Origin of the sequence: Variovorax flavidus (assembly GCF_030317145.1) — a bacterium.
Lineage (GTDB): Bacteria > Pseudomonadota > Gammaproteobacteria > Burkholderiales > Burkholderiaceae_C > Variovorax > Variovorax flavidus.
Window position 1 is genome coordinate 1 of the sequence record NZ_JASZYE010000014.1, and the last position, 55,775, is coordinate 55,775.

Genomic DNA, 55,775 nt, shown 5'->3' on the forward strand with positions numbered 1-55,775 from the left:
GAACTGGCCGATAGCGGAGTTCGGCTGCGAACGGCTAGAACCAGTCGTTCCGGCCTGAGGCCAAGTGCGGCATGATTCCGTCATCCCCGACGGAGGATTGAAATGACCGATGCCGCAGCTATCAAAGTTGGCCAGTTGTCCATTCGCTACCTGGTGGACGGGTCTCAGACTGACAGCGTCGGCATGTTCGAACTCAGCGTTCCGCCGGGTTCCAACGTGCCGCCCCCGCATAGTCACACGAAGAACGACGAATGCATCTATCTTCTGGAAGGAACCCTGCGGTATTCCGTCAACGCTGAAGTGCGAGATCTCACTGCTGGAGAGAGCATGTTCAGCCCGAGGGGGAGCGTCCACCAGTTCTCGAACCCCTTCGACGCAGAAGTCCGAGCCCTCATCGTGCAGTCGCCGGATAAATGGCCTAGTTCCCGCCAAGCCAGCCGGTGCCTAGTCGCGCGGGACCGCCGCCTTCGGCCAGGAGCGGAACTTCGTCGCAGGCTCACAACGACGCATCCGTGGGCAAGGCGCGCCAACTCCCGGGGCCGCAGCCAGTGGCAGGCCAGCCTACTCAGGGCGGTACTTCGAGGCCGCCGGCAAGCTGGAAGCTCAGTTGGAGCAAGTGATTTCCGCTCCAGACGGCGTCATCACACGCGAGACTGCGGGGCAAATCTTCGCAATAGCGATTCCTCGCCAGCAGGCCTGCTCAGCTCCCTGCGGCGGGGATGGCTTCGAAGTCGTTCCAGGGAAAGATTGGTACTTCAAGCTGCATGTATCGAGACAGCCCAACAGAGCCACTGCATTTAGCTTCGAACCTCGTCGCGCGCAGGATGCCCGGGTAGAGATTTGCCTTCAAGCAAGGGACTTTGAGGAAGCCGCGACGAGGATAACTGATTGGCAAGCTGTGCAGCTAACGGTCCCTTAAGCGCCGCAATGGTTCAGCGGTTGCGCTGGCACCAAACGCCCTCAAGCGAGACGGATGCGGCATGGACCTGTGTTCCAGTTCGTAGCAGTCGGGCGCACAGGTTCACGCAGATTGCGAAGCCCCTCAACGTGGCCCCCTTTCTTGGAGGGGGCCGGGCTTAGAGCGGGAAGCAGGCGAAGAGCGAAAAGCGAAAAGCTCAATCTACGGGCTCACCGGCTTGAAGTGTTCCCGCACCAACTGCCGGACGACCTTCTCTCCCAGCACACGGCCATGCACGGTCGCGGTCCGGAAGTGCATGCCACCGTGGATGCGGCCCTGTTGCACGGCATCGTTCATTTCGTCCAACGACTCGAACGCAAGCGTGGTTCCGGTGACGGTGCTGTTGAGCGAGAACCGGATCTTCTTAGTTCCGAATTCCTGCTGAAGGACCTCCGCGGTCGCCCCCGTGTTGCAGGAGTGCCCGCCGGGATACTCCGGATGATTGGGCGTGGGCACCACGGGCGTCCATAGAGTGTCGGGCTCGGTGGCGGCGTTGCCATCGGTGTCGGCCAGCCGGATTGCGCTGGTCGGGCGCCAGGCGTCGTAGAAGTACTTCGCCTCGAAGCACCCGATGCTTGCATCCGTCTGGGCGATCATGAGCATGGCCATCAACCGGGCATTGCCAATGAGCGTGGGCTCGCTGGTGGCGAACTGGCGAAGATTGCGTGTCCAGAACGACACCGGGGATTCGGTCATGAAGCGCGCATTCTCGGTTTGCGACTCGGTGCGCTGCGTGCTGGTTGCACCGCCCATGGCCTTCGTTTCGTTCAGGTCCGCGGCGTACTCGGGGCTCCCGAGCGCCGGCGGGCCGTCTGGGCGGAACTGATCGGCCGACTTGAGCGAGAACGGGCGCAGAAAAGCTCGCATCCGGTTAACCGGATTCGTGCCTCGAAATTGCCCCGGCGCTGTGCCGGGGACATAGGGCGTCAGCGATGTCCAGCGCCCATCGTTCTCGCGTTGCGCCAGCACCTTGCGGGCCACATCGGCGCCGAACTGCGCCGATGCCAGCGCCGCCGCGTCCGCCGAGGCGATTGCCGTGTCGTAGAGGCTCTTGTACTGGTCCGATCGCGCCGGGAACAGGGTGGACAACACGGTGTAAGCGGCCCCATGGACCGCGTACTCCTGCGACATCGCGACGACTGCAGGATCGTTCGGCATGACCGCCATGAACGGTTGGTGGGTCCTGGTGATGGCGGCGAGGGCGTCATAGATTGCCACGTGCATGGTCGCCATGTCGGCGTCGTGCGTTGGCTGCCGCTCCTCGGGTGTGCCGCTCGAGGCGGCGGGTATCGTCACAGTGGCAACGCCGACCCGGTTCCAGTCATCGACGACATTCGTCCCGAACGATCTGATGGTAACAGCCTGTTTTTCCTGGCCGGCAGAACTGATGCTGCCGATGCCACTGCCATCTCCGCCGCCGCATGCCACCATACCGGCCGTCGCGAGGGTGATTGCTGCAACCAGGGAGCAATGATTGTTCCTGCTGTTCATCGAAGACTCCTCATAGCATGGGCGCGGTTGCGACGAACGCCGCCATGAGGCGACGAGCGAAGCAAATACAGTCTGGGCTTGGGTCTCGTCCAACCGTCCAACACCTTCCAGTGGTGGCGCGGTTTCCGGTCCTGACGCCTCGCCAAGCGGGCCGGGGCACCAAAGCTATCCGACCGTGCATCCATATCCACGACGTGCCGCCGAGGATTTGCTGAGGATTTGCCGAACTCGCTGACTTTTTGCCGAGGACAATCCTTCGGCGCCGTTACGGATCTTCTCTATGCCCTCACTTGCGGAAGCTTCCGTCGAGGAAGTTGATGATCTCCAACGTGACGTTGGCCTTCTGGGTGAGGTTCGTCCACGCAGAGCCCCCCTTGCCCATGCAAGTCTTGCGCATCTCCTGGAGCATGGGGATGTATTGCGCGTCGGTGAACGAGCGGCCGTCAAACGCGAAGAGCCCATCCGGTTCGACGACTACCTTGCAATCCACGAAGGTCTCGGCAAAAGGCTCCCTGACGCTTCGCACCATGGCCGGATGCCCGTCGAACCCGTTGGAGGCGCCGGCGTAGACCTTGAACTTGACCACGCCGCCGGCCATCGCATAGGCCTTGGCCAGGTCCTGGCAGCTTTGCGGACTGGCGTATTCGTCCTTTTCACCTGCGACGATGAAGATCTCGGACGTCGGCTTGGGCGTGCGCGGATGGAAGATGCACACCGGTGTGACGGCGATGGCCAAGGCGAAGCGTTCGCTTTCCTCCGGCAGAAAAGTTCGGTCGGCCGCCATCAGGGCAATGGTGCCGCCGCGGCTTGTTCCCATGATGGCGATACGGTCCGCGGCTATTCCATTGGCCAGGAGGTGTCGCCTGGCTGCGTACGCATCGCGCAGTTGCGCGGAAAAGCTCATGCGGGTGTGGTCGACCTGGGTGTTGCCGGCGCCCCGCGGGCCGTTGCTGTCGATGGCCAGCACGATGTACCCGGCCGAACTGAGCGAACGGCCGAAGTGACCTTCACGCGCGTTGGTCCATCCGCCCGGCGCGTTGACGATGACAACAGCACCGCGCGGCGTGCCCACGGGCATGAATAAGACCCCTGGCACGGGGGTGTCGCCATTGCCAGCCAGGGGGGACATGATGGTGACGACCTTGTCCCCCTTGGGCGGCATGTGGATGTCTTCGGGCGTGAAGTACGACCAGGGTGTGGTCTGCGGCCCTTGCTGTGCCTGGAGTTCAGCGCTCGCGGCGACACACAAGAGTGCAAGGATCAGGCGCGCCGCCTGCCGGGTGTAGGTTTTCGCCATGTTCTTCAGTTGCCTCCGTCGGGTAGTCCCGCCTTTCGAAGCCCGTCGAGCAGCCGTTCGCGCTGGGCAAGGAACTGCGGATTGGTGGACGGGTAGATCCGCGCCACATAGCGAAGGCTTGCGAGCGGATGCGCCGCCCGGAAAATGGCCATGTGATCGAGGGCGGATTGATCCCGACCCTTCAGCGCGTCGATTGCCGCCATCAGGAGATGAGGCCGCGCGCTGCTCGGGAACTCTGCAGCCCATTGCTTGAGAATTCGATAGGCCTCCTCGTCGCGCCCGGTGGCGAGTGCGGCATCTGCCGAGATCTGATACAAGCTCTGCTGGCGGCGGTTCTGAAACGGCCGAAGGTCCGTGACTTTCTCCAGATGCCGCTGCGCCTCCTCGGCACGCCCCTGCCGCACCAGCGCGCCGGCAATCCGCAAGCTGGTGACAGGGTTCTCCGATTCGACATCCAGGGCACGCCTCCAAACCCACATCGCCTCGTCCTCTCGCTCGTGCAGCATCAGCACTTCAGCCCACGCTGACAGCACTTGCGTGTTGTCAGGCGCCAGTTCTAAGGCGCGCTTGAGAATTTGCTCGGCTTGCTCCAGGGTCGCTTGCGGAGAGGCGCTGTAGAACGAATAGAACTCGCTCAGGTGGCTCACGCCCAGCGCCAGCATGGCCTCCACGGAGTACGGATCCGCCAGGGTGGCCGCCTCGAGGTGGCGCCGCGCGCTTTCCAGATCGGCCCTTGATCTGCCACGATCCAGGTCGTGCCAGGCCAGCGCCAGCCGGTCTACCGGAATGCTGCGCCGGGACTCGCGCGCCTTGGATACCTCGATCTCGTAGTAGCGCGACTGCAGGGCTATGAGGACTTGACGGCCGAACTGCGGGCGCGTGGCGTCCGCATCGGAATTGAATTCCCCCTCTGTCAGCCGGTAAACCGCACCCGTGCCGATCTCGGTCAGATAGGTGTCGACCGAGGTCTTGCCGTCTGCTCGGTTGATCCTGCCGGCCAGGACGTATCGCACGCCTTGCTCTTGCCCGATGCGCTCGAACTGAGGTTCTGCCGGATCTTGCCGCACGGTGGCCGCCCGGCCGATGACCCGTATGCCGGCGCGTACCAACTGGCTGCCGACCACGTCGGCCAAGTCCAGGCCAAGCGTCGAGCCGTTGGCGCCTCCCTGGCTGTCGATGAAGGCAAGAACCGCTACCGAGCGGCGCTTGCGAATTTCGTCGTCGATGCTGATGCGCCCATCGGATTCGCGCTTCCACACCGCGCCGGCGCCGATCAACACGCCCAGAAGCAGGACGACACCTAAGACGAGCGCGCGAGCCCACGAGGACCTCGCGACGCCGGCAGGCGCCGGCGCCTGCAGAGCCGGCGCCGGTGGCAGCGTGGGGGCATCCTTCGCGGCCGGCTCCCGTACCTCCACGTCGAACATGTAGCCGCGCCGCGGCAGCGTGGTGATCAGTTGCTGTCCCTTACTGCCCAGAGCTGTGCGCAGGTCCTTGACACACTGCACGAGCGAGTCGTCGGTGACAACGACTTCGCCCCAGAGGGCGCGCATCAACTCGTCCTTGGAAAGCACTCGTCCGGCGTTGGCCAGCATGTACTGCAGCAGGGTCAACGCCTTGGGCGTGAGGGCGACTTTCTCACCGAGGCTGGCGACAAGCTCCTGCCTGGCCGGGTCGAAGCGAAACTCGTCGAACGCGAGGGTCCTCTCACCGGACGGGCGTCCGGCTGAATCGCCCGCCGCAACATTCAGCGCTGGATTGCTCACACCTCGTCCCAGATGCCGTCGGGCAACGAATGGCCCGACCAGCTTTCTTATGCGCTGGATTTTCGCCGTGTTCGCGACGCGTGTGGGGTGATCGTGAGGTTGGATCCCAGCCACCATATACATCGACACATGGTCGCGCATGACGCGACGCCGATCTTTTGCCGAAGCGGCGCCGAAGCACGTCGGGCCGCATGATTTGCCCGGGCGTAACAGCACGGTGAGGGTTCGCCAGCGCGCGCCTGACTGGGTGCGTTACGTCCAGAAAAGAGCGAAGGGCCGACATGGGCTCGTTCGGCCGACGTGGCGTCAGGCTACAGTCGGCCAGAACCGGCCCTTCGCCAGCGCCGCAGAATTCGCGGCCAAGTGCGGACTTGTCGGGCCCGCAGGAAGGCGGCGGAAGGCTCCAGCTGCAAGGCATGACACCTTACGCAGACGCGCATGGTGACCCCGTGCAGAGAGACGGTAGCCGAACATTCGCCCGTTCAGGCTACTCAAGTCGCAACATCGCCTTGATCGTCCTGATAGTCATGTCCGGCTTGTGCGGGTTGGTCCCTCTCTCGTCGCGCCTTTGCCTTTTCGTCCTGATCCTCAAGCCAATCCTCAGCGGACGGTTGGCCGCGACCCTCGTCTTCGGACAGGTCCTGGATGATCTTCACCAGATCGCTGCGGCGGCTCATTCACCTAGTTTTTACAGGTGTGGGCCAGCTTGACGAGCTCAGACGCTAGGCGCCCAATCTGGACATGTGCCAATTCGGCCTTCGTCGTCGAATACTGATCGCTGGCGCCGCGTCGTTCGTTCCTGGCGGCATGCCTGGGAGCTTGTTTGCTCAGGCCCGCCGCGCCTTCAACGACAAGCCGGAGGCCTCTCGAAGGATTGCCCACGTGGGCGTTCTGCTGTTTGGTGCGGCGCCCCAAAGAGGCCAGTCGGAGATGTACGCTCCGTTGCGCCAGCGCTTTCGCGAGCTGGGATATATCGAGGGAGCGACGATTCAGATCGACGTTCGATATGGATCGGATACCAGGCAGTTAGTTGAGCACGCAGAAGATCTGGTGCGCTCCAAGGTTGATGTGATCGTCACGGTAGGGACTGAAGTTCGCGAAGCTGTGCAGCGGATTACTGTCAGCGTTCCGATCGTCGCGATCGCCGGGAGCGATCCTGTCGCGGAGGGTTGGGCCAATTCCCTTTCCAGACCTGGGCGCAACATCACAGGCCTGACGGTGGTGCCTCCACAGATGGGACAGAAGCAACTCGAGTTGCTTCAGATGACGGTTCCTGGCTTAAGGAGGGTGGCCGTGATGATGACAACGCCGATCTACGGGCCCAAGCTCCAGGACGCAGCGGAGAAACTCTCCGTCCAGATCATCATCCTACTTGTGAAGGAACAAAGTGATTTCGACAGTGCATTCAAGACTGCCGCCGCAGAGCGAGCTCAAGCCTTCTTGGCGCTGCCGACGCCACTGATCGTCGAGCATCGGGCGCAACTTGCTCGTCAGGCCATCGATGCTGGGCTCCCATCGATCAGTGTGCTTTCCCCTCTGACGGAAGCCGGCTTCCTAATGAGCTACGGCGTGAACCTCGACACGTTGATGCGGCACGCCGCCGACTATGTCGTCAAGATTCTCAATGGCGCTTCGCCGGGCGAGCTCCCCATCGAGCAGCCCCGGGAATTTGAGTTCGTGATCAATCGCGCGACTGCAAGTGCTCTGAACATCAAAGTTCCTCCAGAGCTGTTGCGGCGCGCGAATCGCGTCATCGGGTGAGCTTCCACGCGAGGAGTTCCGCCTCGACGTCGCTCCAAAACCGGCTCGTCATCCCGCATCAGATTGCCCTGCTCAATGTCCGGTTGTGGCCGTTTGCAGGTGGAGGCCCGCACCGCCTACCCTCCGGTGTCGGAGCGGTAATTCAGCCACCCGGCAATTAGGGCACCGCCGTCGCGGTCCTTGGGATGGTGCCGTCCCTCCAACACGGGCACTTCGTCAAAGTCAAACGGGCTCAAGCCAGCAATGCAGGCGACGTTCACACCGTACTGACTCGGGACAGAACGACGGGAGTGAAAGGTATAGATGCCGCAAACCGAGCAGAAGTAGTGCTTGGCCTGTCCGGTATTGAATTGGTAGAGCGTCAGCTTGTCTGCGCCCTGCACGATGTGTATGTCGTCCAGGTTGGCTGAGACGGCCACGGCGCCGCGCATGCTGCAGTACGAGCAATTGCACCGTCGCGCGCTGCGCAGCCCATCGGTCAGAACCAAGCGAAAACGCACAGTACCGCAATGGCAAGCTGCTTCGAGTTCGCGACGTCCGTCAAAGCCAGAGAGGGTCAAACTGCACTCCTTCGCTCAGAGCCGTGAATGAATGTGGGGTCTTGAGCATATTCCGTTGCGCGCACCAACGTCCGCAGTTGGCCGCATGCCGCCCTAGGGGCGGACGGTCCCTGGCTGCGACACAAGCACCTCGGCGAAGAATACGAGGCCGTTTGCGTCGGGGTCAACGATGAACTTCCGTGCCAGCGCAACGGGAAAGATGTTCGCATCACCAGCCCTCACGGCAAATCCATCGCCATCTGTCCCGGCAACCCACTCTCCTTTGAGTTCACGGCGAAGGATTTCACCTAAGTAGGCTCCGACGAGAAAGCCGGCGCCATTGAGGGCGGCCTGGTCGGCTCCGATTTCCTTCAGGGCGGTCAAGATTTCTTCGAGCACGCCCACGGAACCGAGGTCGAACGAGAGCTTCGCCCCCATGTCCGTCGCCGTCTTTTCCAAATGGGCGCATGCCGCATCAATGGTGCCTTGGAGGGTCTTGCCGGTTGCCGATTGCGCCTATTGGGGTGCTTGCCAACTTCGCACAAACGGAACGATGACTCTCCTCTATTCATGTCCGACCCTCATCCACAGTTAGTTACATCAGAATGTAACGCTGAAGTGGTCATTTCTGGTCAGCCGAGAGGTAGTTTGTGTCAATGATTCCACCCCGCACTGAGATACGCAGTAAATGCCCTCGTTAGTCGCGCGCCGCTGTCTTATCCGGTCAGCAAGCCCGTCTGAGCTCGAGGATTCCGAGTCTCATCGATCCGCCGGCGGCTGCGAAAACTCGGGCGCGCAGTTCGCGTCTCATATTGCGCATTGAGCCCTTTTGCTATTCAGACGAGCCATGTCAACGCATTACTTCAAAAATGCTTATACGGGATTGTTCTAAGGGGAGGTGTCTCACGTACCTAGACTGGCGGGCTTCCGACTTTCAGCCCTCATTCCATGCCTTCCGCAACCGCGCCACTCGCCAGACGTCAGATCCTCCGTGCCGCAGCACTCTTTAGCGCACTAGCAATCTCGACGGTTGCTGTCGCTGCGGACCGAATCAAGATTGGTTTGAATCCAGGACCTACGGTTGACGTCGTTCGCGTTGTTCAAAAGGTCGCCGCCGCGCGGGGTCTGGAGGTCGAGATCGTTGAAATCAGCGATTGGATTCGGCCGAATCTTGCACTTGACGATGGGGCAATTGATGTCAACTTCTACCAGAACACTGCGTACCTCAACACGCAGCTTAAGAAGCAGAACCTCAACATCGTGCCGGTCGCAGCCGTCTGGAGCATCCAGTCGGGCCTGTTCTCCAAGAAGATCAAGAGCTTGAATGAATTGCCAGAGCGCGCGAGCGTGTCCGTTGCCAGTGATCCACTAAACGGTGCCCGAGGCTTGCTGCTGTTGGAAAAGGCGGGCCTGATCAAGCTCAAGCCAGGCGTCGGCATTGACGCCACCACCTTCGATGTCGTTTCCAACCCGAAGAACCTGAAGATTGTGCAAGTCGAAGGCCCGCAGCTCGCGCGATCCCTTGACGACGTCTACCTTTCGGCCATCTCGCCCTACATCTACATCCCCGCCGGAATCGACCGAAAGACGGCATTGGTGGAAGAGGACTGGAAGGACCCGCTGTTCCATCAGGTAATCGTCGCGAGGAAGGACCGCGTGAACGATCCGAAGATTCAAAAGTTCATCGCGAGCTTTCAATCTCCAGAGGTGAAGCAATACATCCAGGAGAAGTATCCTGCCTTCAAGGTGCTCTGGTGACTTGTCGCAGGAACCAAGAGCCCTCATGATTCTCAGTCTCTTTTTGGACAAGGTCGGCCATCATCTAAGTGCGTGGCGTCACCCCAGCGCCGCAATCGAACAGGCCTTCACGCTCGAGTTCAACACCCGCCTGGCACAGACTGCGGAAGCTGCCAAGTTCGACCTGGTGTTTCTGGCGGATGCACTGACGTTGCTTCCGGAGAACAACGCCGCGTTCACCACGGCGTTTCAGCTTGAGCCCACCGTATTGCTTTCGGCTCTGATGGCCACAACCAGCCGAATTGGGCTGGCTGCGACAGTCTCAACCACCTACACGGACCCCTATCACGTCGCCAGGAAGTTCGCCAGTCTGGACGTCCTCAGCAAGGGTCGTGCCGCATGGAACATCGTCACGTCCATGCGGGAATCGGAGGCGCACAACTTCAACTTGGAGCAGGCTCTTTCGCACGATGTGCGGTACGAGCGGGCGCAGGAGTTTGTCGATGTGGTGCAGAAGCTTTGGGACAGCTGGACGCTTGACAGCTTCAGGTACGACAAGGAGCGCGGCATCCTGGCGGACGACAGCCAGATTCGCGCGATTGAACACAAGGGAAAGCACTTCTCGGTCGCGGGTGCGTTGAATGTTCCTCGGCGCGGACAGTCTCGCCCAGTGCTCATCCAAGCGGGGGCATCCGGTGTCGGAAAGGCTTTTGCAGCACGGAATGCCGACCTGATATTCGCCTCGGTCACGGACTTCGATGCCTCCCTTGCTTTCACGCTTGAGATGAAAGAGGCAGCCAAGGTGGCTGGACGGAATCCGGAACATCTCAAGGTGTTGCCGGGCTTCATCCCAATCGTCGGCAAATCGATTGCCGAGGCGCGCGAGAAGAAGGAGTACCTCGATGAACTGCTTCTGCCGGTCGCCGCAGTTCGGTATCTGTCTCAATGGCTCGAAACCGACCTGACCCATCTAGACCCCAACAAACCGATTCCCGACTCAGTATTTGATATCGACCGCATCAAGGGGCAGAAGGGGCGCTTCCAGAACATCTTGCGTATTGCCAAGACGGAGGGTTTGAGCCTTGGCAAGTTGGCCAACCGGGTCGCCGCAACGCGCACACACACTTCCATCGTGGGTACTGGGGAGACCATCGCGTTGGAAATGGGGCGATGGGTCGCCGGCGGCGCATGCGATGGATTCAATATCTTGCCGCCTTACTTCCCCGATGGCTTTGATGAGTTCGTATGCGACGTCGTCCCTCACCTGCAGGCTCAAGGCGCGTTCCGAAAAGAGTACAGACATGAAACGCTACGGGGTCATATCGGCCTGCCGGAGTTGTGAGGCAAGAGCACCTTCACTTCATCGCACCAGCAGGACCGGCACCGCGCACTTGGCCAGGACCTTGGTTGCGACCGAGCCAAGCACCAGATTCTTCAGAGCGCCGACGCCGTGGGATCCCATGATCAGCAGGTCGAACTTGCCCGATTCGGCGTACGAGGCAATTTCGTCGGCCGGATGGCCCACCTTGTGGACAGCCTTGGCCTCGATCCCCTGCTCCGCCAGGAGCGCGCGCACAGGTTCGAGCACGACCCGAGCGTCGTCCTCGTAGTAGCCGTGTACCAGGTCAGGTCCCGCGAAGGCGGCCGCCCGGTGCGGCACCGGGAGGACCGCGTAGAAAATCGTGAACGAATGGCCCGTCACCCACAGGTCCCTGTGTGCGCCCAGGTAGGAAATCATTCGTTTCGTGTAGTCGCTGCCGTCGACGGCCAGAAGAATCTTCATAGTGGTCTCCTTTAGGGAAGTTCGAGTGACCCGATGGTCGTCGCCGGCGCGGCACCCTGACTTGCGCTAGATCAACTCTGAGACGTGCCGCCAGCAGCTCGCGCTACGCGACTGTGCCGATCCTACTGATGCGCGCGGCGGAGACAAAGTCGAACCACGAAACGGACGCCGCGGCGTCACAACCAGGCCTGTCCTCGGCCGCGCTCTCCTTGGAATAGACAACCGGCACGCGGCGTCCGCCGCACAGCGTCTTTCTCTTGATGCAGCGCAAGGGCGACGCAGCGCACCGCGCCTAAATTGATGGCCTGACGGAAAAACCAGTGGAGAGAGCAATGAGCAACATCCCCAGGGGGTCTGAAACGTGATCACAGGCTTGGTAGCCCGGTGCTGGGTCACCTTGAGCCTGGCGAGCCTGATAGGCGCGTGCGCCGCGCCCACAGAGACCACCGGCACCGATGTCGGAAAGCCGATCGCCTTGCGCTGGCGTTCGGCGCCCTCCTTTGCCTCGCTCGTCGCAAGCCGGAGCGCCAGCGTCGTCGAGATCAGCACGTTGCGGATCGGACGCGATGAGAATGCCGGCGGCGCGGAACTCGAGTTCGCTCCAGAGAACGATTTCGCCGACAGGCTGGCCTGGCCGCTGCCCGCAAACGTGCGCATCAGCCAGGTCCGCGATCTCGCATCCGGCGTGATCCTCTCCAGCGACGGCCTGATCCTGACCAGTGCCCATGTCGTCGTCGCCATCGACGAAGCGCGGGTGCGCCTGCACGACGGGCGACGCTTGAGCGCCCGGGTGGTCGGGACCGACCGGGCGACCGATGTGGGATTGCTGAAGATCGACGCAACCGATCTTGTGCCAGCCGTCATCGGCGACTCCTCGCGCCTGGCACCCGGCGACTGGGTCGCTGCCATCGGAGCGCCCTTCGGCTTTCAGGGCAGCGTCACGGCGGGGGTGGTGAGCGCCGTCGCCCGCCTCATCGGCGGCGCCGGGGAAACGCCCTTCATCCAGACGGACGTGGCCATCAATCCCGGCAGTTCGGGGAGCCCGCTCTTCAACAGCCGCGGCGAGGTCGTGGCTATCAACTCCATGATCTACAGCGGCAGCGGTGGCTACATGGGACTGTCTTTTGCCGTGCCTATCAACCTGGCCGTTCAAGTCGCCGCGCAACTCAAGGCCCATGGCGAGGTCCGCCGGGCTCAGGTCGGGGCCGATTTCCAGGAGATGACGCCGGGGCTGGCCCAGTCTTTCGGACTGCAACAGCCGACCGGCGCCCTGGTGGTCCGGGTGGATGCCGACGGCCCGGCTGCCAAGGCAGGCCTGGTTCGCGGGGACGTCATCACGGCTTTCAACGCCGCGCAAATCCCACACTTCACCGACCTGCTGCAGTTGATCGCGAAAGGTCAGCCCGGCAGCCGGATCCCGATGGAGGTATGGCGGCACGACGCCCAGCACACGATCTGGGTGACGCTTGAAGCGCATCGACCCCCGAGCGCGGCCCCAGTTGCCGATTTGGCCACGGACTGGGCCGACGGCCTCGGATTGAGCCTGGGTGAGCTGAGTTCCGCGCAACGCCGACAACTCGGCATTGAAGGGGGACTGATGGTCCGCGAGGCCACCGGCCTGGCACGCAGCGAAGGGATCCGTGCGGGAGACCTCGTCGTCGCCGTGAACGACACGACGCTGGAGCGAGTCGCGGACTTCAGGCGCAGCCTGTCGAACATCCCGCCCGGCCGCCCGGTGGCGCTGCTGGTCATGCGCGATCGCAGGTTCGCCTACGTGCCAGTCCAGCTTCCGCGGGAGCGCGCCCGTCCGTAGTCGACGGCGGCAAAGGCCCCCTCTCCCTTCATGACGCGTCTCGGCCCAGGCGCTGCAGGCGTTTCAACCATTCGCCGCGTCGTGCGTCGCTCAGCGACTCGATGGTACCGATGAGCGTCTTGCGCACCGGCGCGACACCCAGGAAGCCCAGGATGTTGCTCCGCAGCGATTTGAGGCTGTGGGCGCCGAAGTACCAGCGGTAGATGAAGGCCGGCATGCCCATGGTGACGACCACCCGCGCGCTGCGGCCTTCCAGCGGGCGCCCGTGCACCACGGTCCCATCGACCGAGAAGCCGATGTCGGGTCGCAAGACCTGCTCCAGGAAGCCTTTGAGCAACGCCGGCATTCCGCCGAGCCACAGCGGATAGACGATGACCAGGTGGTCCGCACGCTTGATCGACAGTTGCGCCTGGCGAAGGCTCTCCGGCGCCGCATCCTCGTCCCAATCGCGCTTGGAGCGCAGCAAGGGGAAATCCATCCGGCCGAGGTCGATCGATTCCACGGTGTGCCCGCCGCTGATCGCTCCGTCTTCGTAGGCACGGCTGAGCGCATGGCAAAAGTGCCGCGCCGATGCGTCGGGGTGGCCCAGGATGATGAGGATGTGCTTGGCCATGTGCCGCCCCGCCCGTTCAATGCGCCATGAGGACCGGCACATCCATCCGCTCGAGGAGCTCCCGCGTCACACCGCCCAGCACCATCTCGCGGGCGCGTGCATGGCCGTAGCCGCCCACGATGATCAGGCCGGCGTCGCTGCCTGCGGCGTGCGACAGCAGCGCATCGGCAATTCCTCCGTCCGCCACGTGCTGCTCGGAGCGCGCCTCGATGCCGTGGCGCAGTAGCCAGGCAAGGGTCTGGGGAATCAGCAGTTCACCATCGCTCCTCGGCGCCTCCCTACGGTACAGGGACACGAGCGTCACGCTGGCAGCCTTCGAGAGCAGCGGAAGCGAATCACGCGTCGCGACGGCGGCTTCGCGACTGCCGTCCCACGCGACCAGCGCGTTCTTGCCCAACTCGCGCGACGTTTCCGCAGGAGGTACGACCAGTACCGGGCGGCCCCCGTGCAGGATGGCCTGTGCGGGCAAGTCGCCGGCGGTCATCGCGTCGGCATCGTCACGCTGAGTCTGGCCGACGATGACGAGGTCGCTGGTACGGCCATGGCGGACGACGGCGTCCACCGAAGGTTGATCGACCAGACGAACCTCGCAGGAAACCGCCCGAGGCCCCTGGATCAGCTTCTTGAAGGTGCGAGCGACACCCTCGGCGCGCACGCGCAGGTAGTCGGATGACGCGGCGATGAAATCGGCGTCCTTCCCCGCGATGGCGTCGGCGGGTATGGTCCCATCGAACAGGCCGGTTGGCACAAGTCCGATCAGATGGCTCCCATGCTGCCTTGCGAGTGTCGCGGCCAGTTCGATGCGAGCGGCGCAGTGTTCCGAATGATCGAGATGGACAAGGATCGTTCCAAGGTTCATGGCGGTTCCAGCCGAAGGAGGCATTGATAAGCCATCTTCCGGCGGCCCACGTCGCCATACCTTGATGTCGATCAAGGCCGCACGCGCTACCGTCACCCAACCCGCGCGCAGTCCCGGCGCTCCGCTTGATCCAGCGCAAACCCTGCAAACACGGTGGTGTCTAAAGTGAGAAACCGACCGACGAAAGGAACCTCATGAAATCGGACGCCATGCTCAGGAGCGACATCGTTGCCGAACTGAACTTCGACCCGGCCGTCACTGTGAACGCCACCGACATCGGCGTGATCGTGAAGGACGGCGTCGTGACGCTCAGCGGCCACCCCACGAGCCACGCGGAGAAGCACGCCATCGAACGCGCGGTCCAGCGCGTCAAGGGCGTCAAAGCGTTGGCGGTGGAAATGTCCGTCCGGATTCCAGCTGGCGGCGAGCGCACCGACGCCGACATCGCCGCGGCGGCGGAGAACGCCCTCGAATGGAACGTGCTGGTCCCGGACGACGCCGTCCATCCGATGGTGGAAGACGGCTGGGTGACGCTGAACGGCCGTGTGGAATGGGACTACCAGCGCCGGGCGGCCGAAGTTGCCGTGCGCAACCTGCTCGGCGTCAAGGGCGTTACCGACCTCGTCGAGGTGAAGGCCCGGTTCACCCCCGCCGACGTCGAGCGGAAGATCACCGAAGCGCTCCAGCGACAGGCCGACCGCGATGCGAGGCACATCCAGGTGCTCGTCAACGGAGGGCAGGTCACGCTACGGGGCACAGTCAAGTCCTGGGCCGAACGTCGGGCCGCGCAAGGCGCCGCATGGTCGGCGCCGGGCGTAGCGAACGTGGTGAACAACCTCCTCGTCGAGGCCTGATCATGCGGGTCGTACTTGTCACCGGCGAGGCAAGCTCATGAAACACCTGAATCCCCCAGACCTCGAAGCCCTGGCCAGGCAACTCGACGTGCTCAAGCGCCAGGTGCTGGACGAACTCCAAGGCATCGATGCGCAGGTCCCGGGCGGCAAACGCCCCAGCGATCGCGAAGTCCACAGCCATACAGACGACGCCGAAGTCGTACGCATCGACGATGTGCATTTCGCCGAGATCGAAGTCGACCGCGCAAGGCTGCATGGCATCGAGCAGGCGCAACAACGCATGGCCTGCGGGCGCTACGGACTTTGCATCGACTGCGGCGAGGAAATTCCGCGAGACCGAATGCTGGCGCAGCCGACGGCCATCCGTTGCGCCGCTTGCCAGAACTCGGCCGAGGGCCCTCGTCGCCGCTGACGGCCTGCGTGACTCTGCTGCTTGACCTTCGTCTCGACCGCGCGTCGTTGCGAGCCGGGGTGCACAGGCGCTAATATGGTCAGGTGCCCCCCTCCACGCACCTGGCCGTCCTCGACGACGAGGCGGACATCACGCAATTGCTCGCCACCTATCTGGCGGGCCATGGCTTTCGCGTGAGCCAGGTCCATTCCGGTGGTGCGCTCATGGAACTGATGTCGCGCGACGCGCCCGAGCTCGTGTTGCTCGACCTGGGCCTGCCCGGCGAAGACGGCTTTGCGATCGCCCGCCAGTTGCGCGAGCACTGGCGGTGCGGTTTGGTCATCGTCACCGGACGGAGCGACGCGGTCGACAAGGTGGTCGGGCTTGAGGTCGGTGCCGACGACTACGTCACAAAGCCTTTCGACTTGCGGGAACTGGTCGCGCGCGTCAAGGCAGTGCTGCGTCGCCTGGCACCGGCGGGGGCAGCTCCGGTCAAAGCGACGACCGAGCCCGCCTCGCTGCTGCGCTTCGCCGACTGGCAGCTCGACATTGCGGCACGGCGATTGCTGAATCCGAAGGGACACGAGGTCACTTTGACCACGGGTGAGTTCGATCTGCTGAACACCTTGGTCACCCATCCCGGACGGGTGTTGTCACGAGACTTCTTGCTCGAGCACGCACGCGGCCGCGACGCAGGTCCCTTCGACCGCACGATCGACGTCCAGATCGGGCGACTGCGCCGGAAGATCGAGGCGGATCCGGACATGCCCCAGATCATTAAGTCGGTTCGCGGCGCGGGCTATATCCTGATTCCAAAAGTCGAGGCGGCGTGATGCCCGACCGGAGCGCTGTTTCCGGGTTCGACGATGGCGCGGTTTTTCGCTCGCTCTTCCTTGCCTATCCCGACGCCCTTCTCGTGGTCGACCTGCAAGGCGTGATCGGCCTGGCCAATCCCGCTGCGCTGGAACTGCTCGGCTACCCCAAGCACGAACTGATCGGCCTCTCGGTGGATGAACTGGTGCCGGACGTCATCCGGCCGCGCCATGCTGCCTACCGCCATGCGTATGCAGCCCACCCGAGGACGCGGCCCATGGGCACCCAGATGGACCTGGTGGCCAAGCGGCGCGACGGCAGCGAGGTGATGGTGGAGATCGCGCTGAGCCCGCTGCAGGACCATGGCTTGCCCTACGTCGTGGCCGCAATCCGGAACGTGGGTGCCTATCCGCGCGTGAAGCAGGCTCTTCAGCGCGCCCGCTACGCCGAGTACCTTGCACAGTTCGGCCGCCACGCGGTGGACGCGCGTGACTCGAAGAAACTGCTCGATCTCGTTCCGAAGATCGCGGCCGAAGCCCTGCAAGTCGAGTTGGCGAAGATCCTGTTGCTTGAGCCGAGTGGCACGGACTTCCGCATCGTCGCTGGCGTGGGTCTCTTGCCCGAGGAAGCGATCGGTAGCGGGCTCCCCAACGAGCCGGGGTCGCCTTCCGGCCACGTGGTAGCCCACGGCACGCCGGTGCTCATAGCCGACTATGCGCAGGAGCAGCGTTTTCGCATTCCACCTCACTACATCAAGGCGGGCATGGTGTGCGAACTCTCGGTGCCGCTGTTGGACCGGGGCCGCACCATCGGTACGCTCGCGGTCCGCTCGCGGACATCCCAGCGGTTCGGGGATGAAGAAGTCCGCTTCCTGGAGTCGCTATCGAGCATGCTCGCGACCGTGCTGCAACGCGATAGCAGCGAAGACGCGCTCAATCATGCCCAGCGACTCGAGAGCGTCGGACAGTTGACCGGCGGCGTTGCGCACGACTTCAACAATCTGCTCACCGTGATTTCAGGCAACCTGCAGGTGCTCGAGGACATGCCAGCCTATGCGAACGACGCGCTGGTGCAGCAAGTCGTCAGCGCTGCGACACGCGCCACCCGGCGCGGCGCGGAACTCACCGGCAAGTTGCTCGCGTTCTCCCGGCGCCAAGTGCTCCAGCCGAGCATCGTCGACGTGGCCGCATTGCTGCATTCCCTGACAAACATGCTGCGCCGCACGTTGGACCAGCGCATCGCCATCACGCTCGATGCGCAAGAGGTGCTGTGCATGGCGGACCCGGTGCAGTTGGAATCCGCCCTGCTGAATGTGGCCATCAACGCACGAGACGCCATGCCACAGGGCGGGACGCTGTCATTCGCCTGCAGGTCGGTGACCGCCCTGTCGGCCGATCTGGACGCCCAACGAGACGATGCACGCGCGGAAGCATTCGTGTCGATCGCCATCTCGGACACAGGGGGCGGGATGCCGGACGCCATCAGGGCGCGCGCTTTCGAGCCCTTCTTCACGACGAAGGAGACCGGCCGCGGCACGGGCCTCGGTCTCTCCACCGTCTACGGCTTCGCGAAGCAGTCGCACGGCGCCGTCAGCCTGGCGAGCACGCCCGGCGAGGGAACGACCGTCACGATCTTTCTGCCGAAGGTCGAAAGAGACACCGCCGTCGATGACGGACTTGCATCCGCAGCCGGCGAGGTGCCTGCGGGGCTGCGAGTCCTGCTGGTGGAGGACGACCCCGAGATCCGAAGCGTGGTCGGAAGCTTCCTGGCCTCGATGGCGTGCGAAGTCACCGAGTGCGCCAACGGTGAGGAGGCGATGCACACGCTGGCATCGAATCAGGACATCGACCTGTTGCTGACGGACATCCTGCTCGGTGTCGGCGCGCGCGGCACCGAGTTGGCGAATGCAGCGCATGTGCTGCGGCCAAAGCTTCCGGTCCTCCTGATGTCAGGCTATTCCGGAGAACTGTTGCATGAGTCCGAGGGTCGTGAACTGCTTCGCAAGCCCTTCACGCGCGCGGATCTCGAGCACGCCATGGCGCGGGTGACCAACGCCGCTCAGTGAAACGCGGCAGCCACCGGCGCTACCGTCTGTTGGATGAAGGCCGTGAGCGCATCCACCTGCGGAATGTGAATATCACGCCGCCCTTTTTCCGTGAAGCGGATCACGTCGCCTCGCGCCAGCCGCGACAGCGCCCGGCTTACCGTCTCCAGCGTCATACCCAAGTAGTTGCCGATCTCTGCACGCGTCATACGCAGCGTGATCTGGTCGGTTCGCTGGCCGCGCTGCGCCAGGGCGTCGGCCCAGTAGCGAAGGAAGCCCGCGACGCGCGCATCAGCAGGCAGCGTGCAAAGAGACAACATCGAGTCGTGATCGCGCGTCAGTTCGCGGCTCATGGCCTCGTGCAGGACGGTCAGCAGCGCCGGCGTGCGCACGGCTGCCTGGATCAGCATGTCGTACCGGATAGCCCAGACCTCACCCGTGTCCATGGCAACCGCATCACAGGCGTAGTGCGAGGTCGCAATGCCATCGAGGCCAAGCCAGTCGCCCTTGAAGTAGAGGCCAACGACCTGCTCGCGCCCTTCGCCAGACAAGTTGACCATCTTGAAGTAGCCAGAGTTCACGATGAAGAGTGATCCGAAGCCCTGGCCCACTTGATACACCGAGTCGCCGGCGCGCACCATTCGCCTCTGGATGGGAACGCTGTCTTGCAGCAGCTGGAGCATGTCAGCAATGCGTCCAACGGCCGATCCCGCGCACTTCGAAAAGCTGGTCACTTCAGTCATCACTGGCTCCTTGCGAATCGATGGACAAAGCATAGGAACCGAGTGCAACTGAAGCGCCAATGCGACGGGGGTCCGGGGTAACAACAGGTGAATGCTTTGTGTCTGGGCTGCAACGACGAGATCCGGCGACCAATTTTTGACGCCCATCAAACCCGGCGCCGGCGAAAGCCATACCGTTGCGTTTGTGAAAGCCGCCAACTCTCCGTCTCAACTCTGGTCGCCCGTCGAACTGTGCGCGGCAAACACAGCCGCCATTTTTTCAACGGCCCGCCGCCTGCGTGCGGACTCGCATGCAGGAGGAACGCACAAGGCGCTACGCGGCAGGAATCTGGCTCTGCTGCTCAGCGCTCCATCTGGACACGAAATATCGCCTCTCCAGCGCGCCGCCGAGGATCTTGGCGCTCGTGTCGCAGAGGTGCGCTTTGAAGCGGATGCCACGACGCAACCTGACATCGGGGCTCTGGCCCGACTTCTGGGGCGCATGTACGACGCCATCGACTGCGACACCCTTCCGCGGTCCACGGTCCAGAGGATCGAAATGGAGGCCTGTGTTCCGGTCTACGCAGGGCTCGGCCGGGACGACCACCCAGTCAGGGCGCTCGCCGATCTGCTGACGCTGTGCGAACACGGATCGAAGGACATGTCGCGGGCGAACCTCGTTTTCATGGGCGATGTGCACACTTCGCGCAGCAGCACGTTTCTGTTGGCTGCACGGGAACTGGGGTTTTCGCTGCAGCTCACCGAGTTTGCGCAGCCGGCGTCGGACGAGTCGGCTTACGTGGTCGACGCGACGAACCCGCCCGGATGGTCGTTGTATGCGCAGGGCCGCCTCATCGACGAAGCGCACCGTTCGCAAAACCACCGCTGCGTCATGCAGACCGTGATGCTTGACACGATCCCTCTGGCCTGAGTTCGCATCCGATCGCGAGAGCGCGAAGCAGGGAAGACCATGCGTGACACACCCCAGGTCGACCATCATCTGTCACGAACACTGGGCGCTGTCTGCGCTGCACCACCCTGCTTCTCAGTGAACACCGGCGCAAGGGCACTTTGCTCGATTTCGACGCCTTGCAACCATGCTGTTCCCCGTCTCAGAGTTCGCAGGCTTCGAGGTAGTCGGGCACCGTAACCGGCCATCCGTGGCGCTCTTCGATCGCAAGTCGCAACGCATCGGCGGCCACCGGCTCACCGTGCGTCACGAAGACCCGTCGAGGCGCCGACAGCGCAGTCAACCAGTGCAGGAGCTGCGCGCGATCGGCATGCGCGGACAACGTGTCGAGATTGGCGACCTCGGCGCGCACGGGCACGTACTCACCATGGATCTTCACCTCCCTCGCGCCCCCCACCAGTGTCGCTCCGCGCGTGCCAACGGCCTGGAAGCCGGCGAACAGGATTGTGTTCCTTGCGTTGGACGCATAGGCCTTGATGTGATGCAGGACGCGGCCGCCGGTGGCCATGCCGCTGGCCGACACGATGATGGAAGGGAAAGTCAATGCATTGAGCCGCTTCGATTCTTCCATCGAGTTCACGATGGTCGCTTCCCTGCTCATCGCCGCGCATTCATCGGCGCTCAGGCGATGCTCGTCAAGGTGAAGACGATAGATGCGCGTCACATCCGCGGCCATCGGGCTGTTGAGGTACACCGGCATGTCGGGAATCCGGCGGGCCTGCTTGAGCAGGTGAATGCAGTGCAGGAGGGTCTGCGCGCGCCCCACGGCAAAGGATGGGATCACCACGACGCCCCCTCGGGCAGCCGTTCGGTTCAGGATCTCGGCCAGGGCGGCCAAGGTATCGACGTCGCGGTGAAGGCGATCCCCATAGGTCGACTCGACGACGACGTAGTCTGCCGATTGAGCCGCTTGCGGCGGTCGCATCAGGAGATCGTCGCTGCGACCCAGATCGCCCGAGAACAGGATGCTGCCTCCCGTCCAAGCGACGCGCACGCTGGCCGCACCCAGGATGTGTCCGGCGCGCGTCAGCCGCCACGACCAGTCCCGCCACAGCGCGTGCTCCTTCTCGAATGGGACGGTCTCGAAGCGCGCCAGCGCATCGCGGGCGTCCTGTTCCGTGTACAGCGGCAATGCCGGCTTGTGCTTCGAGTGGCCGTGACGGTTGGCGAAATCGGCTTCCTCCTCTTGCAGACGCCCTGAATCGAGCAGCATCAGCTTGCAGAGCTCGCGCGTGGCGTCGGTGCAATAGACCGGCCCCTTGAAGCCGAGCTTCACGAGGCGCGGAACAAACCCGCTGTGGTCGATGTGCGCATGGGTCAGCAAGATCGCGTCGATGTCCCCAGCCTTGACCGCAAACGGTTCCCAGTTGCGCAGGCGCAGTTGCTTCAGGCCCTGGAACAAGCCACAGTCGACGAGGAGCCGGCGGCCCGCATGCTCGAGCAGGTATTTGGATCCGGTAACAGTTCCCGTGCCACCCAGAAATTGAATACGCATGGTCGCTCCTTCGTTCACCGAAGCTTGGCACCCGGCGGACGGATCGACTTGATCCTCGTCAATCGATGGGCGCTGACGGTCTGGCGCAATCTGCGCGCCGGGGCCATGCCGATCCGATCGAGCCTGAGTCCTCCGGCGTGCGGCGCATGGTCCTCGTCCACGATGACTCCGTACGGAAGCTTGATACATCGCAAGGCGACGTCCTCAGCAAGGGCGCACGATAGGGTCATCCCGATCGAAGTATCCGGCGGACGTTTCGGTCCAGAGTGTCCTCGGAATCTGGGCAGTTCATTGGAGATTTCACATGACCAGTCAGATTGCGCAATGGCATGCCGAGCACGGAAACTTCTCCCTGCTGCTGAGCATCCTCGACGAGCAGGTCGCCAGGTTTCGCGACGGGGAGAGTCCCGACTACAACCTCATGCTCGAAGTCGTCTCTTACTTGCGGGAGTTTGGAGATTGCTTTCACCATCCGCGCGAAGATGCGGCCTTCAAGATTCTTGCGGCGCGCGATCCTCAGATGCAAATGCCGATCAACCGCCTGCTTCAAGAGCACCGCGTCGTGGCGGCGGCCGGCGAGGAACTCATATCGCGATTGAACCAGGTGCTCAACGATGTCCCCGTCTTGCGAACGACCGTGGAAGCGGCGGCAGCACTCTACCTGGCTTACTACCGGCACCATATTGCGACAGAGGAGAGACAGATACTTCCGCGCGCTCGCCTTTTGTTGAATCCGGAGGACTGGGATGCCGTGGCCCGAGCGGCTCCATCGCGCCAGGACCCGCTGTTCGGAAACACGGCAACGAGACCCTACCCGAGGCTGGCCGAGTTGATGGCGGAGCGACCCTCGGTCCCAGGGCAGCAAGAATCTGTTGGAAGCTGAGATCGGGGCCCTGGCAGCGAGCGATCTGCAACTCAGAGCGCCTGTCATCGGTGCATCGTCAGGATGCGCGGATACTCCTGGCGAGACAGTAACTTATTGCGAGGCCGAAATGCAAGGTTCGACGCCCTGGATGCCCGGTGACGATAGCGCAGAGCGCAAGCATGCGCCGGCCACTTTGCGCAATCGCGAGCCGATCGCCAAGGTGCTGCAGGAGGAACTGCCGGTCACCGGCAAGGTGCTCGAAGTGGCGAGCGGATCGGGCGAGCATTGCGCTTTCTTCGCGGAGCTGTTCCCCGGCCATGTCTGGCAGCCGACTGATCCGGACCCGAGTGCGCTCGGCTCGATCGTGAGCTGGTGCGCGGGGCTCGACAACGTCTTGCCGCCGCTCGCACTCGACGCCGCGTCGGCGGATTGGCCGGTCGATGCCGCCGATGCAGTGCTCTGCATCAACATGGCGCACATCAGCCCGTGGGAGGCGACGCTCGGGCTGCTCGCGGGCGCGAAGCGGTTGCTGGCCAAGGGCTCGCCGCTGATACTCTATGGGCCGTGGCGCCGCGAGGGCGTGGCGACCGCGTCTTCGAATGAAGCGTTCGACGCTTCGCTCAAGGCACGCGATCCGCGCTGGGGGCTGCGGCGGGTAAGGGATCTCGACGCAGCCGCCGACGCGCACGCTTTCGCACGCACGCGGCTGGTCGAGATGCCGGCGAACAATTTGATGATGATCTACCGCCGCTAGCTGGCCCAACTCAGTGGCGGCAATTGGCCGACAACAGAGTCGCTGCCTCAGTCAACTGGCGGCATCCCCGATTCCTCACGAACTGTCACAAGGTCGTGGCTTCAACCTCTTGCTGCGGTCGCGGATCGACGCCTACGGATGCTTCGAGCGCTGCTCACCACCCAAGCATCGCCCTATCAGGCGTCAAATGGGAGCACCGCCAGCGAGAAAGGTTGAATACCGCGAGTACTGGCCCTGCCAGAACACCCAAACGGCGGCGGGCCATGGTGCGAGCGCCAGCAGCTGGTTCAAGTAAAAGTGGACGAGAGGCACTTCACGCGCCAAGGAGTCGGAAGTTGCGTGCATGGAAAGTCTCCTGTTCTGAGAAGTAATGCTACGCAAGCTCTTGGACGCTGCCTTGATGTAGCTCAAGCCAATGTCAATCTAGGGTTCGTACCGATCCCCCGTCGAATGAGGTCCATAGCCCATCGCATCTTCCCTCCTTCCGTTCAGGTTCATGCAAGGTTTATCTGGCGGTCCGCATATAAATCTCTCTTCAAGAGAACCTCCGATCCGAATGACAACCTCCTTGCGCAAGATCTCGATCACCGTAGTCGAGCCTGAGCCCGGCCGCTTCTGCTGGTTGCTGCTCGAATCGAGGGAGGACGCGAGTGTCTGGGGACCACTTGCCACCGCGGATGAGCCTTGCACCAGCTGGGGCGACGCCTTTGACGCCGGATGCGTTGCGCTCTGCAAGCTGGTGCAGGATGAAAGGGTCGGCCCGCAGGCGGTCGGCGAGAACGGGGACGCAAACCCGGAAGGCTGACCGGCCCGCCACGCCTGTGCACCATGGTCCGATCAGGCCCGTCCGCGGCGGGTTCGCGAAAAAACTCGACCTTCTCCCTGTCCGGGACCAATCAACATCTCGATCCACCCCCTCGCCGCTAGTACTAGGTGCCGGATACGATTCGGACAGACTTCGATCTCAGGCCCCTTGCCCAGCGCTCGGAATCGCGGCACCCTGTACGCATGGCGACGCCGATCTCCATCAGCATTCCACATCAACTCGGCCGCGTTGAGGCGCGTCGCCGCATCGATGCTGGGTTCGCGAGAATCATCACACTACTGCCCGGCAGCAGCGGACCTCCCACCCAGCGCTGGGAAGGTGACCGGCTCATTTTCAGCGTCGCAGCGATGGGGCAGACAGTCTCCGGCGTCATCCACGTGCTCGACGCCGCAGTCACTATGGAGATTGAGATGCCTGGTGTCCTGGGCGTGATCGCCCGCGGCCTCAAGGGAAAACTGCAGAAGATGGGACAGCTGCTCCTGACGAAAAAGTGACGCCGGTTCTGCGAAGACGCCGACGCGAGAGGCGAAGGCTAATCGGGCCCAAAAAGGCCTGCGCCGTTTTCTTTGAAGTCGGGAAAGCGAAGCGGCGCTGTGGATCGCGGTCTAGGCCTGCCGATCCCAAATGCTCATGACGCGAGGAGATCCAGCGTGCCATGGTGGCTGGCTTCTCGATTCGAGCGATCGCGATGATCCTCGGGCGAGGTCCATCATCGCCAGCCGTGAGTACATGCCGAAGGGCATGGACATCTCAAGCTTCTCGCAGCTTCAGCTTGACGCCATCGCGAGACAATTGAACGAGAGGCCGCGCAAGACGCCCGGCTTCCAAATACCCGCTGAAATGCTCAGCGAATGTGTTGCGTCGACCGTTAAATCCGCAACCTCAAAGCGAACGTACCCACTGGGTTCGCACCGGTGCCACCAGCGTGTCCGAGCGGCCGTCGATTCCGCCAGATGAATCGGGCCTCTTGATCCAAGCCTCGACGCGATGGACGTCCATCGACAGATCATCGTTCCACGCTCTCTCGGTCGATGACGACACCATTCGAGTGGCGCAGTCCTACTAGCGCAAAGGCGATGGGCTCTCGAATCTCATCTCCATAGAACGCACGATCCATGAGGCGTGCTTTCTGAATGCGCGACGTCAAACCGGAAAGGGCTCAGGGGACACGCTACGGCTGGAAAAGGTCCGGTGCACTCGGCCGCCTGGGATGGCGAGCCTGCGCATCTGATCGCTGCACTCGATCTTCAGACCAAAGGAATCTGCATGACCACGACGTCCACACGGGTCCTCAGCCCGATCATTCGCGACCGGGCCGGCGCTGTGCAGCCGATCCCCGCGGCGTTGGCCGCAATCACCGGGCAGCCGCTGACCGAGGTAAGTCGGATGCTTTGGCAATGCATTGACGCCTTAAAAGGGCTCGCAGGTGTCAACACCGAGGTGTCACCCGAGGACGCTTGTCATGCGGCGTTGCACCGGTTCGGCTACGAGCCCCATCGTCTTTACGCCGACGAGCAGCGACGCCCTGTCATGGGCGAGTTGCTCCGCGCTTACGCTCGATCTCCAGGCCCTTGTGAACGGCTTCTTGTAATCTGCGAGTCCGGTGACGCATTCGCATTCTTGGGCAATGAAGCAGCCGCTTGGACCGGCAGCGCGCCGACTACTCTCACGGCACTGGTCCAGGCCGGGACTCTGGAACTCGACATGCCAGTACGCTTCGCGTTCACCGTCAAAGCGCACCGTCCCGTGCCCATTGCCTCCCCCGACCACAAGTTCCTGGAATCGGTAGCCATCCCAGCTTTTGCCTTGGCCGACGCCTACAACATCGAAGTGATGCCTGTTGGGTGGCCCTACTGGAGCTTGTCCTTCCCTGGCGAAATGACAGATGGTGGGCCGGGCTCCGGCGCCACGTTGGTCTGCGGCGAGCACGAATTGCTGAGCGTCATCAATGACCGCGTGCGCCACGTCCAGCAAGCTGGTGAGATTACGGAAGAACTGATGGTTCGGCTCCGACTCGGCCGGCCGGCTACTTCGTCGGACTCGGCTTGACGGGCTGATGGGCGAGTTCGCCGAGGCTGCGATCAACGTGCAGGCGGCTGACAAGAAGTAGCGCTGCGGCAAACGGAGCGGACCGGCGATCTGGCGCCGTGTGCCATTCGGCGGCCTGCGCGCCTGGCGCTCCAGCTACGGCCTCGCGTCCAACAACTTTATCGCCGCGATAGCCTCGTGCCTTGCCTCGATGAGCGCCGATTGCCTCGATCGCGCCGCGAGGTGGATGTCTGCACCGGCAAGCGGCCATCAATCTGGAACGACCATGCCCAATGGGCGCCCGCTTCCCATGCTTTGATTTCGACCTGATGCCCGTGGTGCTCAAAGCTCGTATCGGACATGGATGCCCCTTCCAGAAGCGGCCCCACTCGGCGGGCGGGACGTCTGCCCTTTTCTTCCGACTCGGCCATGGCCTATCCCTTCTGGCGTCAGCTTGCGCACGCCGAACAGCCAAGCCATGCTGCGCGCCGATGGAGGGGTTGCCAAACTCTTCGCCCTTTTCCGTGCCAGTAAAAGTCCTATCCAGTCAAGCGCCCAGCCAGCCAATAGCCCCGCGCCGGTAGCATTCGCCCTATGACCCAAAATCACGATCTGTTCTCCCGATCCCCTTCCCTGCTCCGGATTCCCTCATGGCTTGGAGCCGGCGTCCACGAGGAACGCGACCTTGCTTTCGAGCCGGGCGACTACAAGATCACCCCGGGAGAGCGCTGGACCGTGACAGCCCTGAAAACCGGCGAGACTGTGTACTCCGGGATCGGCCCGGTGGACATCGTCAGGGCGTAAGGTCAAGCCAATCGAATGGCCATTTGCTGTCTGTGGGCAGCCCGCGACAGCGGGGCGAACAACATAGCTTGTGTGTGAAATTGCTCAGGTGTCTTCGTCGCCCACGCGCACAATTTCCGTCATGACCTCGCGTCACCCACCACCTCTGTACCGCCATGCCTGGTGGTTGCCTGGCGCATGGTCCGCAGTCGCGGTGACCTTGGCCATTGCCGCGCTCCGACCGAGCGAGCAAAGCATTCTCCTCATGGTTGCCATTCTTTGCGCGCTGCCTTGGTCCCTCACCCTTCTGCTCCTCGATTTGAGTCAAGGATTCGCCAATCGAGCAGCGATGGTCGTCACCGTCGGCCTGTTCACCAACGTAGCGCTGATCTGGTGGTGCACCGCCCTCTTGCGGGCCCGATTCCGCCAACATCAAAGACTCGATCCTCAGGAGCCCTGATGAAGCTGCGCGCCCAGCGCAAGGTGTTATTTCGACTCGGTGCAAGCGGCCGCACTCGCCTGCCAACATCCGAGCGACGCGCAACGCGTGCGCGCGCTACGCCTTTCACTGCTGGAGGTCGAGGTCCGGACCGATCTCACGCTGGGGATGGGCCAGGCCATCGGTGAATGACATGGCCGCCGCGGGGCTAGTCTAGTCGTCGCCAGACTTTCCACTGCCGGCGAGAACGCTCGCCGCCCCTTTCGGCAGGGGCGGGCCGTTACAGCCGCCGAAGGTAGTCGTCAAGGCTCGCGGTCAGCCGATCGCCTTCGGGCAGGGTGCCGGTGGGCGTGAAATGGTCGACTACGTCGGGCAGGAGCTGCGACAGGCCGCTGCGCGCGTCGTCGTCGCCGACGCCCGCCTGCTGCGCGATCCGATGCACCTCCTCTTGCCCGAAGACCTCCTCGATCGCCTCGGGCGGCAGGGCCTCGTTCGGCCCAGTTCCCACCCAGGAACCGGCTTGTCGTCCATAGCCCCGCTGGGTGAGCTGATCAAGCAGATCGCCGATGCCGCTCGCCCGGTCCGCCATGCCAGTGCCCTGCTGGGTGCGCTGTTGCAACATTCTGAGCACTACGGGCAGCAGCGCCAAGAGCACCGGGCTCAGGCCAGCGCCGCCGCCGCGCTGGCTGTCGCGACCCCCCAGCGCGCGACCGGCCAGGCCGCCGAGAATCTGTGTGAGCAAGCCCATGGCGCGCTCCTTAGCGGACTCGGCCGCGCCGCACCAGATTGACGATTGCCAGTAGGATGACGGCACCGATCAGCGAAGCGAGCAGGCCGCGAACGCTGAAGTCGTTCTGGTTGACGGTTGCCGTCCCGAGCAGCGGCGCCACCAGCCAGCCCCCCAGGAGCGATCCGATGATCCCGACGATCACGTTGAGGACCATGCCTTGCTGTGCATTGGTGCGCATGATCATGCTGGCGACCCAGCCGATAAGGCCGCCCACGACAAGCCAGATGATGAGGTTCATGGAGTGCTCCTTGGTTGAGGTTCCCCCAGCGTTGAGCGACTAGCTTCGCACGCGTATAGGAGAACACCTCCAAACGCCGGAGGTCAAGGACCGCGGCCCGACTGCCGCGCAGCGCTTGCGCATCACCTCAAGCGAGCCGCCGCCTACAACGACACGGCTCGACGGCCGATCAAACCGCAGGGTTGCGTGGGCGATAAGTGTTGTTATTGGTGTCCCCGGCCCAGCACTCGCTGCCGCCATCACCCTTTCCGATCTTTACCAGCTTGAGGACGACAGATGGAAACCACTTCAACCAACTTACAGGCCGAGGGCGCCGAGGCGCGCAAGGACGGCGGGACCGACGCCGGTCGAAGCCCCATGGACTCGAACTCCTTTGACACGCAGAGCGGGTCGACATTCCGCACGGCGCCGGACGCGACGCAAGACTATCTGCAGGATGCGAAGTCCAAGGCGAGCGCCGCGGTCGAGACGGGAAAGGCGTATGCCCAGGCTGCAGTCAACGCCGCTGGCAAGAAAATCGATGACGTAAAAGGCCAGGCTGCCGACCTGAAGCAGCGGGGCGTGGAGTACGCCGCGCAGGAGCCCATGAAGGCGGTTGCGATCGCCGCCGCCGGCAGCGCAGTGGTAACAGCGCTATTGATGACGCTGATGCGCGCGCGTCGCTAGTCGCCCTGCAACGTCCCGCCGACCGTCGATTGGGGACCTGCGGCATGTCGGAAGAGGTCCTTGTTGAACGCCAACAAAAGGCGTCAGCATGACAAACGTCTGCGAGCGCTGCGGTCGAAGCAATCGCGCCGGTGCGATGTTCTGCATCGGTTGCGCCGGAAGGTTGCCAGGCTTCGCGCCCTCGGGACCGTCCGCGCTGCGGGGCATGACGCCGCCGCTGGCGAGCGAGCGCGCTGCAGCGCGGCGCTCCGAAGGCGATCAAGGTGCACTGGCCCGCCAGTCCGATCGTTCGGATCACCCGGCCCGGACGGTGCTGCCCCCCGAGACGCAGTCGTTCTGGATGGTGCTGGGCGTGCTCGCTATGGCGACAACGATCGGTTTCGTGGCCCTATTCGTAAACGTCACAGGCACGCCTTCTCTTGGCCGTGGCGGCAAGTCCGCGCAACCCGCTTCCACCGCACCACCAACATCACCCGATCGAATGGCGGCTGCATTGCCGCCGCCTCAGTGGCACGGGCAGGCTTCTGGCCCCCCCGCCGCGCAGGTGCCGCAGGTGCCTCTCTCGACGGAGGCATCGACCGCGTACGGGGCGGGCACCGTCCTGGAAGCGCCCGACGCCGGCGCTGCGATGCGGGCGGCCGTGCAAGATCCCAGCGCCGGCAGCCACGCGGGGCAAGTCCAGGCTGTCGAATCCTTTTACCGGGCACTGTCTGTGGCGGACGGCAAGGCGGCTGCGGCGGTGGTGATCCCCGCCAAGCGGGGCGCCGGCCCGTTCAATGAGAACAACATGGCGCGGTTCTTTGGCTCGTTCGATCGGCCCCTGCTTATCCGCTCGCTCCGCGCGATCGATGACCGCCGAGTGGAGGCGAGATACAGCTATCGGGTGTCGAGGACCACGTGCGAGGGCACGGCGATCGTGGAGACGCAGCGCGTGGGTCAACAGATCCTGATTCGCAGCATCCGCGCCAACTGTTAGCAGCGGTCAGCTTCAACCTCCCATCACCGCATCCAAAAGGACCCCATGGCCAGTAGCAGCATTCTCGGGGGTGAGCACATGCCGGCTCGCCCGCGCGGTGCGGATGTCGACGCGCTAGGACCAAGCGACACCAGAGACAGCGGCAGCGACGTGGAATCGGACCGCTTCCGGTCTGCGCTTCCCGATGACAACGCACAGGGCGCGCCTGCGATCTCTCACGGCAGCAGCACCGATGCAGCGGGGGCCGGCGAGCGCGCGTCAGCTGGCGCGGAGACGTTTCGGCTTGACACGGACGTTCTGCCCGATCGCGTCGAAATGGTGCCGCGAGATGCGCTCTATGCTGCCGAGTCGATGGACCCTACACCGGACGAACTCGCCGCGGCCGGCGAAGACGATGCCCAAGACGACGAAGACGGCGCTCAGGTCTGAGCGTCCGGCCGCGTCCCCTGGCACCGATCAGGTGGAGCGCGGCCTGCGCAAGGTCTTCGGCCTGCGCAGGCTGCGCGCGGGGCAACGTGAAGTCATCGCCCGCGTCCTAGAAGGTCGCTCTACGCTCACGGTGATGCCGACCGGTGCGGGCAAGTCGCTTTGCTACCAGCTGCCAGCGATTTTGCTCGAAGGCCGCACGATCGTGGTCTCACCGCTCATCGCCTTGATGAAGGACCAGTGCGAGAAGCTGCTCAAGCTCGGTATTGCGGCCGTTCAGCTCAACAGTCAGTGCTCAGCGGAAGAAATCAGTGCGGCCGAGGCGGCCATTGAGGAAGGGTCGGCGACGATTGTCCTGACCACGCCCGAGCGGCTTGCCGACCGGGACTTCCTAGCTCTGCTGCAGAGGGGGACCACGGCCCTGCTGGTCGTGGACGAGGCGCATTGCATCTCGCAATGGGGACACGACTTTCGACCTGCCTTTCTCGAGATCGGGAACGCATTGCGGGCGTTGGGAAACCCTTCCGTGCTGGCGCTGACCGCCACCGCCAACGACGAGGTGGCGCACGACGTGATGGAGCGCCTGGGCATCCCGAGAGCTGGCCTTCTGGACACCGGCAGTTACCGGCCCAACCTGCGCTACGCCGTCGAGCAACTCGCCACCGAGGACCGAAAGCGCGAGCGCGCGCTAGTTCTGGTCAAGGACATTGCCGGCAGTGGCATCGTCTATGCAGCCACCATCAAGGCGGTTGAAGCGGTGCACGCAGCGCTCGAGTCGGCGGGGGAGTCGGTCGCGCTGTATCACGGGAAGCTCAGCAGCGCGCAACGCCGCGAGGCCCAGGACGCATTCATGAGCGGCGAGGTGCGCGTCATGGTGGCCACCAACGCTTTCGGGATGGGCATCGACAAGGCCGACATCCGCTTCGTGCTGCACTACCAGATGCCGGCCGGCCTGGACAGTTACTACCAGGAGTCGGGTCGTGCCGGGCGCGATGGCGCGTCGGCCGACTGCATCCTGCTGTTTCACCGCCGCGACCGCGCGGTGCAGCAGTTCTTCCTGGCGGGGCGCTATCCCGATGCGAAGGAACTCGACGAGGTCTATGCAGGCTTGCGATCGCAGCCGCCCGACGGCGCCGGGTGGACCCTGCAGACGCTGCAAGGCAAGCTGCGCGCTCCGCGCAACAAGATTCAGGTGGCGTTAACCCTGCTGCGCCAACGGCGGATCGTGCGCCAGAGCGCCGATGGCCGCCTCGCGGTCCTGCGTCCGGCCGTCTCGCCGGAAGCCCTTGCCAGCATGCTCGATCACTACCGCGAAAAGCGTGAACAGGATCAGGCCACGCTCGAGGGCATGGTGTTCTATGCGCAGACCGGACTTTGCCGTTGGCAGGTGCTGTTGACGCACCTGCAGGGCGGAGACCCTGCGACGCGTTGCACGACCTGCGACAACTGCAGGCGCATCGCCCTTCACGCCGCACAGGCAGAGGCGCAAGTTGATGAGTCGGCGGGCTGCCCGGTGGGGGCCGTCAGCACGCCGCCGCCCTTCCGACCGGAGGCCACGGTGCGGGTCCGACGTTACGGTGTCGGTCAGGTGGTAGCGGCGACCACGATGGCAGTCGAGATCGAGTTTGCCGATGGAAGCAAGCGGTCGTTTCACCCGGATTTTGTCCGATCCGTGCGCTCCGCCCCGGCTAGCCTACAGCGCCCGCTTCCAGGACTCGGTTGAGTCGGAGCGAGCCAGCCAGCGTTGAGGGCATGCTGACCGACCGAAAGGCCGAGGGCAGCCTAAATCATCTCCCTTCCATCCTGATGTGAAACCCTCGAACACCAGGTCGCGCGAGACCTTCAGGCGTGAAGGCGACCGGAGCCGCGCGGCAGTCAGGGTCTGAGCGCCCGCAGCAATGCTCATTCGAGCCGTGCTTCCATACCGCGGGGTCCTACCTACAGCTTGCCAATCTGTTTTCCGACTTGTCAGGCCGTGGGCGGCGCCGACGATAAGGTGTCAACCCACGATGCCCAAGGTCTTCCCCTATGCTCGGAATCGTCGTACCCGCTCACAACGAAGCGGCCTTGATTGCCGATTGCGTCTTGGCCATCATGAAGTGTGCGCACAGTCCACGCCTGGAAGGCGAGCCCGTTGAATTGGTAGTGGTGGCCGATGCCTGTACTGACGCAACGGCGACGCTCGCTGCGCATGCCGGCGCCCTCACGTTGGAGATTGCTGTTCGCAACGTGGGCGTTGCGCGGGCCACGGGGGCCGAACTGCTCCTATCCCGCGGCGCCCGCTGGCTCGCATTCACCGACGCCGATACGATCGTGTCACGCGACTGGCTCGCCGAGCAACTCGATCTGGATGCCGACGCTGTCTGCGGCACCGTGGAGGTCCAAGACTGGACGCCGCACGGCGAGCATGCGAACCTCCTGTGCTGGCATTTCGGGCAGACCTATACCGACAAAGATGAGCATCGCCACGTCCATGGCGCGAATCTGGGTGTCTCGGCTACTGCGTACCGTCTTGCCGGCGGCTTTCAAAGCATTGCATGCGGCGAGGATGTGGCATTGATCGCTGCGCTCGAAGCAGCAGGGGCACGAATCGCCTGGAGCGCACGGCCTCGTGTGATTACGAGCGCAAGGCGCAAGGGGCGTGCTGTGGGTGGATTTGCGGATGCGCTGGTCGAAGCGGTGGCATTCCGACTTCGTGCAGACGCTTTGTCACCCCTGCTTTTCAGCACCTGATGTTGAGCCGCCATGGAATTACCTGACTGCTCCAGTGGCCCGCTTTCGTGGCCTCGGTCGCCGCAGCGTACCTTGTGGGCTCCAACGCCAAGTCTCGTCGCAACGCCGGCTTCTGGATATTTCTTCTCAGCAATGTCTTCTGGGTCGCCTGGGGTGCTTACAAACGACTACTTAGTGCTCAAGCCGAAGCATTCTGCTTTTCATGCAACGCCCTTGGCTTTGTTGCTGGATCATCTCCAGGTGCACAAGCTCTATTTGGCCGGCGTGTCCAGTGACCAATGCGTGATGGCCGCCGTGATTGAAGCGCGCATGCGAGACATGGAGGTCGTGGTGCCGCGCGACCTCGTGGCCACGCAGGATGGCAAGCGCAATGCCGCGGCACTTGTGAATTTCGAGGTGGTGCATGGCCGGAAGACTACGCCTGCGTCACGGGTGCGCCTTCCGCGCGTGCATGCCACTTCAGCTCGCTCGCGTTGAGATCACGGTTGGTTCAAGGCGTGGCTCAATTAGCTTTGGCAGCATCAGCCGTCTGATACGGAGCACAGTGTCGTGCGTGCGAGCTCGCACTCTGAAAGAGGTGCGGCCACCCGTGCACGGTCCTACACCAGGCGGCGCGAGCGCCTCACTCCTGAGGCGCCAAAGAACTGCAATCTCATCCCGACACCGAGGAGCCCATCATGACCGTAGGATCTCAGTCGCCCGACGCGACAAAAGTTGAACCTCTGGAACCCCGGGGACGAAGCACCGCCGGGCATTCCCGGCCCAGGCGAAGACGTCTGCCCGCTCTGCGGCGGCACCGGCAAGGACGGTGCTGGGCAAACCTTTAGCGCGTGCCAGGGTACTGGAAAGGTGACCGTCGGCATCGGCGGCGGCTGAGAGCCACGCGATCATCGATGACCGACGGCGTGCACAGAGTCCGTCCCGTCGATCGAGTATCGGCACTTGGGCCTTAGGCGAGAGCTCTCGCGCCGCTGTGGCTCACACCGGCTGCCCATGGGCGCCGCCGCACACGGTCGCAGCCGGCGCAAGGCTCGGCCTGCGGCAAGCGGCCCGGTCTTTTGCCCGCGTGGCTTCGGTTCCAGATCGACAACGCCCTCGGCCAGTAGCGTCTTGGAGTTCGAACGAGCACCCCCTGTCGCGACGATTTCCTACAAGAGTAGGAATATTCGACGCCTAGGCTCGCGCTCCCTTCGAACGAGACTGCCATGGCCACCAAAAAAACCCCTACACCTTCAGCCGAACTCGATGCGGCTCGCGCCGCGGCACGAAATACCGACAGTGGCCCAGCCACACCTGCGCCGCCCGCCGCGGGTAAAGGCGACCCGCCTGCCCAAAAGGCGATCGACACCCAGGCGCTCGCTGGCGGGATGCCTGCCAACACGAACAAGCCCTTGGAATACGGAGAGCCGAACGCACCGACACCGCCGGTTGGGGTCAGCGTGAGTCCTCCCTCGAGGTTGCCCACCGGCAGCACGCTCTCCGAACAGAACTTCTCCGGAAAGACCGGCACCGTGGCGCTCGAAGGAGTCAATGCCACGATCGACACGCTCGATCGCGTCCGTGTGGACTCCGGCGGGCAGGTGTTGACGACCAACCAGGGCGTAGCCATTGCCGACAACCAGAACTCACTCAAGGCCGGCGCGCGCGGACCGGCGTTGCTGGAAGACTTCATCCTCCGAGAGAAGATCACGCACTTCGACCATGAGCGCATTCCCGAACGCATCGTGCATGCGCGCGGATCGGGCGCGCACGGCTTCTTCGAGTGTTATGAACCGCTGACCCAATACACCAAGGCTGCCCCTTTCAAGGCCGCCGGCAAGATCACCCCAGTCTTCGTGCGCTTCTCGACGGTGGCCGGCGAGCGCGGCTCCAAGGACACGGCGCGCGACGTGCGCGGCTTCGCGGTCAAGTTCTATACCGACGAAGGCAATTGGGATCTGGTGGGCAACAACATGCCGGTGTTCTTCATCCAGGACGCGATCAAGTTCCCAGACCTCGTCCACGCCGTGAAGCCCGAGCCACATCACCAGATGCCGCAGGCTGCAAGCGCTCACGACACCTTCTGGGACTTTGTCTCGCTGATGCCCGAGTCGACGCACATGCTGATGTGGCTGATGTCGGACCGCGCGATTCCACGTAGCTACCGAATGATGCAGGGGTTTGGCGTCCACACCTTCCGCCTCGTCAATGACGCCGGAGAGTCGGTGCTCGTCAAGTTTCACTGGCAGCCCAAGCTCGGTACGCATTCGCAGGTCTGGGAAGAGGCCGTGAAGATTTCCGGCGCCGATCCGGACTTCCATAGGCGCGATCTTTGGGAGGCGATCGAGGCCGGCGAGTATCCAGAGTGGGAGCTTGGCTTGCAGATCTTTACGGAGGAGCAGGCCGAGCAGTTCAGCTTCGACATTCTGGACGCGACCAAGATCATTCCCGAGGAGCTGGTTCCGGTGCAGATCGTCGGGCGCATGGTCCTGAATCGCAACCCCGACAACTTCTTCGCTGAAACCGAGCAGGTGGCGTTCTGCACCGCCCACATCGTGCCTGGCCTGGACTTCACGAATGATCCGCTGCTTGCAGGTCGCATCCATTCCTACGTCGACACGCAGATCAGCCGCCTCGGCGGGCCAAACTTCCACGAACTGCCGATCAATGCGCCGATTGCGCAAGTTCACAATAACCAGCGCGACGGCATGCACCGCCAAGCGATCCATCGCGGACGGGTGGCCTATGAGCCCAACTCGCTTGCGGGAGGATGTCCCTTCCAGGCTGGAGCGGCCCAGGGCTTCACCAGCGTGGCCCGACGCATCGACGCGAAAGAGAGCGCGGACAAGGTCCGCATCAAGCCCGAAAAGTTCGCTGACCACTACACGCAAGCGCGACTGTTTTTCGAGAGCCAGTCTGACGTGGAAAAGGCCCACATCGGCAACGCGTTCCGCTTCGAGCTGTCGAAAGTCACCGTGCCAGCAATCCGCGAGCGCGTCGTCGCAAGCTTGCTTAACGCTTCACCCGAACTGGCGGCGCGCCTCGCGCAAGACTTGGGAATGGAGCTCCCGACACCTCTGCCCAAAGCGCTCGAGAACCCCGCAACTCCCGAGGTCGAGAGTTCGCCGACCTTGTCGCTGTTTGCGCGGCCAGGCGATGGCGGTATCCGTACGCGCAAGGTCGCCGTGCTTGTCGCCAACGGGGTCGAAGGCAAGTCGCTTGGCAAACTTGTGTCGTCTCTGGTGGCGGCAGGTGCTGTGCCGCGCCTCGTGGCGCCCCGTCTCGGAACCTACGTGGGCATCGGCGGCGAGAAGTTCGCCGCCGACGCAACGATGGAGAACTCACCCGGCTTCCTCTTCGACGCGCTCGTTCTTCCGGACGGTGAAGATGCAGTGGCGGCCCTGGACGCAGACGCGCACACACTCGAATTCCTGCGCGTTCAATACTGGCATTGCAAGACCATCCTGGCTTTCGGTTCGTCGCAAGCATTGCTCGCCGAAGCCCAGATACCGATGACGATGCCCGATGGTTCAGCGGATCCTGGATTGATCCTTGCCGACGCTTCTGCCGCCGACGAGGCAATCGCCGATTTCATTGGTGCAATGGGCAAGCATCGCCATTTCGGCCGCGAGAATGATCCTCCAGTCACTTGACCGCGAACAAGCGGGAGTTCGGCCGCAAGGGAGCGATAAATGACCCACTCCGACGGAGACGCGGACTTCGAGTACCGCGGCTGGTCCGTTCATATCGACCGCACCGACTCGAACTGCAGTCCCGCGCACGCAGAGTTGCATTACCGAGGCACGTGCAGATTGTGCATCGCGATCAGAAGCGAAGGCATGGATCCGGCCTGCATTGGCTGGGCCCTGGATTCCAGCGCCTGCAACTTCATCGACGAATGCTCGCACGAAACGCAGCGCGCCCGCTCGACGACTTGTAGCTGATCCCGTACGAACATGATGCCCTGCACGTGCAACATGTCTCCGCTACCCTAACTCTATCCTCCCCAAGATCCACCCAGCCTTGCCAAATGGTGCAGGGGTGAGACGAAGGTTGCGCCGGCTTTCTCGAGGTTTGCAATCTTCAGGGGCGAACCATTCCGAAATTGGCCCCCGGCCTATGCGCCTACCTCCTTCCGCGCGATCGGATCACCCAAGCGATTAGTCGACCGGACGAAATTGCTGCAATGCGCAAAATCTCTCCCTTCCCCAACCCGATAGCCTCGTGGTTCGACATGGCCTCGGAAATCAGTGCCTCATTCTTGGCAGTGGCGCCATCGATGACACCGGATTCGCCACCGATGACCGAAAGCCACGAAAGCCATTGCCTCTTTGTGGCCGACAGCGCACCTCGACGTCGAGCACCCATGGTTGTGATGCTTCATGGTGCCTGGCAAGATCCGGTTGATTTCGCAGCCGGAACGGCAATGAACGCCGCGGCCGAACGACATGGCTTCGTGGTCCTGTACCCTGCTCAGAGTGCTCGCCACAACGCACAGCAGTGCTGGAACTGGTTTGACGCCGCGCACCAGTCGCGCACGCGAGGTGAGCCTGCGCGCCTCACTTCGCTGACGTCGGAGGTCGCGAGAGATCTCCACGTTGACCCCGACCGCATCTACGTAGCTGGGTTGTCCGCGGGGGGTGCGATGGCGGCATTGCTCGGCGACCTCTTTCCTGACATCTACTCCGCGGTGGGCGTGCACTCGGGCTTGGCGGCGTTGGCTGGAACTGACCTGTCGTCAGGTCTTGCCGCCATGCGTGGGTCGGAGCGGGCCGAAACCGCTCCGACTGGGATGCCAACGATCGTCTTTCACGGCGACATGGACATCATCGTGAATCCCATCAATGGCCGCCAAGTCATGGAAGCCTCATTCGGGTCGAATAGCATCAAAGAGACTCGACAGCACGTTGGATACGAGGGCCGCGGATTCACGCGCCGCGAGTACGTTGGGGCAGACGAAATAGTTTACGGGGAGCACTGGATTCTGCATGAGGGCGGGCACGCCTGGTCCGGTGGCCGCAAGGCGGGATCGTATGCAGATCCCCTGGGGCCAGACGCCAGCGAGCAAATGCTTCGATTCTTCAAACAGCGCCGCCGCCCGGCGACAGCCTTGCACGGGGGGGTCATGTTGAGCGAAATCTCCCCCTATTTCCAAGGTGCGGCGCCGACGATCAGCTAAGCCCGATCAGGGGGCCGTGCCGGGCGTTGGAATGAGCGGATGAACGTCCAAAGCAGCGCTGCGTTGACTGATGATCGACAGGACCTCAGGATGGTCTCGGGCACTCGTCGCAGTTCGTTCAGGGAGATGGCTCAGATACCTGATGCACGGGCGAACTGCCGCCCTGTCCAGCCCATAGGCAGTTGACTAGCAGTTCCAGGCGGCGGCGATGATTCCTCCGGTTTAAGGTTCAGCGCCGTGCCCAGATGGTCGTATGTCATCCCCTGAGGCAGGCCGCCCCATCTGCAGGGCGTGCGATGGCCGGCGGGCGCTCAGTCCTTGTAGCGTAGTGCCCATCGCCAAAGCGAGCGCGGCGTGGACAGCATCACCAGCACCCTTGCCGAGCGCGGTGTGAATCGCTGCCACCACGGGATATGGGGTGACAGGAAGGCTCGCCATCCATTCATTCGCTCGCCGTCGCGCACATAGCGACTCGCCACGACCAGCATGTGTGGATAGAAACGCTTGGCCCTCGCCTCTTCAAATTCGGGCGGAATGCGCAGCTCGCGAGCGAATTCAAACGCCCGATGCGCGTCGACGCCACGCCCGCCGCTCGTGACCGACCCGCTCTGCACCCTATAGCGTGAGACGGTTTGCGCAACGAACCGCGCCCAGTTTCCGCTGTTGGCCAGCCGGACGGAGAAGGCCCAGTCTCCGACATTGCCATCGCGCTCGCCTTGCATGAGCTGCAGATACGTGGCTCTCTCCACCAGGAACGCATCGGACGGGATGGACTCGGTCAGACACCATTCCCACACAGGCCGCGCGCAGGCCGGCCCTTGCCTGCCGTACCAGAGATCGTTGACCACAGATTTCCTAGGGTCAACCGCACCCGATTCGTCGATTACCTGCTGCCTGCCAAACCAGAGCTTCACGCGCGGATCGCTCTCGTTGGCACGAGCGTCAGCCAACACCCGCAATGCGCCAGGGCGGAGAAGATCGTCGTTGTGCAGGAACAGCAGATGATCGAACTTCGCCCTCGAAGCCAGAAACCACTGATTGGGATACGTTCCCTTGGGCGGGTCGCTCGGCACATAGTCGATGAGGTCCGACAAGCCGCTGGCGACAATGACCGCCTGGTTTCTCGGCCAGAATATGGACGGGCTGTCATCGCCGACGATGATTTCACCAATCAGCGAGCGGTCTTGGACGAAGATGCTTTCGAGCGCCTCGCCAAGTTGCTCCGGTCGTGCGTAGGCCGGGATGAGGATGGAAATCTGCATGGCGTGACCGTCCGTGCGGAGGTCACTTCAGAACGAGTCGTACCGCGGAAATCACATCGGTGACGTCCTGATCGGTCAGCTTGGCGGAGATCGGCAAGGACACCGTTCGTCGGCCGACTTCCGTGGCGTGCGGTGTGTCTTCCGGCCGCCACCCGAAGGCCTGCTGGTAGTACGGGTGCTCGGTCAATGCGAGGTAGTGCACCCCGATGCCGATCCCTTGCGCCGTCATGGCATCGAGAAATTCGTCGCGCGCAACGCCACAGCGCACCTTGTCGACCTGAATGCTGAAGAGGTGGTGTGCATGCCGCGTGTCCGGCGCGGGCCTCGGCGGCAGATCGATCGGCAGGACGGACAGTTCGTCCATGTACCTCTCCCAGATCGCCTTGCGCCGAAGCCAGTAGGCCTCGACCCGCGCAAGCTGCTTGAGGCCGATCGCCGCCTGCAAGTCCATCATGTTGTACTTGAAGCCCGCCGCGACGACGTGGTAGTGCTTGTAGCCATCGTCGCCGAATCGCTTCCAGGCATCTTTGGTCATGCCGTGCAGGCCAAGAACCTTGATGAGCGCCGCGTCTTCCTCCCGCCGCGCGAGCACCATGCCACCTTCACCGGTCATGAGGTTCTTGGTCACATAGAACGAGAAGCACCCGAAGTCGCCGATCGTGCCGACGTTGCGGCCGTGGTACTGCGTTTCGATCGCGTGGGCGCAATCCTCGATGACCTTGAGCTTTTGGTCCCGCGCCATCGACATGAGTGCATCCATCTCGCAGGGGCGCCCTGCAAAATGAACCGGGACGATGGCGCGTGTGCGGGAGGTCAGACTGGCGCGCACCTGCGCGGGATCGATATTCAGCGTCCTTGGATCGATGTCGGCAAGCACCGGCGTTGCCCCCGCGTGAATGATGGCGTTGGCCGTGGCGCAGAAGGTCAGCGGCGTCGTGATGACTTCGTCACCCGGCCCGACGCCCGAGGCCAGCAGCGCGACATGCAGCGCCGCCGAACAGGAATTCAATGCCACGGCATGGGGCGCGCCGCGGTAGCGGGCGAACTCGCGCTCGAACTGGTCAACCCGGGGGCCTGTGCCGAGCCAGCCGGATCGCATCACGGCCTCAATTTCCCGAATCTCGTCTTCCTCAATCCTCGGGGAGCCGAAGATCAGAAAGTTGTCTTGTCCGCGCACGGGCATTTGCATCGCCTTCCAGCAGTGGCGCACTCTCCCTCTCGCCGCGGTCATCCACACCAGAGATCCGGAACGGGGTGGCATGTAGTTCATACCTGCCAAGCAGAGTCACCTTTGTCAGACGACCGCGCTACATGCAGACATTCGAGTGCGCATTCGGCGTTCATTCAGCGTTCCGCCACCGCGGCATTGCCCAACAGGGCAGCAGCGCTCACCCCTACAACCACGGAGCCGGTGTGCACGCGCTTCGCGCCGCGACCGAAATGGGCCGCTCGTAGCCAGTCGGTCTCGCCTCGCATGGCGCGTCTCACATACTCGCCGAGCGCAGCCTAAGGGCGCTAACGATCAGCGTCTGCATCACAGCTCACTGCGCGTGGCGCGCACCCAGGGCGTTGTGGCAGGATGCCGGCCATCCAAGCACCCAAGAATTGCAGGCATGATTACGCAGCTTCGCTCATTCAGCGCTGTCCTCGCAGTCGCCGCGATTCTCAGCGCGTGCAACACCCCATCGAGGGAGCAATCCGCTCAGGCAGCAGGCAGCGAGCCTTTCGTATCTGCTTCGCCGAAGGCGGAACCGTCGAAGAACCAAAAGCCCGTGTACCCCGCGACGGCGAAGCGGCTCGGCCAGCAGGGCAAAACCATCGTGCGAGTGCTTGTTGACGTGGAAGGTCGGCCATCGCAGGCTAGGGTGATGCAATCGAGCGGGTATCAGGAACTCGACCAAGCTGCGGTCGATGCCGTCTCCGGCTGGAAGTACGTGCCGGGACGGCGCAAGGGCGTTCCGGAGCCTATGGAGTTCAACATCCCAGTTACTTGGTCGCTGAACTGACCTCGAAGGACGCGCAGGCGTTTGCCCTTCAGCCGCCGTCAGGGGTCAAGGTGAGGGTATCCAGTTCGACCGCCCGCAATAAGTGACGCGGGTAGTTGAACCATCATGGACGCTCGAATTCGGTCATCAAATCGGGCATCGCGATGTTCGACTGTCGTGCTTCTTAAGCGACCAGTGCTCAAGTTCAGAGACTCGACCGAAGGCAGCCCAGCATGCAGCGGCGCACTGGATTTCAATATGCCCAAAGCGCATGGCGTTAGCAAACGCGTGTGGTGCTTGCGCTCTACACTGCATGCATGGAGCGCCTCATGGCGCAGCTGCACCATCGGTGGCGCTCCCTCGCGCGCCCGTATCCACCCGTGCGACCACCGACATACCCGGGCGCAGACGTTCAGCCAGTGCCTGGCCTGGGTCGATGGCAATGCGCACGGGCAGGCGCTGGACGATCTTTGTAAAGTTGCCTGTTGCGTTGTCTGCGCGCAGGACGCTGAACTCCGAACCCGTGGCAGGCGCAATCTGCTCGACCCGCCCGGTAAATTCGGCGTGATTCAGAGCGTCCACCCTGAAACGTGCAGGCTGGCCCACGTGCACGTCGGCCATCTGCGTTTCCTTCAGGTTCGCCACCACCCAGATCTTCTCGGGCACCAGGAACATGAGCTGGGATCCCGCGCTTACGAACTGGCCCTGGCGCACCGTGGCCTCTCCCACTTGCCCGTCGCGCGGCGCGCGGATGACAGTGTTGGCCAGATCGATCTCCGCGAGTCCGAGTTGCGCCTGCGCCATCTTGACCTGGGCCTCCAGGCCGCCACGGGCTACCTCCGTGCTCTTGATCGTCTCCTCGCTAATGGTGATTTCTGCGCGGGCCTTGAGTACGTTCGCCCGCGCCAATTTCGCCGTAGCCATTGCCTGGTCGCGATCGCGCGTTGAAACGAAGCCTTGGGCGACAAGGTCCTGAGAGCGCCGCAGATCGATCTCGGCGCGGCTTGCCTCGGCCTCGGCCGACGCCAGGCTGGCCTTGCTCGCCGCAAGACTTGCCCGGTTTTGTGCGAGGGTCTGGGTCGCATTGGCCAGTTGTGCGTCGGCGCTGGCGATCTGGGCGTGCGCTTGCCGCACCTTCTCCGCGTAGGTCCGGTCATCGATGCGAACCAGTATGTCTCCCGCCCTGACATACTGAAAATCGCCCACGACGACCTCGGCCACATAGCCGCTGACCTGCGGTGCCAGCAGCGTCATCTGACCTCGCACGAAGGCGTTCTCGGTGCTGACTTCTGCCGTTGCGAAGGGGCCGAGCCGCCACGCCCACAGAACCAGCGAGATGCCGGCAAGCGCCACAAGGACCATGAAGGCGGTGGTCATTCTCGAAGCCTTGAGAAGCTTGGGAGGATCGGCAGGCGGGGGGACGGAAGAAGCGGGCGCAGCAGAGGTCATTGGCGCGTCATCTCCCTCGTCGGGGCCATCCGTGAGCGGACGCACCTGCTGCGAAGGGTCGTTCTTTGCGTCGTCAGGCATGCTCAATGGTCCTGCCGTCCATATGTCTAGGAGACGCGACTTGCTGCCCCAACCGGTGCCCTGGCGCCAGCCGCTGCAGCCGCGGAGATCCCCGAAGGCGGGCGATCGGCCTTGAGGATGATGATCGCACGATAGAGCGACCACGAGAGAAAGGCCAGCGCGAGCACACCAATGACCGTGAATACGTAATTGAAGGCGCGCACTGAGGCTTCACGGCGCACGATTTGCGCGAGCTGGGCTGTCCCTTGTGCGGTGCGCTGGACGGGATCCGTGATGATGTGTGCGAGCGATTGCGACTCATGGTTGATACGCTGGATCACGCTGGCGTCGGTGCGCTGCATCTGCGCGCTGATGGCCTGGCTGTAGAGGGTGGTGCGTTGCGCCTGCAGCGTTCCCAGCACCGCCGCCCCGGTCAGGCCGCCCAACGTCTGTGTGACCGAGAACAGCACGATGAACGTCACCATGTGGTCCGTCCCGTGCTTGAGCGCCTGGCCGACGCCGATGAGCATCAATGGGCCCATGAACATGGCCGCGGCAAACGAGATCATGAACTGGCTGACGAAGAAGTCATGCGGCCGAACGTCGCTGGTGGCGTGACGGTCCATCCAGCCGCCGATAGCGATCAGAACAATCGCGCCGAGTATGTGAAAGACCTGCGACGACTTCTGCCCAAAGAAAAATGCCGTGAAGGTCAAGCCGCAGATCATGCCCACGAGCATGACCCCGTACAACGGCTGCAACTGGTCCGGGCCCATGCCCAGCGTGCGCAGCAGACCCACGGCGCCATAGGTCTGCTCGGACATGAGAAAGCGCATCATCAGGGCGCCAAAGATGAAGCGCAGTGTCGCCCCATTGAGCAGCCAGCGAATCTGCAACAACGGGTACTCACGCCGGTATTCGACGATGGCCGCGCAGGTGAGAAGTCCGATCGCGCCGATCAGCGCCCAGGCCAGCCAGGGCGTATCGATCCACCAGACATTCAGGCCCTGGCTCAAAACCGCCGCCAGCAGCGCCACGCCAGGCGCCACCAACGCGAAGGTGAGGAAGTCGCGCGTCTCCAGCACACGGATGCGCAATCCCACCGGCAGCTTGAGGACCACCACGGCCGCGAAGGAGCACAACGCGAGGCCCGCCTCGAGGGCGTACAGCGTGCGCCAGTCACCAAGATCCAGGAGACTCGGTGACATCAGCCAGGCCAGCGGAGTGGCCAGTTGCGACAGCGTCAGGCCCACCACGAGGCCTGCCCCTGCCTTTGTTCGGGGAAAGACTTGCTGCATGTATTGCACCGCAAGCGTCGCGGTGGTTGCCGCAGCGAAGCCACTGGCCGCGCGCACCAGCAGGGCCATCTCGAAGTTGTGCACCAGCAGGTGCATCAGCGTCAGGGCGGCGTAGACGCCCAATCCCATCTCTGCAAACAGCCGGATTCCATACTGCTGGCGGAATTTGAACACCAGAAGGTTGACAGTGACGTTGGCCATCACATAGGCCGCAGGCAGCCAGGCGCCCTGTACGGGGGTCAGGCCCAGTTCGCCCTGAATGGTGGACAAGTTGGCCGTTACAAGCGCGGCCCCCAACCCTCCCGTCAGGCCGACGAGGACCGCCACCAGTGCGTAGGCCACGCGCCGCGGCAGGGAGTGGGCGAGCGTGGCCGGCGAACCGGGCATGGAGGGCTTCTCATGCGGCTCCCAGCGCGGCGGCGGTTCAAGAACTTGCGGCTCGCGACTGCTCATCGAAGCGCATCCATTTTTTGGTGAGCATTGCCAGAGGACAACTGATCAACAAGGGTCTCGATCGAGATGGCTGCTCCAATGATCGCCGACGCGGACACGGCTGGCAATGAGCTCAACGTGACCCGCGATATGCAGCCCGCGCGCTGCTGGTATTTGGGATGGCGAGAACGAGACCGCGTCGATAGCTCTTTCCAAAACGATGAAGGCCATCAGGTTGTTGGGGGCGTGAGCCCCTTGAACAGCGTCGTCCAGATAGGGGCCACTTAGTTCGCGCGGTATGAAATCTCGACTTCGGCGCTACAACCACGCGAACGCGCCTGGCCGGCTACAGTCGGCCACAAGCGGACCTTCGTGGCTGCCTCACAACAAGGCCATCGCGAGCGCGTGCGCACTCACAGAAGTGCGCGCAACAATTGGCCGCGGAGCTTTGGCATGCCGAGCAGGTCCATAGGAGATTGAGTGAGCTGGTTCACTAGGGTTCTGGTTGGTGCGGTTGTCCTTTTCTTCGCTGTAGCAGCTGTCGGTTTGTCACAGCGCGGCGCGTATCAATCTGCGTTGATGTCGTTGGGCTTCGCACTTTTCTTTGCTGGCATCGGGGCGATCGCGTTGATTGAAGCCAAGCACCTTCCCCGGAAGCAGACACCTGGCGTACCCCGACTGAACCCTTGGTCGTCGTTCTGCCTGCTTTGGCGGGCTCCCGGTTGGGGCGGAAAGTTCGCCGTCATCTTCTGCAGCGGCATCATCCTGACCGGTGTGCTCTTCAAGGCCATCGCGTTTTTCCGCTAGAGACGCTTTCCGGCCAACACCGGACCTCCACGACGAACTCGAAAAAGCATGCAAATCGACGTCACTTCGCTCATCGGTCCTGCGTTTCGGAGGTCGGCTGTCCATGAGACGGCGGCCGGCCTTGACCTTCACGAAATCGCAGATTCTGTGGAAGGTCGTTTGGACGCCTTTGCGAAGGAAGGGGACACTGACACTTCAGTTGACCGCAAGCCCCTTGGGGTTCGTAATCGAAGACGTCCGTCGTAAGCAATGAGCTTGTCGCAGACAGCATACGGCCAGAAGCGGGCTGTTGCGGTCGAAACTCGGTGGACCGCATTCTCGGCTCACGCACAATTGAGGGAATGATTTTGACCTGGGTGTTGCTCGCGGTAGCGGTCGTCTTTGCCTTTCTCGCATATGACGCGGCGCGACTTTCGTCACCGGAAACTGATGTGCCCTTCGCCCTTACCGCGAAGGGCTGGGGTGAGGATGTCGCGCATGTCTCGCTGGCAGAACAAGAGAAGCGAAAGCAGTACAGCAGGCTCCGTGGCATTGGTGACCTCAATCAATCTGTTTGGCTTTTCGTCATCCTCTGCATCGGCTGCCTTGCCGGAGCGGGCTACTCCCTCGTGCCTTGATCGAATGGCTCCGAACGGCCAATTGCTGACGTTCTATCTTGTGGCAGGATTCGGGCGCCGCGAGCGAACCGAAGCCACGCCTCACGCTCGTGGAACACGAGCTAACTCTCACCCTTCAAAGGAAGCCATGGCCGAGACCACCAAGGTAAAAGGACCCGCCTCATACTTTCCGTCCATCGAGAAAACCTACGGCAAGCCAATAGCGCATTGGATGGGTATTCTGGAGAAGCGGGGTCCGTTGAAGCACATGGAGCTGGTCAACTGCCTGAAAGCCGAGCACCAGGTCGGACACGGGCACGCGAACGCCTTGGTGGCGGCATTCCTCGCAACCAAGTAGCGCGCCCAGCGCGTGATGAAACCTGACCACGATGTGCCGTGCAGTTGCCAGCCCCGAACAGCTGCAGCCGGCCACAAGCCGACGTTTGAGCCCGCGCCAGAATTTACATCCAAGGCTCGCCCGCGATGCCAACGTACCCCAGACCAGACTTTTCATTCTTCTCAAGACGACCGCCTGCCTCGCCATCTTTCTGGTAGTGCTGCACTGGCTGCCTGAGATTTCGACGTGGCTACACGATAAGGGCCGGGTCAGCCCCGCCGAGGCCAGCGAGTGCATTTGCAGCGATGTTTGTCATTTGCTAGTTTCTTCCTTTTGCTTCTGATATCCGCCACCGCCGGCGACGCTGATTTCGCTCACGCAGCCGGTACTGATGATTGATTGATTGGCAGGGTCTTTCTTCAGACCTACGTTGATGCTCAAACCCTGTCCCAAATAGCGTCCGGATTCGCTCCAACTGAACATCCCCCAGACATGGGCCGGAGGCGAACGCCGAGCAACTGCAGACGGCGAGCTATCTAGATCCACAAACGTCGATCCGGTATAGACCGCCAGTTCGTAAGGATCAAGGCAATATCCACTTCTTATCGGTGAAATGACCAGGGTTAGGACTTGCGTCCCCGATCGCTGGAAGATGGTGTAGCGCGCGCTGGGAGCGAACTGGTTCCCTGAGGGTGGGTCCATATACCGCGTGCCACCGACAACGAACTGTTGGCTGTAGGCCCGAGCCTCCCTCGGCGATAGCGACCTCTCGGTCAGCGTGATCCCCATCTTCTCCTCGATTTCCCGGACGGTCGGTGGCCGCTCCTCGGCGGTCTTCGGATACAGCGTCAGCATGTTGTCCACGAGTCGCTTGATCTCGGGCGGCCAGCGCTCCGCAATGCGGGGATCACGCGGGGGCAGCGGTGTGCCCTCGGGCTGCGGTCATGCCCAGCCATACGAGAAGCCTCTGCTTGACCGAAACCTGATGGCCAGCCCGCCACAGCGGATGAATGCCGACCGCTGCTACATGTGAGGCCCGATACAAGACGAACGTCGTCAATGGCAACGCCAATGTAAGTGATGCACCCAAGCTCCAAAGATGCGCATCGCTGGTGAAGTACAGCCTCCAATGCAGCGCGATGAAGCCGAGCTGCGGGACTACTAGAAAAGGAAACACGACCCAGCTTGCCGCTTTAACTTCGGCTCGGGTTTGGGGCCAAACAAGACTCATGACATTGGGTGGACTATGCCCTGCGACTGTAGCCGCCGATCGAAGGTGCCCCCCAGCTTGAGTACAAAGAACTGGACAGGCGTGACGTACTTCCGCTTCTGGCCGCTTGACGCCACCTACGCATGAGGCCTGTTCAGCGAGGCGGCAGGGAAATGGCGGGTTACCCACAGGGCGAAGTCCTCCATCGACACCGCCCGGACGGCGCTCTCAAGCGAGGGGGAGTACAGGTCGAGCGGCCGGCCACTGCGGAGGCGCGACTGAAGGACATTAAGCTTAGCCTCCAGCCACCCAACCGAGCTAGCCGCATCGTACGAATGCGCATCCGCGAACTGGAGGAACAGGTCCCTGTCCACAGCTCCGGTGGACTCCAAAAGCGCATCAAGCTCTTGATTCCATCGCTGTACTTCAACGGCGTTCATGATGTCCTCGTGGCGTTGGCGCCATTGTGCGCGAGCTGCAGTGAAAGTCGGCTAACGGGCGAATTGGACACCACCGCGGAACGGCCGGTTCTGGCCGAATGTAGCCGGCCACCAAGACCAACATGTCAGCCAAACTTTGGCCAGCGCTAGGCAGCCAAAACCAAAGCAACCATACCGATGGCGAGGCCGGCCCAAGGATAAGCAACAGGAATGAGGAACCCGAAGAGAGCTATAAACGCTAGCACGGCATGTATCACGCCCTTCGCCAATGGGGCGGACAGCGTGTCGCGAAGCTGGCTTCTAAGGCTTGCTCTATCCAAGCCGTATGCCGACCCGAGCAAAATGGCCGCAGCGGAAATGACAACCCAGATTGTCCCAAAGACTGCTAAGACCACTTCGTCCTCTATAGCTTGAAGTTATTTATTGGCACAGGAGCAGGCGCCAGTGGAGCTGACATTCGAAGGTCCGCTCATGGCCGTCAACCGCCTGTCGGCCCGAAGGTCCGTGATCGCGCGGCTTCCTGTCATAGCAGTTCATTGAACGCGTAGAACACGTTGTCTTTGCACCGGTGCCACAGGCCGCGGCGTGCCCACGCGTCGGTCTGCAGCTCGATGCAGTCGCGCGCGTCGCGCTCGAAGATGGCGTCCAATTGCGCGGCCAGCGCGTCGTCGCGCAGGCCGAGCGTGATCTCGTCGTTGGTTTCGAAAGAGCGGTCGTCGAAATTGCTCGAACCGATGGCGCACCACGCGCCGTCCACCGTCATCACCTTCTGGTGCAGCAGGCACTTCCGGTACTCGAAGATGCGCACGCCGCCGGCGAGCAGCAGGTGGAAGTTTCGGTGCGCGGCGTGCTGCACCATGGGCATGTCGGAAGCTTCGGCCGACGGCACCATCACGCGCACGTCGACGCCGCGCTTCGCCGCCTCGCACAGCGCATCGATCGCCTCGCTGTCGGGCAGAAAGTAGGGATTCTGGATGCGGATGCGCTGGCGTGCGATGCACACCACCAGGTGGTGCAGGATCTTCACCGCCGGCGGCGAACCTTCCGGCTTGATGCTCGCGACGTGCACGGCCACGTCGCCCATGCGGTCGAGCGGCGGGAACACCGCGTCGCCGACAAAGAGCTCGCCGGTGTCTTCCACCCAGTTCTCGCTGAAGGCGGCCTGCACCGCATGCACGATCGGCCCGCGCAGGCGAACGCCGAGGTCGCGCACGTTGTCGCATTCGCGCCCGTCACCGAGCCAGCCGTCGACGATGCAATGGCCGCCGACCAGCGCCACCTTGCCGTCGACCACCACCAGTTTGCGGTGGTCGCGGTCGTTGAAGACACCGATGTTGCGCACGTGGCGCGGGTGATGCATCTCGAGCCGGCAGCCAGCCTCCCGCAGTCGGCGCGATGCGGCCTCGCCCATCTTCTTGCCGCCGTCGGCGTCAACCAGCACGCGCACCGGCACGCCGGCGCGGCGGCGTTCGACGAGCGCATCGACCAAGCGCGTGCCGAGAACGCCGTCCTTCCACAGAAAGGTCTCGAAGTGCACCGAGCAGGCGGCCGCGCGGATCTCCTCGAACATGGCATCGAAGAAGGTGCCGTTCTCAAGCAGCTCGACGGCGTTGCCTTCGTAAATGGTGCCCTGCGTCAGCCCCGAGAGCGAGGGCAGCAGTTCGGTGATCGGCGCTTCGCAGTCGATGACGAGCCGCGGGTCGCGATGGCGGCGGATCGACCAGATGACGAGACCCAGCACGACGATCAGCAGCGCGAACACGGAGGCAAGCGCCGAAGGCCAGGACAGTGTGGCAAGGAAACCATCGCTCATGGCGGCCGATTCTCTGTCATGCCCAACGCTTATCTGAGGCCGATGACCATGACCCCCGGTTTGTTTGCACGCGCTTCAGGTCAAGCGACCTCGACTCCGAACGGAAGCGTGGTGCGCGCGCCGCTAACTCCGGACAAGCCGCGAATTCTGCGGAGTGGCCGATCGGTCACTTCTAGCCGGCCCTGACTTAGCCCCGGATGCCATCAGCGCCTTCCTTGGAGGCTCCTCGGCGACGGAATCCGCGAGTGGCAAGCTTGGCAACCCACCACCAAGCGAGGCCCCAAATTATGATGACCGCCGCCCATCCAAAGGTCGAAGGACTGGCCCAGCCCCACGCTTCCCCGGAAGCGTAGACAGGCAGTCCGGTAATCTTCAGGAGCGTGAGAGGCAGATAGACCGAACTGGCAATCAGCGGGGCAAGGGTTTCGGGTGGAAATAGAAAGCCGCTCACGTGGAGAAGCACGAGCGCTGCAAATAGGTAGCCACTACGCATGAAGGAAGGGAAAAAAGATCGGAGGACTGCATCGAAGGTCTGCAATTGGCCGGATTCTGCCGCACGCGCGCCGGGCGTCAGTGGGCGGTGCGTTCGTCGTGGAAGCCCCAGAGATAGCGCTGGGCGCCAACAGCCATAGTCGAAGCGATTTAGGCAGTCCTTCAGCCGCCCTTCGCGACTCCGAGCGCCATCGCGTGAGAGGCATAGGCAACACACACAGGGGGAAACCGCTCTGGAACTCAGGGCACTCCCGAGGGTCAGAGGAGAGCAGGCTCTCGAGGAGTTTCGATGTCGAATGCCAACCACCGCCCGCTGCTTGTTCTTTGGCTGCTCGCTGGTTCGGCCTTTGCCGGCCCAGTCATCGACCTGGACACACCAGGCGCCATGGAATCGCTGCGGCGATCGAACGCCAATCACTTTGAGCGCATTCAAGGCGTTGTCGCGGGCTTGTCAAGTTCAAGCGCCGACATCGCACCAGTTTGGCTGCGAACCTGGTATCGAGCGGACGACCTGGTAGTGGGTTCGATGACCCTGACAAGCTATCCGCCTCAACGAAAGCTGGCGCTGACGTTGGACGAAACGCGCTACCAGATGACTTGGACCGTTCGCGACGCGAACCCGCAGGCGCTTAAGGTTCCATCGCTTGGAAGCCGCTGATGGCTGACGCCACGAGAGGTCTCGGCCTTCTCGACATGCGCCCGCCACGGTTGGCGCATAGGAGCGAGACGCCCGCTCGAAGCTTGCCTGGCGCTCGGCAACGCGAACGTACACCTTGCGCCAGGGCTCTGCCACAAATACGGTTGGGCCATATCGGTACTGAGCGGGGGCGGTCAAAGAAGACTGGCGCTCTCAGCGACTGAACTGCTTGATGGTTGCGGATGTCTCGCTCCGAGGACCGCTCCCACAAATGCTGGACGCCAGGTGAAGGCGGCTTCCTTGCACTGACCGTCACCATGGGAATCAATCGCGCTGTAAGGCTGTTCCACGCGCCAGTTGACTGCCCGGCCAAAACCGGGCACTCACCCATCCTCGCAGAATGGCACGCGGTCGCCAGCAGACGTCGAGGCACCAGACCAATCCCTAGCGTTCAGTTCATTGGACTGTCGGTGGATCGGCTCATAGCCGCCCATTGGTCCAGCTCCGCCTGCATCGCGTTCAACTTGCCTCGCACCAGTTCCAGCGAATCGCTGCCAAGCAGCAGATGAGCTGGCGGCTTCTCGATGGCCGTGGCGATTCCCAGCATGACTGCGGCTGCCTTGGCCGGGTCGCCGAGCTGTTTGCCGCTGACCGCTTGACGACGCGCTCGCACTGGGTCAAACAGTGCGTCATAGTCGCCGATGCTGCGCGGCGCACGCACCATGGAGCGCCCAGCCCAGTCAGTCCGGAATGACCCCGGCGCGACGGCCGTCACGTCGATGCCAAGCGCGGCCACCTCCTTTCCAAGCGCTTCGGAGATGCCTTCCAGCGCGAACTTGCTGCCGCAGTAATAGGCAATCCCGGGCATGGTGATGAAGCCACCCATCGAGGTGATGTTGAGGATTCGACCACTGCGGCGCGCACGCATGTAGGGAAGAAAGGCCTTGATGACCGCCACGGCACCGAAGACATTGACCTCGAACTGGCGCCGCATGTCTTCGAGCGGGCTCTCTTCCAAGACTCCCTCGTGCCCGTAGCCTGCATTGTTGACGATGACATCGACCGGCGCGATTGTCTTTTCCACTTCGAGTGCCACGCGTTCGACCGATGCATGGTCAGTAACGTCAAGCTGTCGGGCAATGGCTTGGCCAGGATGCATCGCCTCGAATACCAGCGCGTCTTCGGCGCTGCGCACCGTACCGATGACGCGATGCCCCGCGTTCAGTGCAGCTTGGGACAAAGCCCGACCGAAGCCACTGCTGACGCCGGTGATGAAGAAGGTCTTGACGGATGAATTGCTCATGGTGGCTCCTGAATCTGTGAAGCCTGATGCTACGGAGACACGGTCCGTTCGGAAATGACCTATGCTCTCCGGTCATTGCCTATTCCTACACCCCGATGAATTCCTCTTCCAGGCGCCAGATGACCGGGCTGCTGTCCAGCCTGGCTCGAGACGAGGGCTATACCTTGAGTCCCCTGCCCGGCGTTCGCTGGCTGCGCAGCAACCGACCGTTGGGAATCACGCCGGTGCTGTACGAGCCGGGCATCGTCATCGTCTGCCAAGGCCGCAAGCGCGGTTGGCTGGGCGACCAGGAGTTTGTCTACGACGAACAGCACGTCCTGGCGGTGGCGGTACCCGTCCCGTTCGTCATGCAGACGGAAGCCAGTGCTGAACGCCCCTTGCTGGCGATCTACCTGCGGCTGGACCTGCAACTGGCGACCGAAATTGCCATGCGGGTTGACGCCCAGGAGCCCTTTGCAAAACCGGTGCGTGCGTCGAGCCTGGTGTCCTCGCCGATGGACGACGGCCTGGCCGACGCTGTCATTCGCCTTCTGCAGGCCATGCGCAGTCCGCTGGAAACCGAGGTGCTCGGCCCATCCATCTTGCGTGAAATCTACTTCCGCGTATTGACCGGTGAGCAGGGCGATACGCTGCGAGCCGCGCTTGCAGCGCGTGGGCGCTTCGGCCAAATAGGCCGCGCCATCCAGCGTATTCACCGCGACCACCGAAGCCCACTGACCGTGGCGATGCTCGCCGGCGAAGCAGGACTGGGTCCGGCCGCCTTTCACAACCATTTCAAGACCGTGACCTGCTCATCGCCGATGCAATACCTGAAGTCCATTCGGCTGCATCAGGGGCGACTCCTGATGATGCGACGGGGCATGACGGCCGCCGCCGCCGCGGCTGCCGTGGGCTACGAGAGTCCCTCGCAATTCAGCCGGGAATTCAAGCGCCTGTTCGGGCTCCCGCCGCAAGCGGAGGTCGACCGCATCAAGAACGCCTTTGCTTTGCCACCGCTGCCGCAAGGCGCCTACGTCAGCTCCCACTAGTGCAAGGTGACGCTGTGTGGTGGTCCGAGTCTGAAGCGCCCTCTTGTCAGACTGCAGTCGGCCAACTCCGGACGGTGAGCAGCAATGCAGAATGCGCGGGTCAGGGGCCGACCAGTACCCCAAGGAGCCGACGATGTTGAGTGCGTTGTGCAGAGGCATCGCGGTCGCGATGAGTGTCATCGGGGCGAGCGGGGTCGCCGCGCAAGCCAACGACCCCGTCCCGATATACACGCGAGCGCGACTGACGTCCCTGTTCGAAGCACCTGGTGGGAAGCTCTACGTGCGATTGAAGCTGCTGCCCCGGTCCAAGATTCCCTTCGCAACGCAGACCTTCAGGCTGCCCGACCGCTCGCTGGTAGCCGATATTCCTGAAGGTTCATGGGTCAAGTTCACCTCGAAGCACCTCGATGGCGAGAACACGCTGACGTCAATCCATGCCGTGGCGGAGTGCAAGCGGTTTCAGCCATGCGACTGAAGCCGTCCAAAATCTTTGGATGCAGCGGCTACTGCCTTGTTGGTATTGGAAAAGCCTGCTGAATCAATCCGCGCAAGGTATGCATGACACCCCGCCGACCACCGCGGCGCCAGACCAGGTGAAGTTCCACATCGAAGCTGTCGGCCTCCTGCAGCGACCTGAATTCCACCCCGGCATACCGTAGCCTCTGCGCAGACCGGGGCACGAGCGCCACCCCAACTCCCGCATCCACGAGGGACAGGATCGAATGCGTGTGGCTAAGGGTCTGAACCGTCTCCGGCGCGACGCCCTGGGCGCGCAACCGTCCTGCGACCAGCTCGTAGAGGTAGCGCGATTCCGAAGGGCAGAATTCGATGAAGGCCTCTCCGTCCAGCGCGGACAAGGGTAAGGAGGCTTGGTCGACCAGCTTGTGCTGTGCCGGCATGGCGAGCACGAAGGGTTCGCGAAAGATCGCGACTGATTCGGTAAAGGCGCGCGGAGCGAACGGCCGCACGATGCCCAGTTCGATGCGATCGGTACCGATCGCCTCGATCTGTTCGACCGTCTGCATCTCGCGGAGAACGACCTGCACGTCCGGCAGTTGCGCCTGAACCGCAGCCAGCAACTGCGGCAGCAGCGTGAAGCTTGCGGCAGGGATGAAGCCCATCGTGACGCTTCCTGCATCGGCACGCATTGCGCGACGCGCGGCCAGTGTGGCCGCTTGACTGCGGCGCAGGATGTCCTCCGCTTCGGCCAGGAACACGGCGCCTGCCGGCGTCAACCGGACGTTTCCACCTGTACGTTCGAGCAGGCGAACTCCCACTTCATGCTCAAGCAACTGGATCTGCCGCGTCAGAGGCGGCTGGGTCATGTTGAGGGACGCGGCGGCACGGCCGAAGTGCAGTTCGGTAGCGACGGCCACGAAACAGCGGAGTTGGGTGAGCTGGAACACGATTCAATTCTTGGATTGCAGGATCCGGTAGTTGGATTGGACGCCGTTCGAGGCGCCTTCTAGAGTAGCCGTTTCCTCGACCTTCATTCGTTGACAACAAGATGAGTTCATTCCATGGTCCCGAGCTGCGCGCGGCACTCAACGGCATCTCGGGCATCCTCGTGTCGCCCTTCGACGCAAACGACGCCGTGTCGGTGGCACCACTCAAGGTCGTGGTGGATCGCGCGCTCAAGGCGGGAGTTCATGTGCTGGTCGCCAATGGCAACACCAGTGAGTTCTACGGCCTGCAGCATCATGAGGCAGAGCAGATGGTGAATGCAGCGGCAGAGTACGTTGCCGGACGCTCGCCCCTTCTGGCCGGCGTGGGGCGCAGCATCCACGAAGCCTGTGCTCTGGCTCGGGCTTCGCGCAAGGCCGGTGCCGACGCCTTGATGGTCCATCAGCCACCCGATCCCTTTGTGGCCCCGCGGGGCGTGGTGACATACCTCCGAAAGATCGCCGAGGCCGCCGATGGCCTGCCGATGGTGCTCTACCTCCGAAATGACAACATCGGCCTCGCCGCCATCGAAGAGCTGTGCCGCATTCCGGAGATCATCGGCGTGAAGTGGGCGTCGCCGACGCCCCTTGTCCTC

56 protein-coding genes and 1 pseudogene (1 of these 57 running past the window's edge) are annotated in these 55,775 nt (G+C 63.0%); 35 read left to right on the forward strand and 22 right to left on the reverse strand.

The window, feature by feature from the left end; all coding sequences use genetic code 11:
• Positions 1-183: 183 nt before the first annotated feature.
• Positions 184-801: a cupin domain-containing protein gene (locus QTH90_RS29610; protein WP_286668229.1), complete on the forward strand. Its 618-nt coding sequence runs from the start codon at positions 184-186 to the stop codon at positions 799-801.
• A 319-nt stretch (positions 802-1,120) separates the two neighbouring features.
• On the opposite strand, the gene QTH90_RS29615 is transcribed toward QTH90_RS29610, so the two are convergent.
• The 4 genes from QTH90_RS29615 to QTH90_RS29630 all read right to left on the reverse strand — a co-directional run bounded on the left by QTH90_RS29615 (position 1,121) and on the right by QTH90_RS29630 (position 6,189).
• Positions 1,121-2,449, reverse strand: a complete 1,329-nt coding sequence (locus tag QTH90_RS29615; protein ID WP_286668155.1) for a vanadium-dependent haloperoxidase — start codon at positions 2,447-2,449, stop codon at positions 1,121-1,123.
• 286 nt (positions 2,450-2,735) lie between these two features.
• Complete coding sequence (locus tag QTH90_RS29620) at positions 2,736-3,746, reverse strand: dienelactone hydrolase family protein (RefSeq protein WP_286668156.1); 1,011 nt, start codon at positions 3,744-3,746, stop codon at positions 2,736-2,738.
• Positions 3,747-3,751: 5 nt separating this feature from the next.
• Entirely contained in the window at positions 3,752-5,653 is a 1,902-nt protein-coding gene (locus tag QTH90_RS29625) for a winged helix-turn-helix domain-containing protein (RefSeq protein ID WP_286668157.1), read from the reverse strand.
• 350 nt (positions 5,654-6,003) lie between these two features.
• Positions 6,004-6,189, reverse strand: coding sequence for a hypothetical protein (locus QTH90_RS29630; protein ID WP_286668158.1), 186 nt, complete (start codon positions 6,187-6,189; stop codon positions 6,004-6,006).
• A 205-nt stretch (positions 6,190-6,394) separates the two neighbouring features.
• Between QTH90_RS29630 and QTH90_RS29635 the strand changes: the two genes are divergently transcribed.
• Positions 6,395-7,273 (forward strand): ABC transporter substrate-binding protein, encoded by an 879-nt coding sequence (locus QTH90_RS29635; protein ID WP_286668159.1) that lies wholly within the window; start codon positions 6,395-6,397, stop codon positions 7,271-7,273.
• Positions 7,274-7,389: 116 nt separating this feature from the next.
• On the opposite strand, the gene QTH90_RS29640 is transcribed toward QTH90_RS29635, so the two are convergent.
• Positions 7,390-7,833, reverse strand: a complete 444-nt coding sequence (locus tag QTH90_RS29640; RefSeq protein WP_286668160.1) for a GFA family protein — start codon at positions 7,831-7,833, stop codon at positions 7,390-7,392.
• A 93-nt stretch (positions 7,834-7,926) separates the two neighbouring features.
• On the reverse strand, positions 7,927-8,250 hold the full coding sequence (locus QTH90_RS29645) for a hypothetical protein (protein ID WP_286668161.1): 324 nt from the start codon (positions 8,248-8,250) through the stop codon (positions 7,927-7,929).
• A 510-nt stretch (positions 8,251-8,760) separates the two neighbouring features.
• Between QTH90_RS29645 and QTH90_RS29650 the strand changes: the two genes are divergently transcribed.
• Positions 8,761-9,570 (forward strand): MetQ/NlpA family ABC transporter substrate-binding protein, encoded by an 810-nt coding sequence (locus QTH90_RS29650; protein ID WP_286668162.1) that lies wholly within the window; start codon positions 8,761-8,763, stop codon positions 9,568-9,570.
• A 25-nt stretch (positions 9,571-9,595) separates the two neighbouring features.
• Positions 9,596-10,891 (forward strand): LLM class flavin-dependent oxidoreductase, encoded by a 1,296-nt coding sequence (locus QTH90_RS29655; protein ID WP_286668163.1) that lies wholly within the window; start codon positions 9,596-9,598, stop codon positions 10,889-10,891.
• Positions 10,892-10,909: 18 nt separating this feature from the next.
• On the opposite strand, the gene QTH90_RS29660 is transcribed toward QTH90_RS29655, so the two are convergent.
• Positions 10,910-11,332 carry a universal stress protein gene (locus tag QTH90_RS29660; RefSeq protein ID WP_286668164.1) on the reverse strand — a complete coding sequence of 141 codons (423 nt, stop codon included), beginning with the start codon at positions 11,330-11,332 and terminating at the stop codon, positions 10,910-10,912.
• Positions 11,333-11,729: 397 nt separating this feature from the next.
• Between QTH90_RS29660 and QTH90_RS29665 the strand changes: the two genes are divergently transcribed.
• Entirely contained in the window at positions 11,730-13,145 is a 1,416-nt protein-coding gene (locus QTH90_RS29665) for a trypsin-like peptidase domain-containing protein (RefSeq protein ID WP_286668165.1), read from the forward strand.
• Between the two features lie 28 nt (positions 13,146-13,173).
• Here QTH90_RS29665 and QTH90_RS29670 read toward each other — a convergent pair whose 3' ends face one another.
• Both QTH90_RS29670 and QTH90_RS29675 read right to left on the reverse strand, forming a co-directional pair.
• Positions 13,174-13,758 (reverse strand): NAD(P)H-dependent oxidoreductase, encoded by a 585-nt coding sequence (locus tag QTH90_RS29670; RefSeq protein WP_286668166.1) that lies wholly within the window; start codon positions 13,756-13,758, stop codon positions 13,174-13,176.
• A gap of 16 nt (positions 13,759-13,774) precedes the next feature.
• Complete coding sequence (locus QTH90_RS29675; protein ID WP_286668167.1) at positions 13,775-14,617, reverse strand: universal stress protein; 843 nt, start codon at positions 14,615-14,617, stop codon at positions 13,775-13,777.
• Between the two features lie 194 nt (positions 14,618-14,811).
• Between QTH90_RS29675 and QTH90_RS29680 the strand changes: the two genes are divergently transcribed.
• From QTH90_RS29680 to QTH90_RS29695, 4 genes are all read left to right on the forward strand, one after another.
• Positions 14,812-15,471, forward strand: a complete 660-nt coding sequence (locus tag QTH90_RS29680; protein ID WP_286668168.1) for a BON domain-containing protein — start codon at positions 14,812-14,814, stop codon at positions 15,469-15,471.
• Positions 15,472-15,508: 37 nt separating this feature from the next.
• Positions 15,509-15,883, forward strand: a complete 375-nt coding sequence (locus tag QTH90_RS29685) for a TraR/DksA family transcriptional regulator (protein WP_286668169.1) — start codon at positions 15,509-15,511, stop codon at positions 15,881-15,883.
• 83 nt (positions 15,884-15,966) lie between these two features.
• The gene (locus QTH90_RS29690) at positions 15,967-16,695 is read left to right on the forward strand and encodes a winged helix-turn-helix domain-containing protein (RefSeq protein ID WP_286668170.1); all 729 of its coding nucleotides are present in this window, start codon (positions 15,967-15,969) and stop codon (positions 16,693-16,695) included.
• Positions 16,695-18,740 (forward strand): ATP-binding protein, encoded by a 2,046-nt coding sequence (locus tag QTH90_RS29695; RefSeq protein ID WP_286668171.1) that lies wholly within the window; start codon positions 16,695-16,697, stop codon positions 18,738-18,740. The genes QTH90_RS29690 and QTH90_RS29695 overlap by 1 nt, the downstream gene beginning before the upstream one ends.
• On the opposite strand, the gene QTH90_RS29700 is transcribed toward QTH90_RS29695, so the two are convergent.
• Positions 18,734-19,462, reverse strand: coding sequence for a Crp/Fnr family transcriptional regulator (locus QTH90_RS29700; RefSeq protein WP_286668172.1), 729 nt, complete (start codon positions 19,460-19,462; stop codon positions 18,734-18,736). The two genes, QTH90_RS29695 and QTH90_RS29700, sit on opposite strands and share 7 nt — an antisense overlap.
• A gap of 136 nt (positions 19,463-19,598) precedes the next feature.
• Between QTH90_RS29700 and QTH90_RS29705 the strand changes: the two genes are divergently transcribed.
• Positions 19,599-20,372 (forward strand): Rossmann-fold NAD(P)-binding domain-containing protein, encoded by a 774-nt coding sequence (locus QTH90_RS29705; protein WP_286668173.1) that lies wholly within the window; start codon positions 19,599-19,601, stop codon positions 20,370-20,372.
• A 181-nt stretch (positions 20,373-20,553) separates the two neighbouring features.
• Here QTH90_RS29705 and QTH90_RS29710 read toward each other — a convergent pair whose 3' ends face one another.
• Positions 20,554-21,906: an MBL fold metallo-hydrolase gene (locus tag QTH90_RS29710; RefSeq protein WP_286668174.1), complete on the reverse strand. Its 1,353-nt coding sequence runs from the start codon at positions 21,904-21,906 to the stop codon at positions 20,554-20,556.
• A 304-nt stretch (positions 21,907-22,210) separates the two neighbouring features.
• Between QTH90_RS29710 and QTH90_RS29715 the strand changes: the two genes are divergently transcribed.
• The 8 genes and pseudogenes from QTH90_RS29715 to QTH90_RS29750 all read left to right on the forward strand — a co-directional run bounded on the left by QTH90_RS29715 (position 22,211) and on the right by QTH90_RS29750 (position 27,622).
• On the forward strand, positions 22,211-22,789 hold the full coding sequence (locus QTH90_RS29715; RefSeq protein WP_286668175.1) for a hemerythrin domain-containing protein: 579 nt from the start codon (positions 22,211-22,213) through the stop codon (positions 22,787-22,789).
• Between the two features lie 130 nt (positions 22,790-22,919).
• Positions 22,920-23,525: a DUF938 domain-containing protein gene (locus QTH90_RS29720; RefSeq protein ID WP_286668176.1), complete on the forward strand. Its 606-nt coding sequence runs from the start codon at positions 22,920-22,922 to the stop codon at positions 23,523-23,525.
• 568 nt (positions 23,526-24,093) lie between these two features.
• Complete coding sequence (locus QTH90_RS29725) at positions 24,094-24,330, forward strand: hypothetical protein (protein WP_286668177.1); 237 nt, start codon at positions 24,094-24,096, stop codon at positions 24,328-24,330.
• 203 nt (positions 24,331-24,533) lie between these two features.
• Positions 24,534-24,845 carry a polyhydroxyalkanoic acid system family protein gene (locus QTH90_RS29730; RefSeq protein WP_286668178.1) on the forward strand — a complete coding sequence of 104 codons (312 nt, stop codon included), beginning with the start codon at positions 24,534-24,536 and terminating at the stop codon, positions 24,843-24,845.
• A gap of 226 nt (positions 24,846-25,071) precedes the next feature.
• Positions 25,072-25,218, forward strand: a pseudogene (locus tag QTH90_RS29735) (IS30 family transposase); the annotation flags it as partial.
• 399 nt (positions 25,219-25,617) lie between these two features.
• Positions 25,618-26,400: a hypothetical protein gene (locus QTH90_RS29740; RefSeq protein ID WP_286668179.1), complete on the forward strand. Its 783-nt coding sequence runs from the start codon at positions 25,618-25,620 to the stop codon at positions 26,398-26,400.
• 573 nt (positions 26,401-26,973) lie between these two features.
• On the forward strand, positions 26,974-27,183 hold the full coding sequence (locus QTH90_RS29745; RefSeq protein ID WP_286668180.1) for a hypothetical protein: 210 nt from the start codon (positions 26,974-26,976) through the stop codon (positions 27,181-27,183).
• Between the two features lie 121 nt (positions 27,184-27,304).
• Complete coding sequence (locus tag QTH90_RS29750) at positions 27,305-27,622, forward strand: hypothetical protein (protein ID WP_286668181.1); 318 nt, start codon at positions 27,305-27,307, stop codon at positions 27,620-27,622.
• A gap of 259 nt (positions 27,623-27,881) precedes the next feature.
• Here QTH90_RS29750 and QTH90_RS29755 read toward each other — a convergent pair whose 3' ends face one another.
• The gene (locus QTH90_RS29755; RefSeq protein WP_286668182.1) at positions 27,882-28,349 is read right to left on the reverse strand and encodes a YidB family protein; all 468 of its coding nucleotides are present in this window, start codon (positions 28,347-28,349) and stop codon (positions 27,882-27,884) included.
• Between the two features lie 10 nt (positions 28,350-28,359).
• Positions 28,360-28,629, reverse strand: coding sequence for a GlsB/YeaQ/YmgE family stress response membrane protein (locus QTH90_RS29760; RefSeq protein WP_286668183.1), 270 nt, complete (start codon positions 28,627-28,629; stop codon positions 28,360-28,362).
• A gap of 276 nt (positions 28,630-28,905) precedes the next feature.
• Between QTH90_RS29760 and QTH90_RS29765 the strand changes: the two genes are divergently transcribed.
• The 9 genes from QTH90_RS29765 to QTH90_RS29805 all read left to right on the forward strand — a co-directional run bounded on the left by QTH90_RS29765 (position 28,906) and on the right by QTH90_RS29805 (position 38,588).
• On the forward strand, positions 28,906-29,295 hold the full coding sequence (locus QTH90_RS29765) for a hypothetical protein (protein ID WP_286668184.1): 390 nt from the start codon (positions 28,906-28,908) through the stop codon (positions 29,293-29,295).
• 88 nt (positions 29,296-29,383) lie between these two features.
• On the forward strand, positions 29,384-30,271 hold the full coding sequence (locus QTH90_RS29770) for a hypothetical protein (RefSeq protein WP_286668185.1): 888 nt from the start codon (positions 29,384-29,386) through the stop codon (positions 30,269-30,271).
• A 45-nt stretch (positions 30,272-30,316) separates the two neighbouring features.
• Complete coding sequence (locus QTH90_RS29775; RefSeq protein ID WP_286668186.1) at positions 30,317-30,700, forward strand: hypothetical protein; 384 nt, start codon at positions 30,317-30,319, stop codon at positions 30,698-30,700.
• Positions 30,666-32,420: a RecQ family ATP-dependent DNA helicase gene (locus QTH90_RS29780; RefSeq protein ID WP_286668187.1), complete on the forward strand. Its 1,755-nt coding sequence runs from the start codon at positions 30,666-30,668 to the stop codon at positions 32,418-32,420. Before QTH90_RS29775 ends, QTH90_RS29780 begins: the two co-directional genes overlap by 35 nt.
• 305 nt (positions 32,421-32,725) lie before the next feature.
• Positions 32,726-33,430 (forward strand): glycosyltransferase family 2 protein, encoded by a 705-nt coding sequence (locus QTH90_RS29785; protein WP_286668188.1) that lies wholly within the window; start codon positions 32,726-32,728, stop codon positions 33,428-33,430.
• A 174-nt stretch (positions 33,431-33,604) separates the two neighbouring features.
• Complete coding sequence (locus tag QTH90_RS29790) at positions 33,605-33,907, forward strand: cysteine hydrolase family protein (RefSeq protein WP_286668189.1); 303 nt, start codon at positions 33,605-33,607, stop codon at positions 33,905-33,907.
• Positions 33,908-34,635: 728 nt separating this feature from the next.
• Positions 34,636-37,062: a catalase gene (locus tag QTH90_RS29795; RefSeq protein ID WP_286668190.1), complete on the forward strand. Its 2,427-nt coding sequence runs from the start codon at positions 34,636-34,638 to the stop codon at positions 37,060-37,062.
• A gap of 39 nt (positions 37,063-37,101) precedes the next feature.
• On the forward strand, positions 37,102-37,353 hold the full coding sequence (locus QTH90_RS29800) for a hypothetical protein (protein WP_286668191.1): 252 nt from the start codon (positions 37,102-37,104) through the stop codon (positions 37,351-37,353).
• A gap of 242 nt (positions 37,354-37,595) precedes the next feature.
• Positions 37,596-38,588, forward strand: coding sequence for an extracellular catalytic domain type 1 short-chain-length polyhydroxyalkanoate depolymerase (locus QTH90_RS29805; RefSeq protein ID WP_286668192.1), 993 nt, complete (start codon positions 37,596-37,598; stop codon positions 38,586-38,588).
• 311 nt (positions 38,589-38,899) lie between these two features.
• On the opposite strand, the gene QTH90_RS29810 is transcribed toward QTH90_RS29805, so the two are convergent.
• Both QTH90_RS29810 and QTH90_RS29815 read right to left on the reverse strand, forming a co-directional pair.
• The gene (locus QTH90_RS29810) at positions 38,900-39,850 is read right to left on the reverse strand and encodes a glycosyltransferase family 2 protein (protein WP_286668193.1); all 951 of its coding nucleotides are present in this window, start codon (positions 39,848-39,850) and stop codon (positions 38,900-38,902) included.
• Positions 39,851-39,872: 22 nt separating this feature from the next.
• Entirely contained in the window at positions 39,873-41,120 is a 1,248-nt protein-coding gene (locus QTH90_RS29815) for a DegT/DnrJ/EryC1/StrS family aminotransferase (protein WP_353506652.1), read from the reverse strand.
• Between the two features lie 343 nt (positions 41,121-41,463).
• Between QTH90_RS29815 and QTH90_RS29820 the strand changes: the two genes are divergently transcribed.
• Complete coding sequence (locus QTH90_RS29820; protein WP_286668195.1) at positions 41,464-41,856, forward strand: energy transducer TonB; 393 nt, start codon at positions 41,464-41,466, stop codon at positions 41,854-41,856.
• A 306-nt stretch (positions 41,857-42,162) separates the two neighbouring features.
• Here the strand turns inward: QTH90_RS29820 and QTH90_RS29825 are convergent, their stop codons facing one another.
• Together QTH90_RS29825 and QTH90_RS29830 are read right to left on the reverse strand one after the other, a co-directional pair.
• Entirely contained in the window at positions 42,163-43,212 is a 1,050-nt protein-coding gene (locus tag QTH90_RS29825) for an HlyD family secretion protein (protein ID WP_353506649.1), read from the reverse strand.
• Between the two features lie 179 nt (positions 43,213-43,391).
• Positions 43,392-45,095 carry an MFS transporter gene (locus QTH90_RS29830; RefSeq protein WP_286668196.1) on the reverse strand — a complete coding sequence of 568 codons (1,704 nt, stop codon included), beginning with the start codon at positions 45,093-45,095 and terminating at the stop codon, positions 43,392-43,394.
• Between the two features lie 459 nt (positions 45,096-45,554).
• Between QTH90_RS29830 and QTH90_RS29835 the strand changes: the two genes are divergently transcribed.
• The 3 genes from QTH90_RS29835 (at position 45,555) to QTH90_RS29845 (ending at position 46,835) form a co-directional block, all read left to right on the forward strand.
• Positions 45,555-45,881, forward strand: coding sequence for a hypothetical protein (locus QTH90_RS29835; protein ID WP_286668197.1), 327 nt, complete (start codon positions 45,555-45,557; stop codon positions 45,879-45,881).
• 305 nt (positions 45,882-46,186) lie between these two features.
• Positions 46,187-46,498 carry a hypothetical protein gene (locus tag QTH90_RS29840; RefSeq protein ID WP_286668198.1) on the forward strand — a complete coding sequence of 104 codons (312 nt, stop codon included), beginning with the start codon at positions 46,187-46,189 and terminating at the stop codon, positions 46,496-46,498.
• 127 nt (positions 46,499-46,625) lie between these two features.
• The gene (locus QTH90_RS29845) at positions 46,626-46,835 is read left to right on the forward strand and encodes a DUF4287 domain-containing protein (protein ID WP_286668199.1); all 210 of its coding nucleotides are present in this window, start codon (positions 46,626-46,628) and stop codon (positions 46,833-46,835) included.
• 291 nt (positions 46,836-47,126) lie between these two features.
• On the opposite strand, the gene QTH90_RS29850 is transcribed toward QTH90_RS29845, so the two are convergent.
• The 3 genes from QTH90_RS29850 to QTH90_RS29860 form a co-directional block, all read right to left on the reverse strand.
• Positions 47,127-47,678 (reverse strand): hypothetical protein, encoded by a 552-nt coding sequence (locus QTH90_RS29850; protein ID WP_286668200.1) that lies wholly within the window; start codon positions 47,676-47,678, stop codon positions 47,127-47,129.
• A gap of 483 nt (positions 47,679-48,161) precedes the next feature.
• The gene (locus QTH90_RS29855) at positions 48,162-48,464 is read right to left on the reverse strand and encodes a hypothetical protein (protein ID WP_286668201.1); all 303 of its coding nucleotides are present in this window, start codon (positions 48,462-48,464) and stop codon (positions 48,162-48,164) included.
• A gap of 523 nt (positions 48,465-48,987) precedes the next feature.
• Positions 48,988-50,277 (reverse strand): phospholipase D-like domain-containing protein, encoded by a 1,290-nt coding sequence (locus QTH90_RS29860; RefSeq protein WP_286668202.1) that lies wholly within the window; start codon positions 50,275-50,277, stop codon positions 48,988-48,990.
• 781 nt (positions 50,278-51,058) lie between these two features.
• Between QTH90_RS29860 and QTH90_RS29865 the strand changes: the two genes are divergently transcribed.
• On the forward strand, positions 51,059-51,427 hold the full coding sequence (locus QTH90_RS29865) for a hypothetical protein (RefSeq protein WP_286668203.1): 369 nt from the start codon (positions 51,059-51,061) through the stop codon (positions 51,425-51,427).
• Between the two features lie 430 nt (positions 51,428-51,857).
• Here QTH90_RS29865 and QTH90_RS29870 read toward each other — a convergent pair whose 3' ends face one another.
• Positions 51,858-52,709, reverse strand: a complete 852-nt coding sequence (locus QTH90_RS29870; protein ID WP_286668204.1) for an oxidoreductase — start codon at positions 52,707-52,709, stop codon at positions 51,858-51,860.
• Between the two features lie 119 nt (positions 52,710-52,828).
• Here QTH90_RS29870 and QTH90_RS29875 point away from each other — a divergent pair, with 119 nt between their 5' ends.
• On the forward strand, positions 52,829-53,737 hold the full coding sequence (locus tag QTH90_RS29875) for an AraC family transcriptional regulator (protein ID WP_286668205.1): 909 nt from the start codon (positions 52,829-52,831) through the stop codon (positions 53,735-53,737).
• A 133-nt stretch (positions 53,738-53,870) separates the two neighbouring features.
• Positions 53,871-54,212: a hypothetical protein gene (locus tag QTH90_RS29880; protein WP_286668206.1), complete on the forward strand. Its 342-nt coding sequence runs from the start codon at positions 53,871-53,873 to the stop codon at positions 54,210-54,212.
• A 28-nt stretch (positions 54,213-54,240) separates the two neighbouring features.
• Here QTH90_RS29880 and QTH90_RS29885 read toward each other — a convergent pair whose 3' ends face one another.
• Positions 54,241-55,143 (reverse strand): LysR family transcriptional regulator, encoded by a 903-nt coding sequence (locus QTH90_RS29885; protein WP_286668207.1) that lies wholly within the window; start codon positions 55,141-55,143, stop codon positions 54,241-54,243.
• Between the two features lie 101 nt (positions 55,144-55,244).
• Between QTH90_RS29885 and QTH90_RS29890 the strand changes: the two genes are divergently transcribed.
• On the forward strand, positions 55,245-55,775 hold the 5' portion of the coding sequence (locus QTH90_RS29890; protein ID WP_286668208.1) for a dihydrodipicolinate synthase family protein. Its footprint extends 387 nt past the window's final position; only the first 531 of its 918 coding nucleotides appear in the window; its start codon is at positions 55,245-55,247; its stop codon lies beyond the right edge, outside the window.

Excerpts from the sequence above, each read along its gene's own strand:
- QTH90_RS29785 (WP_286668188.1), top strand. The coding sequence starts at position 32,726 with ATGCTCGGAATCGTCGTACCCGCTCACAACGAAGCGGCCTTGATTGCC.
- QTH90_RS29670 (WP_286668166.1), bottom strand. The coding sequence starts at position 13,758 with ATGGCCAAGCACATCCTCATCATCCTGGGCCACCCCGACGCATCGGCG.
- QTH90_RS29810 (WP_286668193.1), bottom strand. The coding sequence starts at position 39,850 with ATGCAGATTTCCATCCTCATCCCGGCCTACGCACGACCGGAGCAACTT.
- QTH90_RS29765 (WP_286668184.1), top strand. The coding sequence starts at position 28,906 with ATGGAAACCACTTCAACCAACTTACAGGCCGAGGGCGCCGAGGCGCGC.
- QTH90_RS29870 (WP_286668204.1), bottom strand. The coding sequence starts at position 52,709 with ATGAGCAATTCATCCGTCAAGACCTTCTTCATCACCGGCGTCAGCAGT.
- QTH90_RS29700 (WP_286668172.1), bottom strand. The coding sequence starts at position 19,462 with ATGACTGAAGTGACCAGCTTTTCGAAGTGCGCGGGATCGGCCGTTGGA.
- QTH90_RS29865 (WP_286668203.1), top strand. The coding sequence starts at position 51,059 with ATGTCGAATGCCAACCACCGCCCGCTGCTTGTTCTTTGGCTGCTCGCT.
- QTH90_RS29610 (WP_286668229.1), top strand. The coding sequence starts at position 184 with ATGTTCGAACTCAGCGTTCCGCCGGGTTCCAACGTGCCGCCCCCGCAT.
- QTH90_RS29615 (WP_286668155.1), bottom strand. The coding sequence starts at position 2,449 with ATGAACAGCAGGAACAATCATTGCTCCCTGGTTGCAGCAATCACCCTC.
- QTH90_RS29650 (WP_286668162.1), top strand. The coding sequence starts at position 8,761 with ATGCCTTCCGCAACCGCGCCACTCGCCAGACGTCAGATCCTCCGTGCC.
- QTH90_RS29830 (WP_286668196.1), bottom strand. The coding sequence starts at position 45,095 with ATGAGCAGTCGCGAGCCGCAAGTTCTTGAACCGCCGCCGCGCTGGGAG.
- QTH90_RS29880 (WP_286668206.1), top strand. The coding sequence starts at position 53,871 with ATGTTGAGTGCGTTGTGCAGAGGCATCGCGGTCGCGATGAGTGTCATC.
- QTH90_RS29795 (WP_286668190.1), top strand. The coding sequence starts at position 34,636 with ATGGCCACCAAAAAAACCCCTACACCTTCAGCCGAACTCGATGCGGCT.
- QTH90_RS29685 (WP_286668169.1), top strand. The coding sequence starts at position 15,509 with ATGAAACACCTGAATCCCCCAGACCTCGAAGCCCTGGCCAGGCAACTC.
- QTH90_RS29740 (WP_286668179.1), top strand. The coding sequence starts at position 25,618 with ATGACCACGACGTCCACACGGGTCCTCAGCCCGATCATTCGCGACCGG.
- QTH90_RS29630 (WP_286668158.1), bottom strand. The coding sequence starts at position 6,189 with ATGAGCCGCCGCAGCGATCTGGTGAAGATCATCCAGGACCTGTCCGAA.
- QTH90_RS29695 (WP_286668171.1), top strand. The coding sequence starts at position 16,695 with ATGCCCGACCGGAGCGCTGTTTCCGGGTTCGACGATGGCGCGGTTTTT.
- QTH90_RS29750 (WP_286668181.1), top strand. The coding sequence starts at position 27,305 with ATGACCTCGCGTCACCCACCACCTCTGTACCGCCATGCCTGGTGGTTG.
- QTH90_RS29805 (WP_286668192.1), top strand. The coding sequence starts at position 37,596 with ATGCGCAAAATCTCTCCCTTCCCCAACCCGATAGCCTCGTGGTTCGAC.
- QTH90_RS29620 (WP_286668156.1), bottom strand. The coding sequence starts at position 3,746 with ATGGCGAAAACCTACACCCGGCAGGCGGCGCGCCTGATCCTTGCACTC.
- QTH90_RS29660 (WP_286668164.1), bottom strand. The coding sequence starts at position 11,332 with ATGAAGATTCTTCTGGCCGTCGACGGCAGCGACTACACGAAACGAATG.
- QTH90_RS29675 (WP_286668167.1), bottom strand. The coding sequence starts at position 14,617 with ATGAACCTTGGAACGATCCTTGTCCATCTCGATCATTCGGAACACTGC.
- QTH90_RS29815 (WP_353506652.1), bottom strand. The coding sequence starts at position 41,120 with ATGAACTACATGCCACCCCGTTCCGGATCTCTGGTGTGGATGACCGCG.
- QTH90_RS29860 (WP_286668202.1), bottom strand. The coding sequence starts at position 50,277 with ATGAGCGATGGTTTCCTTGCCACACTGTCCTGGCCTTCGGCGCTTGCC.
- QTH90_RS29720 (WP_286668176.1), top strand. The coding sequence starts at position 22,920 with ATGCCCGGTGACGATAGCGCAGAGCGCAAGCATGCGCCGGCCACTTTG.
- QTH90_RS29645 (WP_286668161.1), bottom strand. The coding sequence starts at position 8,250 with ATGGGGGCGAAGCTCTCGTTCGACCTCGGTTCCGTGGGCGTGCTCGAA.
- QTH90_RS29655 (WP_286668163.1), top strand. The coding sequence starts at position 9,596 with ATGATTCTCAGTCTCTTTTTGGACAAGGTCGGCCATCATCTAAGTGCG.
- QTH90_RS29825 (WP_353506649.1), bottom strand. The coding sequence starts at position 43,212 with ATGACCACCGCCTTCATGGTCCTTGTGGCGCTTGCCGGCATCTCGCTG.
- QTH90_RS29680 (WP_286668168.1), top strand. The coding sequence starts at position 14,812 with ATGAAATCGGACGCCATGCTCAGGAGCGACATCGTTGCCGAACTGAAC.
- QTH90_RS29710 (WP_286668174.1), bottom strand. The coding sequence starts at position 21,906 with ATGCGTATTCAATTTCTGGGTGGCACGGGAACTGTTACCGGATCCAAA.
- QTH90_RS29760 (WP_286668183.1), bottom strand. The coding sequence starts at position 28,629 with ATGAACCTCATCATCTGGCTTGTCGTGGGCGGCCTTATCGGCTGGGTC.
- QTH90_RS29770 (WP_286668185.1), top strand. The coding sequence starts at position 29,384 with ATGACAAACGTCTGCGAGCGCTGCGGTCGAAGCAATCGCGCCGGTGCG.
- QTH90_RS29845 (WP_286668199.1), top strand. The coding sequence starts at position 46,626 with ATGGCCGAGACCACCAAGGTAAAAGGACCCGCCTCATACTTTCCGTCC.
- QTH90_RS29715 (WP_286668175.1), top strand. The coding sequence starts at position 22,211 with ATGACCAGTCAGATTGCGCAATGGCATGCCGAGCACGGAAACTTCTCC.
- QTH90_RS29855 (WP_286668201.1), bottom strand. The coding sequence starts at position 48,464 with ATGAACGCCGTTGAAGTACAGCGATGGAATCAAGAGCTTGATGCGCTT.
- QTH90_RS29875 (WP_286668205.1), top strand. The coding sequence starts at position 52,829 with ATGACCGGGCTGCTGTCCAGCCTGGCTCGAGACGAGGGCTATACCTTG.
- QTH90_RS29780 (WP_286668187.1), top strand. The coding sequence starts at position 30,666 with ATGCCCAAGACGACGAAGACGGCGCTCAGGTCTGAGCGTCCGGCCGCG.
- QTH90_RS29820 (WP_286668195.1), top strand. The coding sequence starts at position 41,464 with ATGATTACGCAGCTTCGCTCATTCAGCGCTGTCCTCGCAGTCGCCGCG.
- QTH90_RS29800 (WP_286668191.1), top strand. The coding sequence starts at position 37,102 with ATGACCCACTCCGACGGAGACGCGGACTTCGAGTACCGCGGCTGGTCC.
- QTH90_RS29625 (WP_286668157.1), bottom strand. The coding sequence starts at position 5,653 with ATGCGCGACCATGTGTCGATGTATATGGTGGCTGGGATCCAACCTCAC.
- QTH90_RS29745 (WP_286668180.1), top strand. The coding sequence starts at position 26,974 with ATGACCCAAAATCACGATCTGTTCTCCCGATCCCCTTCCCTGCTCCGG.
- QTH90_RS29775 (WP_286668186.1), top strand. The coding sequence starts at position 30,317 with ATGGCCAGTAGCAGCATTCTCGGGGGTGAGCACATGCCGGCTCGCCCG.
- QTH90_RS29755 (WP_286668182.1), bottom strand. The coding sequence starts at position 28,349 with ATGGGCTTGCTCACACAGATTCTCGGCGGCCTGGCCGGTCGCGCGCTG.
- QTH90_RS29730 (WP_286668178.1), top strand. The coding sequence starts at position 24,534 with ATGGCGACGCCGATCTCCATCAGCATTCCACATCAACTCGGCCGCGTT.